This window comes from Sinomonas susongensis (genome assembly GCF_005877005.1).
GTDB classification, from domain to species: Bacteria; Actinomycetota; Actinomycetes; order Actinomycetales; family Micrococcaceae; genus Sinomonas; species Sinomonas susongensis.
The window spans coordinates 170,842-227,224 of sequence record NZ_SSNH01000005.1; the positions used below are offsets into that span (position 1 = coordinate 170,842).

Annotated in this window: 57 protein-coding genes and 1 pseudogene (1 of these 58 cut by a window edge); 42 read left to right on the forward strand and 16 right to left on the reverse strand. The window is 69.5% G+C overall.

Going from position 1 to position 56,383, the window contains the following annotated elements:
• Positions 1-5: 5 nt before the first annotated feature.
• On the reverse strand, positions 6-671 hold the full coding sequence (locus tag E6A21_RS08720; RefSeq protein WP_342777851.1) for a DUF6318 family protein: 666 nt from the start codon (positions 669-671) through the stop codon (positions 6-8).
• Between the two features lie 144 nt (positions 672-815).
• Between E6A21_RS08720 and dxr the strand changes: the two genes are divergently transcribed.
• From dxr to E6A21_RS08745, 5 genes are read left to right on the forward strand one after another with little or no spacing between them, the layout of a single operon-like run.
• Complete coding sequence (gene dxr, locus E6A21_RS08725; protein ID WP_138443752.1) at positions 816-2,021, forward strand: 1-deoxy-D-xylulose-5-phosphate reductoisomerase; 1,206 nt, start codon at positions 816-818, stop codon at positions 2,019-2,021.
• A 24-nt stretch (positions 2,022-2,045) separates the two neighbouring features.
• A complete protein-coding gene (locus E6A21_RS08730) occupies positions 2,046-3,380 on the forward strand; it encodes a M50 family metallopeptidase (RefSeq protein WP_138443753.1) in 1,335 nt (444 codons plus the stop codon).
• Between the two features lie 21 nt (positions 3,381-3,401).
• A complete protein-coding gene (locus E6A21_RS08735) occupies positions 3,402-3,692 on the forward strand; it encodes a YciI family protein (RefSeq protein ID WP_138443754.1) in 291 nt (96 codons plus the stop codon).
• Between the two features lie 26 nt (positions 3,693-3,718).
• The gene (gene ispG / locus E6A21_RS08740; protein ID WP_138443755.1) at positions 3,719-4,885 is read left to right on the forward strand and encodes a flavodoxin-dependent (E)-4-hydroxy-3-methylbut-2-enyl-diphosphate synthase; all 1,167 of its coding nucleotides are present in this window, start codon (positions 3,719-3,721) and stop codon (positions 4,883-4,885) included.
• A complete protein-coding gene (locus tag E6A21_RS08745) occupies positions 4,839-5,720 on the forward strand; it encodes a GNAT family N-acetyltransferase (RefSeq protein ID WP_342777849.1) in 882 nt (293 codons plus the stop codon). Before ispG ends, E6A21_RS08745 begins: the two co-directional genes overlap by 47 nt.
• Here the strand turns inward: E6A21_RS08745 and E6A21_RS08750 are convergent.
• Genes E6A21_RS08750 through E6A21_RS08760 form a run of 3 tightly spaced genes read right to left on the reverse strand, consistent with a single transcriptional unit; the run spans position 5,666 to position 7,924 of the window.
• On the reverse strand, positions 5,666-6,325 hold the full coding sequence (locus E6A21_RS08750; RefSeq protein WP_246036285.1) for a TetR/AcrR family transcriptional regulator: 660 nt from the start codon (positions 6,323-6,325) through the stop codon (positions 5,666-5,668). The genes E6A21_RS08745 and E6A21_RS08750 overlap by 55 nt on opposite strands.
• 10 nt (positions 6,326-6,335) lie before the next feature.
• Entirely contained in the window at positions 6,336-7,091 is a 756-nt protein-coding gene (locus E6A21_RS08755) for an ABC transporter permease (RefSeq protein ID WP_171041333.1), read from the reverse strand.
• Entirely contained in the window at positions 7,088-7,924 is an 837-nt protein-coding gene (locus E6A21_RS08760) for an ABC transporter ATP-binding protein (protein ID WP_138443849.1), read from the reverse strand. Before E6A21_RS08760 ends, E6A21_RS08755 begins: the two co-directional genes overlap by 4 nt.
• A 246-nt stretch (positions 7,925-8,170) precedes the next feature.
• On the opposite strand from E6A21_RS08760, the gene E6A21_RS08765 reads away from it, so the two are divergent.
• Both E6A21_RS08765 and E6A21_RS08770 read left to right on the forward strand, forming a co-directional pair.
• Positions 8,171-9,976, forward strand: coding sequence for a proline--tRNA ligase (locus tag E6A21_RS08765; RefSeq protein WP_138443850.1), 1,806 nt, complete (start codon positions 8,171-8,173; stop codon positions 9,974-9,976).
• A gap of 9 nt (positions 9,977-9,985) precedes the next feature.
• Positions 9,986-10,780, forward strand: coding sequence for a sulfite exporter TauE/SafE family protein (locus E6A21_RS08770; protein ID WP_138443756.1), 795 nt, complete (start codon positions 9,986-9,988; stop codon positions 10,778-10,780).
• A gap of 20 nt (positions 10,781-10,800) precedes the next feature.
• On the opposite strand, the gene E6A21_RS08775 is transcribed toward E6A21_RS08770, so the two are convergent.
• The 3 genes from E6A21_RS08775 to E6A21_RS17855 all read right to left on the reverse strand — a co-directional run bounded on the left by E6A21_RS08775 (position 10,801) and on the right by E6A21_RS17855 (position 13,960).
• Positions 10,801-11,775 carry an aminoglycoside phosphotransferase family protein gene (locus E6A21_RS08775; protein ID WP_138443757.1) on the reverse strand — a complete coding sequence of 325 codons (975 nt, stop codon included), beginning with the start codon at positions 11,773-11,775 and terminating at the stop codon, positions 10,801-10,803.
• A gap of 8 nt (positions 11,776-11,783) precedes the next feature.
• Positions 11,784-12,509 carry a VIT1/CCC1 transporter family protein gene (locus E6A21_RS08780; RefSeq protein ID WP_138443758.1) on the reverse strand — a complete coding sequence of 242 codons (726 nt, stop codon included), beginning with the start codon at positions 12,507-12,509 and terminating at the stop codon, positions 11,784-11,786.
• A gap of 116 nt (positions 12,510-12,625) precedes the next feature.
• On the reverse strand, positions 12,626-13,960 hold the full coding sequence (locus E6A21_RS17855) for a DUF4439 domain-containing protein (protein ID WP_212745895.1): 1,335 nt from the start codon (positions 13,958-13,960) through the stop codon (positions 12,626-12,628).
• A 96-nt stretch (positions 13,961-14,056) separates the two neighbouring features.
• On the opposite strand from E6A21_RS17855, the gene E6A21_RS08795 reads away from it, so the two are divergent.
• From E6A21_RS08795 to E6A21_RS08860, 14 genes and pseudogenes are all read left to right on the forward strand, one after another.
• Positions 14,057-14,674, forward strand: coding sequence for a ribosome maturation factor RimP (locus tag E6A21_RS08795; RefSeq protein ID WP_138443760.1), 618 nt, complete (start codon positions 14,057-14,059; stop codon positions 14,672-14,674).
• On the forward strand, positions 14,674-15,654 hold the full coding sequence (gene nusA / locus E6A21_RS08800; RefSeq protein WP_138443761.1) for a transcription termination factor NusA: 981 nt from the start codon (positions 14,674-14,676) through the stop codon (positions 15,652-15,654). Before E6A21_RS08795 ends, nusA begins: the two co-directional genes overlap by 1 nt.
• Before the next feature lie 55 nt (positions 15,655-15,709).
• The gene (locus E6A21_RS08805) at positions 15,710-16,027 is read left to right on the forward strand and encodes a YlxR family protein (RefSeq protein ID WP_138443762.1); all 318 of its coding nucleotides are present in this window, start codon (positions 15,710-15,712) and stop codon (positions 16,025-16,027) included.
• A gap of 144 nt (positions 16,028-16,171) precedes the next feature.
• A complete protein-coding gene (gene infB / locus E6A21_RS08810; RefSeq protein ID WP_138443763.1) occupies positions 16,172-19,096 on the forward strand; it encodes a translation initiation factor IF-2 in 2,925 nt (974 codons plus the stop codon).
• Positions 19,097-19,161: 65 nt separating this feature from the next.
• Positions 19,162-19,644, forward strand: a complete 483-nt coding sequence (gene rbfA / locus E6A21_RS08815; protein WP_138443764.1) for a 30S ribosome-binding factor RbfA — start codon at positions 19,162-19,164, stop codon at positions 19,642-19,644.
• Positions 19,645-19,721: 77 nt separating this feature from the next.
• Positions 19,722-20,660, forward strand: a complete 939-nt coding sequence (truB, locus tag E6A21_RS08820) for a tRNA pseudouridine(55) synthase TruB (RefSeq protein WP_138443765.1) — start codon at positions 19,722-19,724, stop codon at positions 20,658-20,660.
• Positions 20,657-21,022 carry a hypothetical protein gene (locus E6A21_RS08825; RefSeq protein WP_138443766.1) on the forward strand — a complete coding sequence of 122 codons (366 nt, stop codon included), beginning with the start codon at positions 20,657-20,659 and terminating at the stop codon, positions 21,020-21,022. The genes truB and E6A21_RS08825 overlap by 4 nt, the downstream gene beginning before the upstream one ends.
• 3 nt (positions 21,023-21,025) lie before the next feature.
• A complete protein-coding gene (locus E6A21_RS08830) occupies positions 21,026-21,472 on the forward strand; it encodes a hypothetical protein (protein ID WP_138443767.1) in 447 nt (148 codons plus the stop codon).
• Between the two features lie 89 nt (positions 21,473-21,561).
• Positions 21,562-22,554, forward strand: coding sequence for a bifunctional riboflavin kinase/FAD synthetase (locus E6A21_RS08835; protein ID WP_138443851.1), 993 nt, complete (start codon positions 21,562-21,564; stop codon positions 22,552-22,554).
• Positions 22,551-23,411 (forward strand): tryptophan 2,3-dioxygenase, encoded by an 861-nt coding sequence (kynA, locus tag E6A21_RS08840; RefSeq protein WP_281281571.1) that lies wholly within the window; start codon positions 22,551-22,553, stop codon positions 23,409-23,411. Before E6A21_RS08835 ends, kynA begins: the two co-directional genes overlap by 4 nt.
• Positions 23,408-24,674 (forward strand): annotated as a pseudogene (locus tag E6A21_RS08845) (kynureninase). Before kynA ends, E6A21_RS08845 begins: the two are co-directional and overlap by 4 nt.
• A gap of 141 nt (positions 24,675-24,815) precedes the next feature.
• Entirely contained in the window at positions 24,816-25,085 is a 270-nt protein-coding gene (rpsO, locus tag E6A21_RS08850; RefSeq protein ID WP_136610041.1) for a 30S ribosomal protein S15, read from the forward strand.
• Between the two features lie 232 nt (positions 25,086-25,317).
• Positions 25,318-27,573, forward strand: a complete 2,256-nt coding sequence (locus tag E6A21_RS08855) for a polyribonucleotide nucleotidyltransferase (RefSeq protein WP_138443768.1) — start codon at positions 25,318-25,320, stop codon at positions 27,571-27,573.
• A gap of 3 nt (positions 27,574-27,576) precedes the next feature.
• On the forward strand, positions 27,577-28,941 hold the full coding sequence (locus E6A21_RS08860) for a M16 family metallopeptidase (protein ID WP_138443769.1): 1,365 nt from the start codon (positions 27,577-27,579) through the stop codon (positions 28,939-28,941).
• A 30-nt stretch (positions 28,942-28,971) separates the two neighbouring features.
• Here the strand turns inward: E6A21_RS08860 and E6A21_RS08865 are convergent, their stop codons facing one another.
• The 6 genes from E6A21_RS08865 to moaA all read right to left on the reverse strand — a co-directional run bounded on the left by E6A21_RS08865 (position 28,972) and on the right by moaA (position 34,166).
• Entirely contained in the window at positions 28,972-29,829 is an 858-nt protein-coding gene (locus E6A21_RS08865) for an ABC transporter permease (protein ID WP_138443770.1), read from the reverse strand.
• Position 29,830: 1 nt separating this feature from the next.
• Positions 29,831-30,769 (reverse strand): ABC transporter ATP-binding protein, encoded by a 939-nt coding sequence (locus E6A21_RS08870; protein WP_138443771.1) that lies wholly within the window; start codon positions 30,767-30,769, stop codon positions 29,831-29,833.
• Positions 30,766-31,875 (reverse strand): LolA family protein, encoded by a 1,110-nt coding sequence (locus E6A21_RS08875; protein ID WP_138443772.1) that lies wholly within the window; start codon positions 31,873-31,875, stop codon positions 30,766-30,768. The genes E6A21_RS08870 and E6A21_RS08875 overlap by 4 nt, the downstream gene beginning before the upstream one ends.
• A 62-nt stretch (positions 31,876-31,937) precedes the next feature.
• Positions 31,938-32,777 carry a TolB family protein gene (locus E6A21_RS08880; RefSeq protein WP_138443773.1) on the reverse strand — a complete coding sequence of 280 codons (840 nt, stop codon included), beginning with the start codon at positions 32,775-32,777 and terminating at the stop codon, positions 31,938-31,940.
• A gap of 15 nt (positions 32,778-32,792) precedes the next feature.
• Entirely contained in the window at positions 32,793-33,062 is a 270-nt protein-coding gene (locus E6A21_RS08885) for a MoaD/ThiS family protein (protein ID WP_342777850.1), read from the reverse strand.
• 9 nt (positions 33,063-33,071) lie between these two features.
• Entirely contained in the window at positions 33,072-34,166 is a 1,095-nt protein-coding gene (moaA, locus tag E6A21_RS08890) for a GTP 3',8-cyclase MoaA (RefSeq protein WP_138443774.1), read from the reverse strand.
• Between the two features lie 70 nt (positions 34,167-34,236).
• Between moaA and E6A21_RS08895 the strand changes: the two genes are divergently transcribed.
• From E6A21_RS08895 to E6A21_RS08960, 14 genes are all read left to right on the forward strand, one after another.
• A complete protein-coding gene (locus E6A21_RS08895; RefSeq protein WP_138443775.1) occupies positions 34,237-35,814 on the forward strand; it encodes a molybdopterin-dependent oxidoreductase in 1,578 nt (525 codons plus the stop codon).
• A gap of 2 nt (positions 35,815-35,816) precedes the next feature.
• Positions 35,817-37,040: a molybdopterin molybdotransferase MoeA gene (locus E6A21_RS08900; protein WP_246036294.1), complete on the forward strand. Its 1,224-nt coding sequence runs from the start codon at positions 35,817-35,819 to the stop codon at positions 37,038-37,040.
• A 56-nt stretch (positions 37,041-37,096) separates the two neighbouring features.
• Positions 37,097-37,567 (forward strand): cyclic pyranopterin monophosphate synthase MoaC, encoded by a 471-nt coding sequence (gene moaC / locus E6A21_RS08905; protein ID WP_425471536.1) that lies wholly within the window; start codon positions 37,097-37,099, stop codon positions 37,565-37,567.
• Complete coding sequence (locus E6A21_RS08910; RefSeq protein ID WP_246036296.1) at positions 37,564-38,040, forward strand: MogA/MoaB family molybdenum cofactor biosynthesis protein; 477 nt, start codon at positions 37,564-37,566, stop codon at positions 38,038-38,040. Before moaC ends, E6A21_RS08910 begins: the two co-directional genes overlap by 4 nt.
• Positions 38,030-38,503, forward strand: a complete 474-nt coding sequence (locus E6A21_RS08915) for a molybdenum cofactor biosynthesis protein MoaE (protein ID WP_138443778.1) — start codon at positions 38,030-38,032, stop codon at positions 38,501-38,503. The genes E6A21_RS08910 and E6A21_RS08915 overlap by 11 nt, the downstream gene beginning before the upstream one ends.
• A gap of 23 nt (positions 38,504-38,526) precedes the next feature.
• Positions 38,527-39,285, forward strand: a complete 759-nt coding sequence (dapB, locus tag E6A21_RS08920) for a 4-hydroxy-tetrahydrodipicolinate reductase (protein WP_138443779.1) — start codon at positions 38,527-38,529, stop codon at positions 39,283-39,285.
• A 2-nt stretch (positions 39,286-39,287) separates the two neighbouring features.
• The gene (locus tag E6A21_RS08925) at positions 39,288-39,770 is read left to right on the forward strand and encodes a tetratricopeptide repeat protein (RefSeq protein ID WP_246036298.1); all 483 of its coding nucleotides are present in this window, start codon (positions 39,288-39,290) and stop codon (positions 39,768-39,770) included.
• A 240-nt stretch (positions 39,771-40,010) separates the two neighbouring features.
• Positions 40,011-40,760, forward strand: coding sequence for a carbon-nitrogen hydrolase family protein (locus E6A21_RS08930; RefSeq protein ID WP_138443780.1), 750 nt, complete (start codon positions 40,011-40,013; stop codon positions 40,758-40,760).
• 53 nt (positions 40,761-40,813) lie between these two features.
• Entirely contained in the window at positions 40,814-41,722 is a 909-nt protein-coding gene (dapA, locus tag E6A21_RS08935) for a 4-hydroxy-tetrahydrodipicolinate synthase (RefSeq protein WP_138443781.1), read from the forward strand.
• A gap of 46 nt (positions 41,723-41,768) precedes the next feature.
• On the forward strand, positions 41,769-43,460 hold the full coding sequence (locus E6A21_RS08940; protein ID WP_138443782.1) for a ribonuclease J: 1,692 nt from the start codon (positions 41,769-41,771) through the stop codon (positions 43,458-43,460).
• A gap of 94 nt (positions 43,461-43,554) precedes the next feature.
• Positions 43,555-46,407 carry an FtsK/SpoIIIE family DNA translocase gene (locus E6A21_RS08945; protein WP_138443783.1) on the forward strand — a complete coding sequence of 951 codons (2,853 nt, stop codon included), beginning with the start codon at positions 43,555-43,557 and terminating at the stop codon, positions 46,405-46,407.
• Positions 46,408-46,443: 36 nt separating this feature from the next.
• Entirely contained in the window at positions 46,444-47,040 is a 597-nt protein-coding gene (pgsA, locus tag E6A21_RS08950) for a CDP-diacylglycerol--glycerol-3-phosphate 3-phosphatidyltransferase (RefSeq protein ID WP_138443856.1), read from the forward strand.
• A 7-nt stretch (positions 47,041-47,047) separates the two neighbouring features.
• Positions 47,048-47,545: a CinA family protein gene (locus E6A21_RS08955; RefSeq protein ID WP_138443784.1), complete on the forward strand. Its 498-nt coding sequence runs from the start codon at positions 47,048-47,050 to the stop codon at positions 47,543-47,545.
• Between the two features lie 129 nt (positions 47,546-47,674).
• The gene (locus E6A21_RS08960; RefSeq protein ID WP_138443785.1) at positions 47,675-48,100 is read left to right on the forward strand and encodes a helix-turn-helix domain-containing protein; all 426 of its coding nucleotides are present in this window, start codon (positions 47,675-47,677) and stop codon (positions 48,098-48,100) included.
• Positions 48,101-48,102: 2 nt separating this feature from the next.
• Here the strand turns inward: E6A21_RS08960 and E6A21_RS08965 are convergent, their stop codons facing one another.
• The gene (locus tag E6A21_RS08965; protein WP_138443786.1) at positions 48,103-48,654 is read right to left on the reverse strand and encodes a MarR family winged helix-turn-helix transcriptional regulator; all 552 of its coding nucleotides are present in this window, start codon (positions 48,652-48,654) and stop codon (positions 48,103-48,105) included.
• 54 nt (positions 48,655-48,708) lie between these two features.
• Between E6A21_RS08965 and E6A21_RS08970 the strand changes: the two genes are divergently transcribed.
• The 7 genes from E6A21_RS08970 to dapF all read left to right on the forward strand — a co-directional run bounded on the left by E6A21_RS08970 (position 48,709) and on the right by dapF (position 55,521).
• The gene (locus E6A21_RS08970) at positions 48,709-48,930 is read left to right on the forward strand and encodes a DUF3046 domain-containing protein (RefSeq protein ID WP_138443787.1); all 222 of its coding nucleotides are present in this window, start codon (positions 48,709-48,711) and stop codon (positions 48,928-48,930) included.
• A 205-nt stretch (positions 48,931-49,135) separates the two neighbouring features.
• Complete coding sequence (recA, locus tag E6A21_RS08975) at positions 49,136-50,182, forward strand: recombinase RecA (RefSeq protein WP_138443788.1); 1,047 nt, start codon at positions 49,136-49,138, stop codon at positions 50,180-50,182.
• A 90-nt stretch (positions 50,183-50,272) separates the two neighbouring features.
• Positions 50,273-50,728: a regulatory protein RecX gene (locus E6A21_RS08980; RefSeq protein ID WP_425471537.1), complete on the forward strand. Its 456-nt coding sequence runs from the start codon at positions 50,273-50,275 to the stop codon at positions 50,726-50,728.
• A 55-nt stretch (positions 50,729-50,783) separates the two neighbouring features.
• Positions 50,784-52,058, forward strand: a complete 1,275-nt coding sequence (locus E6A21_RS08985) for an aggregation-promoting factor C-terminal-like domain-containing protein (RefSeq protein WP_138443790.1) — start codon at positions 50,784-50,786, stop codon at positions 52,056-52,058.
• Between the two features lie 37 nt (positions 52,059-52,095).
• A complete protein-coding gene (gene miaB / locus E6A21_RS08990) occupies positions 52,096-53,613 on the forward strand; it encodes a tRNA (N6-isopentenyl adenosine(37)-C2)-methylthiotransferase MiaB (protein WP_138443791.1) in 1,518 nt (505 codons plus the stop codon).
• A 2-nt stretch (positions 53,614-53,615) separates the two neighbouring features.
• Positions 53,616-54,566: a tRNA (adenosine(37)-N6)-dimethylallyltransferase MiaA gene (gene miaA, locus E6A21_RS08995; RefSeq protein ID WP_138443792.1), complete on the forward strand. Its 951-nt coding sequence runs from the start codon at positions 53,616-53,618 to the stop codon at positions 54,564-54,566.
• A gap of 4 nt (positions 54,567-54,570) precedes the next feature.
• On the forward strand, positions 54,571-55,521 hold the full coding sequence (gene dapF / locus E6A21_RS09000; protein WP_138443793.1) for a diaminopimelate epimerase: 951 nt from the start codon (positions 54,571-54,573) through the stop codon (positions 55,519-55,521).
• A 50-nt stretch (positions 55,522-55,571) separates the two neighbouring features.
• On the opposite strand, the gene E6A21_RS09005 is transcribed toward dapF, so the two are convergent.
• Positions 55,572-55,910 (reverse strand): VOC family protein, encoded by a 339-nt coding sequence (locus E6A21_RS09005; protein WP_138443794.1) that lies wholly within the window; start codon positions 55,908-55,910, stop codon positions 55,572-55,574.
• A 36-nt stretch (positions 55,911-55,946) separates the two neighbouring features.
• Positions 55,947-56,383, reverse strand: partial view of a class I SAM-dependent methyltransferase gene (locus E6A21_RS09010; protein ID WP_138443857.1) — the 3' portion only. It continues 190 nt past the right edge of the window; only the last 437 of its 627 coding nucleotides appear in the window; its start codon lies beyond the right edge, outside the window — the gene reads right to left on this strand; it ends in the stop codon at positions 55,947-55,949.

Below are 56,383 nucleotides of genomic sequence, written 5' to 3' on the forward strand. Positions count from 1 at the left end.
GCGCATCACGACGCCTGCCCCAGTTGTCGCATCGTCCAGCGCCCATCATGAAAGCTCGCGTACGCCGCTTTCGCATTTCCATTATTCCCACCTTGACGCGACCTCGTTACGCCACCGCGGGCGTCGAAGATGGTGGAGGCACCTTCGTCGAGAATGAAGTACCCAACCATCTGCCCGAGCGGATCGCGGCTCATGTCTGAATGAAAGTCGGAAGTCTTCCAGAGCGGACCTTGAGCCCATCCACCCGATCCGATGACGTCATCAATATCGCTGGTATAGGCGGAACACACCTTGCATTCTTCGGACGATATTGTCCTAAGCTCGGTGCTGGAGCCGGCCTCGAATGCGTACGTGGCAACGTCGAACCAATACTGGGTGAACGCCTCGAACCCCTCCCTCGTGTCCTGCTTCGCCGCCTCGGGCAGCACCGGAGGCGGCACGTTGCGTGCAGGGCCCCGAGAACTCGCGGGAGTTGGCCTTGGGTCAGGTGAGGGAGGGGAAGTTGAGGGCGGAGCCCCGGAGTCCGTCATCGTGCCTGCGGGGGTGTCGCGAGGGGAAGCCGTCACCTGTGCGTCTGTGGACCCTCCACAGCCAGCGAGCATCACCGTGCCCAAGAACAGCACTGAGCACACAAGCACCCAAGAACAAGCAAACGATCGGCGCAGCGCCATGACATCCCCCAAGTCAGTTGTGCCGAAGCCCACCAAGCAGCTGTCGCGAAACAACAAGTAGGCCCTGCAGTTTCCGCGACATTAGCAACGGCGGCCGCCACTGAGCCGGACGGAAGAGCCGCCTCAGTGGGGTTTACTGGTGACATGCAGAACCCGGCTTCCGAGCAGCGCTCCGTGATCATCCTCGGCTCCACGGGCAGCATCGGCACCCAGGCGATCGACGTCGTCGACGGCGCCCCGGATCGCTTCCGCGTAACGGCCCTGAGCGCTGGCGGCGGCAACCTCGGCTTGCTTGCGCTGCAGGCGGTCCGCACCCGGGCCGAGGCCGTGGGAATCGCCGAGGGAAGCATTGACGAACTCCGCAGCCTGATTGCGGGCGCCGCCCAGTCGGAGGGCGTCGCGGACTATGTGCCGGAGCTCTTCGCAGGGTCTGAGGCCTCGACACGCATTGCTCAGTGGAGCGGGCCCGCGGGGCGTGCCGACGTCGTCCTCAATGGGATCACCGGAAGCATCGGCCTCGCGCCCACTCTCGCGGCGTTGGCCTCTGGCGCGACGCTCGCGCTTGCCAACAAGGAAAGCCTCATCGTGGGCGGCACCCTCGTGACGGGCGCGGCGAGCCCCGGACAGATCGTGCCCGTCGACTCGGAGCATTCAGCCATCGCGCAGTGCCTCCGCGCCGGCCGCCGGAGCGAGGTCGACCGCCTGGTTCTCACAGCATCTGGTGGGCCCTTCCGGGGCCGCAGCCGCGACGAGCTGAGGAACGTCACGCCAGCGGAAGCGCTCAACCACCCGACGTGGAACATGGGCCGCGTGGTCACGACGAACTCGGCGACGCTCGTCAACAAGGGCCTTGAGCTCATCGAGGCCCACCTTCTGTTCGATGTCGCGCTCGAGGCGATCGACGTCGTCGTGCACCCGCAGTCGGTCGTGCATTCGATGGTCCAGTTCAATGACGGCTCGGTCATCGCCCAGGCATCGCCGCCAGACATGAGGCTTCCCATAGCCCTCGGGCTCGGCTGGCCGGACCGAGTGCCGCACGCCGCGAGTCCCTGTGACTGGTCGCAGGCCGCAGCATGGACGTTCGAGCCGCTCGACGTGCGAGCGTTTCCCGCCGTGGAGCTCGCGCGCCAGGCGGCGCGGCAGGGGAGCACCTTCCCGGCCGTCTTCAACGCGGCCAACGAGGAAGCGGTCGAGGCATTCCACGCGGGGAGGATCGGCTTCCTCGATATCGTGGACACCATCGAATCGGTGCTCTCCGAGCACGAAGATTCCTCCGAATTGACTGTGGATTCCGTGCTCGCAGCCGAGACGTGGGCACGGAAGCGCGCCCACGAGCGTTTGGCAAGCTGAGCCAGCCGCCAGAACAGGACTCTTGTGAACCCCACCGTGCTTTTCATCCTCGGCGTCCTCTTCGTCGCCCTCGGGATCGCCGTCTCCATCGCGCTCCACGAAGTCGGTCACCTGCTGCCCGCCAAGCTCTTCAACGTGCGCGTGACCCGCTACATGATCGGCTTCGGGCCTACCGTCTGGTCCAAGCGCAAGGGAGAGACGGAGTACGGCGTCAAGGCGCTGCCGCTCGGCGGCTACGTCCAGATGGTCGGAATGTACCCGCCGAACCAGCGCGACGGTTCCGTCCGGCAGTCCAGCACCGGCATGTTCCAAGGGCTCGCTGAGGCCGCGAGGGACCAGGCCCACGAAGAGGTGCGGCCCGAAGACCACGGGCGCCTCTTCTACCAGCTGCCGGTGTGGAAGAAGATCATCATCATGCTCGGCGGCCCCGCCATGAACATCCTCCTGGGGATCCTGTTCACGGCGATCGTGCTCATGGGCTTCGGGATCGCCCAGCCGACGAATCAGATCGCATCCGTAGCGGCGTGCATGGTCCCGGCCAACCAGCAGCAGGCACCAACGGACACGTCGACCTGCACGAAGACCCCGGCTGCGGCCGCGGGACTCCAGCCCGGCGACACCGTAGTGGTCTTCGACGGCAAGCAGGTCACAGGCTGGGACCAGCTGAGCTCGTGGATTCGCGCGTCGGCAGGCAAGACGGTGAGCATCACCGTTCAGCGGGGCGGCAGGAATGTCGACCTGAAGATCACCCCGGTGCTCAACTCGGTGACCGTATACGGGGCGAACGGACAGCCCGTCAAGAAGGCGGACGGCAGCTATCAGACCGCTGAAACGGGCTTCGTCGGCATCGGCGCCCGCCAGGCGCTCACCCCCCAGCCGGCGACGTCGGTGCTCCCCGCCGTCGGCCAGAACATCGCCCAGGTGGCGGGCGTCGTGTTCAACCTGCCGGCGCGCGTCGTCGGAGTTGCCCAGGCGGCATTCGGCAGCGCGCCGCGCGACCCGAACGGGCCCATGAGCGTCGTCGGCGTCGGACGCGTGGCTGGCGAGGTCGCAGCGCTCGAAGACGTGCCACTCTCGGCGCGCATCGCCACGCTGTTCGGCCTGCTCGCGGGCGTCAACCTCGCGCTCGCGGTCTTCAATCTCGTGCCGCTCCTCCCGCTCGACGGCGGTCACGTCGCGGGCGCGCTGTACGAAGGTGTCCGGCGCCGACTGGCTTCGTGGCGCAGGCGTCCGGATCCCGGACCCTTCGATATCGCCAAGCTCCTCCCGCTCACCTACGCGGTGGCGAGCCTGCTTATCGCCATGAGCGTGCTGCTCATCTACGCCGATATCGTCAAGCCCGTGAACCTTTTCGGGTGAGCGGAGGGATAGGCTGGACCCATGACCGTCTTCGCTGTTGAGTACCGTTACGATGCCTCCACTGCCGCCCGCCGGGACGAAGTCCGCCCGGACCACCGCGGGTGGCTGTCGGAGATCGCCGAGGCCGGGCAGCTCCTCGTGAGCGGTCCGTACGAGGACGGCACGGGCGCACTCCTGCTCATGAAGGCGGACGACGCCGAGGCGCTCCAGTCGCTGCTTGCCCAGGATCCCTTCGCTGTCGAAGGCCTCATCGCGGACTCCTCCGCGGCCGCGTGGACTCCGGTCAGCGGCACCCTCGCCTCCCAGTTCTGAAAAACACCCCGCAACAAGGAGTTCTCGTGACTTCGGTCAGCCTCGGAATGCCAGCAGCCCCGCCGCCCGTCCTCGCACCGCGGCGCACGACGCGGCAGATCCACGTCGGCTCGGTGGGCGTCGGCTCCGAGTACCCGATCAGCGTCCAGTCAATGACCACGACGCCGACCACGGACATCAATGCGACCCTCCAGCAGATCGCCGAGCTCACCGCGGCGGGGTGCGACATCGTGCGCGTCGCGTGCCCTTCGGCGGACGACGCCGAGGCGCTCCCGATCATCGCGAAGAAGTCGCAGATCCCGGTCATCGCAGACATCCACTTCCAGCCGAAATACGTGTTCGCGGCGATCGAGGCGGGCTGCGCCGCTGTCCGTGTGAACCCGGGCAACATCCGCAAGTTCGACGATCAGGTCAAAGAGATCGCGCAGGCCGCGAAGGACCACGGAACCTCGATCCGCATCGGCGTCAACGCCGGTTCGCTCGACGCGCGGCTGCTGAAGAAATACGGGAAGGCCACGCCCGAGGCACTCGTCGAGAGTGCGATCTGGGAAGCGAGCCTGTTCGAGGAGCACGACTTCCACGACTTCAAGATCTCGGTCAAGCACAACGACCCCGTCGTCATGGTGAGGGCCTACGAGCTGCTCGCTGAACAGGGCGACTGGCCGCTGCACCTCGGCGTCACGGAGGCCGGCCCCGCCTTCCAGGGCACGATCAAGTCCGCGACGGCCTTCGGCGCCCTCCTCTCGCGGGGCATCGGCGACACCATCCGCGTCTCCCTCTCGGCGCCGCCCGTCGAAGAGGTCAAGGTCGGGATCCAGATCCTCCAGTCGCTCAACCTCCGCCCGCGGCGGCTCGAGATCGTCTCGTGCCCGTCCTGCGGCCGCGCACAGGTCGACGTCTACAAGCTCGCCGAAGAGGTCACGGCGGGCCTCGAGGGCATGACGTTCCCGCTCCGGGTGGCCGTCATGGGCTGTGTCGTCAACGGTCCGGGAGAGGCCCGCGAGGCGGATCTCGGCGTGGCCTCGGGGAACGGGAAGGGCCAGATCTTCGTCAAGGGCGAGGTCATCAAGACGGTGTCCGAGAGCGAGATCGTCGAGACGCTGATCGAAGAGGCGATGAAGATCGCCGAGGAGATGGGGGAGGCCGATGGCGAAGATGCTTCAGCGGGCGGCCCCGTGGTCACCGTCTCGTAGACGGGACCCGCTGATCCGGAGGCTGGGGCACGAGGACACCCTCGGGCTCTGCGAGCTTGCTGCCCTCGATCCGGTGGCGAACGTCTTCATTGCGGCCCACCTCCTCACGACGGGTTCCGCCGCGCCCACCCAGAGCGGCGCCGAAATCCTCGGCGCGTACGACGGCGACGGGCGGCTCATCAGCGCCTGTTGGCTCGGTGCCAACATCGTGCCGGTGGGCATGCAGGAAGATCTCGCCCCCGCGTTCGCCGAGGTGATCAGGGGCGCGAACCGCCGCTTCGCGTCGATCTTCGGGCCGGCCGAGCCCACTCTGGCGCTCTACGAGGGACTCGGTGGCCCCCGGGCGCGGGAGGTGCGTCCGGTGCAGCCGCTCATGGCCATCGAGGGCGGCGCCGCCGTCCGCCCCGACCCGCTCGTGCGGGTGACGACGCTCGACGACTTCGAGGCCGTCGCCCCGGCGTGCGTCGCGATGTTCGAGGAAGAAGTCGGATATTCGCCCGTCGCAGGGGGAAGCGACAACTATTACCGGCGCGTCCGCCAGCTCATCCAGCAGGGCCATTCCGTGGCCCGATTCGGGGACAGCGGCGAGGTGGTCTTCAAGGCCGAGCTCGGGGCGGTCTCCTCGGCGGCGAGCCAGGTGCAGGGCGTGTGGGTCGAACCGGCCCACCGTGGGCTGGGCCTGAGCCACGGCGGGATGGCCGCCGTCGTCGGCTTAGCGCGCCAGCTTGCGCCGATCGTGAGCCTCTACGTGAACGACTACAACGAGCGCGCGAAGGCCTGCTATGAGCGCGTTGGCTTCGAGCGCGTCGGAACCTTCGCGACAGTCCTGTTCTGAGCGGCTTCTGGCTCTGAGCCTCGAGGCAGCGGCTCAGTGAGGTGCCGCTGGATGGCGGGAGCGAGGAGTCGTTCGGCCTCCTCGGCGGGGACGGACGCGAGCGGTTCGAGCCTCACGACATAGCGCGTGATCATGAAGCCCACGATCTGGGAGGCGGCCATCGAAGCGCGGAGCTGGCGCTCGGCGTCATCCCCGGGCAGCCCCTCGGCGACGCGGGCCAGGATGCGGCGGCGGACGAGGTGGGCCATGAGCCGTGAGCGGGACGTGGAACTGATCGTCGACCGGAAGAAGGCGGCGAGCGCGTGCCGCTGCGGGCCTTCCCACAGCCGCACGATCGCTCGGGCGATGAAGCGCCCGCGCTCGGAGAGGGCGAGATCGTCGATGCCGGCCAGAAGCACCTCCGGGTCGATCGGCAGGGCGACGGACGCAGCGAACAGTTCTTCCTTCCCGTCGAAGTAGTGATGGACGAGAGCTGCGTCGACCCCTGCCTCGCGGGCGATCTGGCGCAGGCTCACGCCGTCGTACCCGTCCTCGGCGAAGCGCCGGGTGGCCGCGGTGATGATCGCGGCCCGGCGGTCGGACGGACCCTTGGGCCGCGCCATCATCGGCTGGCCCTCACGACGACTTGCGGCGCAGCGTGAGCGACGCGAGGAGCAGCGTTCCGAGCAGCACGGCCGCCATGATCCACAGGTCGCGCCACATCTCGCCGGTCGGGTCGAGGTTCGCCGTGATCTCCTGGAGTGCCTTGACCGAATAGGTGAGCGGCATCCAGTCCGAGAGGACCTGGAACACGTCCGTCATCTGCGCGTGCGGTACGAAGAGCCCGCAGAGCAGGATCTGCGGGATGACAACGATCGGCATGAACTGGACGGCCTGGAACTCCGTCCGCGCGAAGGCGCTGCAGAAGAGGCCGAGCGCGACTCCGAGGACCGCGTTGACGACGGCGACGAGCACTACTAGCCCCGCGTTGCCTTTGATGTCCAGCCCGAAGATCCAGTACGCGACGGCCGTCGCGACGACCGACTGCAGGGCCGCCATGAGGGAGAACGCGACGCCGTAGCCGAACAGGAGGTCGGCCTTGTGGATCGGGGTCGTCATGAGCCGCTCGAGCGTCCCGGATGTGCGTTCGCGCAGCATCGTGATCGAGGTCAGCAGGAACATGATGACGAACGGGAAGATCGCGAGCATGATCGGGCCGATCCGATCGAAGGTCCGCGGCATCCCGGGCGGCAGGGTCTCGTTCTCGAAGAGCCAGTACACGATCGTGAGCAGCACCGAGGGGACGACGAGGATCATGGCGATGCTTCGCGGATCGTGGCGGAGCTGGTTGAGGACCCGTGCGGTCGTGGCGGCGAGCATGCGCGGATTCATACTGCATTCTCCTTCGCTGCCTTGTACTGCTGGGCGAGGTTCTGCTGGCCGGGCTCGCCCTGCTGGCCGGACTCGCCCTTCTGGATGATGCCGAGGAAGGCCTGCTCGAGGTCCTGGCTGCGGCCTTCCTCTCGCAGTTCGTCGGGCGTCAGCTGCGCGAGGAGATGCCCGTCGCGCAGGAGCAGGAGCGAGTCGCATCGGCTCGCTTCCTCCATGACGTGGCTCGAGACGAGGAGGGTCGTGCCAGCGTCGGCGAGGGCACGGAACCTCTCCCAGAGATCGACTCGCAGCACGGGATCGAGGCCCACGGTGGGCTCGTCGAGGACGAGCAGCTTCGGCTGCCCGACGAGCGCGCACGCGAGCGACACTCGGCTGAACTGGCCTCCGGACAGGTCAGCGGCCTTGCGCTTCTCGAAGCCCGAGAGGCCGACGGCGGCGACAGCCTCGCGTGCGTCGGCTCGGGTGCGCCCGTGGAGGGACGCGAAGTAGCGGACGTTGTCGAGGACGGTGATGTCGCTGTACACGGCGGCGTCCTGGGTCATGTAGCCGATGAGCGGACGGAGCGCGGGGGAGCCCGCAGGCCTCTCGAGGACGCGAAGGGTGCCGGATGCGATGCGTTGGACGCCCATGATGGTGCGCATGAGCGTGCTCTTCCCGCTCCCGGACGGGCCGAGCAGTCCGGTGACGCGGCCGCTCGGGACGGAGAAGTCGAGGCCGTGGAGGACTTCGCTTCGGCGAAGCCGGACGACGAGGCGTTCTGCTTCGACGGCCGGCGGGGGCCCAGCCGCGTGAGCGGGGGTTGGGGATGCGGTGTCTGATGGCGACCCTGACATGACGGACTCCGGTCGGAGGAGGGACATCTATTCGGGAATTCATCAACTGATGAATTGAGGCTAGATCTGCCCCGCTGGCGTCGTCAACCCCTCATGCTCGGAGGCTGAGACGATCTCCGGGCCATGGGAGCCGCGGAAGCTGGGATACATTGGTAGCTGACCTTTTCCATCCCGAGCCAGAACAGCTCACAGAGCCGGAACGGCTCGCTGAGCCGGCACGGCTCACAGCCAGAACGGATGCCGCACGTGGTCCTGCGACTCTCCACCCTGTTCCTGCGAACCCTCCGCGAGGATCCGGCCGACGCCGAGGTGGCCAGCCATAGGCTGCTCGTCCGCGCAGGCTACATCCGCCGTGCGGCCCCCGGCATCTACACGTGGCTCCCGCTCGGGCTCGCCGTGCTCCACAGGGTCGAGCAGATCATCCGCGAGGAGATGGCGTCGATCGGAGCCCAGGAGGTCCATTTCCCGGCCCTCCTGCCCAAGGAGCCCTACGAGGCGACGAACCGCTGGACCGAGTACGGCGACAGCATCTTCCGGCTCAAGGACCGCAAGGACGGCGACTACCTCCTCGCGCCGACACACGAGGAGATGTTCACGCTCCTCGTGAAGGACCTGTACTCCTCGTACAAGGACCTTCCGCTGAGCCTCTACCAGATCCAGAACAAGTACCGCGACGAGGCCCGTCCCCGCGCAGGCCTCCTGCGCGGGCGCGAATTCATCATGAAGGATTCGTACTCGTTCGATGTGGACGACGCCGGGCTCGACGCGAGCTACGCGGCGCACCGCGAGGCGTACCTCCGGATCTTTGCCCGGCTCGGACTCGAGGTCGTGCCCGTCAAGGCAACCGCGGGCGCCATGGGCGGATCGAAGAGCGAGGAGTTCCTCCACCCGACCGAGATCGGCGAGGACACGTTCGTGCGCTCTGCCGGCGGCTACGCGGCGAATGTCGAAGCCGTGACAACGGTCGTACCCGCCCCGATCGACTACAGCAACGCCCCCGCCGCCCAGGTCCTCGACACCCCCGAGACCCCCACGATCGACACGCTCGTCGCCGCGTCCCAGACGGTCTTCCCGAATCCCGAGCGGCCGTGGACGGGTGCCGACACGCTCAAGAACGTCGTGCTGGCGGTCAAGCTCCCGACCGGGGAGAAGCAGCTCGTCGTGATCGGGGTCCCGGGCGATCGCGCCGTCGACCTCAAGCGGGTCGAGGCGAACATCGGGGCCTTCCTCCCCATCGCCGGAGAGATCGGCATCGAGGCCGCGAGCGAGGAGGACCTCAGGTCGCAGCCGCTCATCGTCAAGGGCTACCTCGGCCCGGGCCTCGAGCCGGAGGACGCGCTCCTAGGCCTCGACGGCAAGTCGGGACTCCTGTACCTCGTCGACCCGCGCGTCGTCCCCGGGACCCGGTGGATCACGGGCGCAAACCAGCCCGGAAAGCACGTATACGGCCTCGTCGCCGGGCGAGACTTCGGCTGGGACGGTGTGATCGAGTGCACGGAGGTGCGCGAGGGCGACGAGGCACCCGACGGCTCGGGCCCGCTCGAGACGGCCCGAGGGATCGAGATGGGACACATCTTCCAGCTCGGCCGCAAGTACGCCGAGGCCCTCGAACTCAAGGTGCTGGATGCGAACGGCAAGCAGGTGACCGTCACGATGGGCTCGTACGGCATCGGCGTCACCCGCGCCGTCGCCGCGCTCGCGGAATCGAACCACGACGAGCGAGGCCTCGTCTGGCCCCGGGCCGTCGCGCCCGCCGACGTCCACGTCGTCGCCGTCGGACGCGGCGAGGAGATCTTCGCCGAAGCCGAGCGCCTGGCCGGGGAGCTCGAGTCCCGCGGGCTGACCGTCATGCTCGACGACCGGCCGAAGGTCTCGCCCGGCGTCAAGTTCGGGGACGCCGAGCTCATCGGCGTCCCGACGATCGTCGCCGTGGGCAATGGCCTTGCGAGCGGCACCCTCGAGGTCAAGGATCGGCGTTCGGGCTCGACGGAGGACGTGCCGGTGGGCGACGCCGCGGACTATGTCGTCCGGGCCGTGCGCGCCGACGCGTAATCCGCGTCCGTGCACAGCGGCCTCGAGCTGCTTGACCCCTTCACGCTCGCCCTCGTCATCCTGGCCGGGTTCGCCGCGGGCTGGGTGGACGCGGTCGTGGGCGGGGGAGGGCTCATCCAGCTCCCGGCGCTGCTCGCCCTGCCGGGGATCACTCCGGTCCACGCACTCGCGACGAACAAGATGGGCTCCGTGTTCGGCACGAGCACGAGCGCGCTGACCTACGCCCGGCGCGTGCGCCCGGACCTTCGTACTGCAATTCCGATGGCGGTCGTGGCCCTGGCCGGCGCGTTCGGCGGGGCCGCGCTCGCGTCCGCTCTGCCGGCGCGGGTCTTCAAGCCGATCATCCTCTGCGCGATCATCGTCGTCGCGCTCTTCACGGTCCTCAGGCCGCAGCTCGGGCAGTACACCGAGCTGCGGCTCAAGGGGGGCCGGCACTTCGCGGCCGCCTGCGGCCTCGGCGCCCTGATCGGCTTCTACGACGGGCTCATCGGCCCGGGAACCGGTTCGTTCCTCGTGATCGCGCTCGTCTCGGGCATGGGGTACGCGTTCCTCGAGGCGAGTGCGAAGGCGAAGATCGTCAACATGGCGACGAACATCGGGGCGCTGCTCCTGTTCGCCCCCAGCGGCGCCCTGCTCTGGGGCGTCGGGCTCGTGCTCGGCGCCGCCAACATGTGCGGCGGCTATGTCGGGGCCCGCATGGCGGTTGCACGCGGCAACCGGTTCATCCGCTGGGTCTTCCTGGCCGTCGTCGCGGCCCTTGCCGTGAAGCTCGGCGTCGACGTGTGGAACGAGAACTTCGCCTGAGCCCCTCGGCCCGAGCCTGATCAGTCCAGGCGCTTCAGCTCGGACGCCGGGGGAAGCCCGGGCAGCGGCCGGCAGCAGAGGGCGCTCGCGACCCACAGGGAACGTTCGAAGTCCCCGCGGTGCCCGGGTCTTGCCGCGTACCACAGCGCGTTCTCGACCTCTCGCAGCACCGACCAGGCTCGCGACGCCTCGGCATCGAGACCAGCCGCGGCCGCAAGTTCCGAGCAGCGGTCGAGCAGCGCGTCCGGCGCGTCGTTGCGCCGGAGCTCGGGGAGACGATTCCACAGCATGGGCGCGACGGCGAACTCGGCCTCGCCCACCGCGGGCTGCGGGTCGATCGCGCGGAAGCCGCCGTCGTGGTCGCCGAGGACGTTCATTCCGTGCAGGTCGGTGTGGACGAGGACGTCGCGTCCGCCCCGCCGCCCGACGGTGCCGCGCGTTGCGCACACGTCGAGGGCCTCTTCGAGGAGCCAGCGCGGGAACGGGCGCTCGAGGCGCTCCCAGCGCTCGGGAAGCTCGTCGCTCCACTGCTCCGCGCGGGCGTCGAGGCGCTCTAGGGCTGCCCAGTCCGGGCGGTCGTCCTCCGGGATGGAAAGCATCCGCATGATCCCGCCCCACACCGCGCATGCCTCCGGGAAGGGAACCTCCTGGAGCCGTCGGCCCGAGTCGAGCCGCTCGAGCAGGAGGGAGCCCTCGCCGTCGTCCGCGATGAGCCTGACTGCACCGCGGCCGCTCCACAGCCGGAGCGCCACCGGCTCCGACGCCGTCTCCTCATGCGGATACGCGAGCTTGAGCACGAGGGGCTGCCCGCCCCGGCGCACGGCGACCACGAACGCACCGAAGCCGGACCAGGGCCCGGCCTCTGGGTCCGGCTCGAGCTCCCAGCGGCGGAGGCCCCTTTCGAGGCGTTCCGGGAGCGACTCGATCCATGCACGGCCGGTGGGCGTGCGGGAATACCTCGACACGAGGTCCGCGGGCACACCGGTCGCTGTCATCGTCCCTTTCAGGCCACCCCGGTCGTTCCGAGCAGGCTGCCCAGAGCATACGTCGTCGCGAGGGCTATCGCCCCGCCGATGATGACTCGGACAGAGGCCCGCGTCCTCGATCCGCCACCGATCCACGCTCCCAGGGCGCCCGTGAGGGCCAGCGCGACGAGCACGACGATGAACGTGAGCCAGACGCGCATCGACTCGGGGAAGAAGAGGATCGAAAGCAGAGGCAGCACCGCGCCGCACAGGAAGGAGACAGCCGAAGCAAGCGCGGCGTGCCACGGGCTCACGACCTCGTCTGGGTCGATATTGAGTTCGATGTCGAGGTGGGCCCGGAGCGCGTCCTTTTCGGTGAGCTCCTCGGCGACCTTCGTAGCGGTCTCGCGCGAAAGCCCCTTGTGGCGGTACATCGCCACGAGCTCCCCGAACTCTGCCTCGGGCTGATCGCGGAGCTCCTCCCGCTCCTTGGCGATGAGGTGCCGCTGGCTGTCGCTCTGGCTGCTCACCGAGACGTACTCGCCGAGGGCCATGGAGATGGCGCCTCCCGCGAGGGCCGCCAGTCCGGCGGCGAGGATCGGGCCGTTGCTCGTCGTCACGCCGGCGACACCGACGACGACGGCGGCCACGGACACGATGCCGTCGTTCGCTCCGAGGACGCCCGCGCGGAGCCAGTTCAGCTTCGCCGCAATGTCAGCGCCCTGCGGCTCAGGATGAAGGTGGGTGGTGGATTCGGTCGTCATGTGTCAACTTTGGCACCGGGCGCCCGGCCCTGCCAGCGAAGCAAGCCTAGCCTCACCCGCAGTCGTCCCCGACGGCCCCGGCTGCACGCCCTCGTCGGTTCGCCGTGATGCCTTTGCTAGTTCGCCGTAGGGACACCGGGGAAGGCGGTCGCGTTCGACGGCGAAGCTGCCGCGGCCAAGCGGGCCGCGGTCACGAGGCCCTCCGCCACCGCCGCACGACGCGCTGCAGGGGCGTCTCCGACGAGCTGTGCCCACGCCTCCTCCGATGAGCCTTCGACAGCCTTGAGGGCCGCGGAGGGATCCGAGGCGAAGTTCGGCGGCAAGGCGAAGCCAGCGTCGCGCGGAGGGAGCACCGTGCACGTCGCTGCAGCGAAGCTCTCGACTGAGGCGAGCTGACGCCGGTGGGCGTCCAGCGCAGAGGACCGGGCCGCTGCGTCGGGGGAGCCGGCCGGAGTGCGGGCGAGCGCCGTCTCGAGCAGGTAGGCAGCCGCGGTTTCAGCGCGCTCAGTCGTAGCGAGGGCTCCCGCGAACCCTGTTCCCCCGTAGGTGGCCGTCGCCGTGGGGCTCGGGCATGTGCCGCTCGCGCTGGGGCTGGCCGTCGCGCTGGGGCTGGCCGTCGTGTTGGGGCTGGCCGTCGTGCTGGCGCTGGCCGCCGTGTTGGGGCTGGCCGTCGTGCTGGCAGTTCCCGCCGGCTGGGCGCCGGTAGGCGCCCCCGCCGCCGTCGTCCCTGTGGCCGCAGTGATCGAGTCGAGCTGAACCGACTGGCCGGCGGCCACGGATGCGAGCAGAGTCGCGGTCGGGGCGTCGACGTCGGGCAGCGCTGCGAGGCGAGCCTGGACGCTCGAAGCCAAGGCAGCGGCGACGTCGCTCGCCTGGATGCTGCTGGCTCCGGTGCTGCCGGCCCCCGTGCTGCCGGCTCCGGTGCTGCCGGCCCCCGTGCTGCTGGCCCCCGTGCTGCCGGCTCCGGTACTGCTCGCACCTGTGCCCGGAGTACTGGCCGGCGCCGTTTCCGCGGGTACCGTTCCCACCTGTGCCGGGCCCGTCGGGGTCGCCGCGCCTGGCGTTGCGTGCGCCGTCGTCCCGCCGAGGACGGCGGCCTGCCGGTCGAGGACCATGCCTGCGCCAGAGAGCGCTGCCTGGGAACCGGGGGTGGTCCCGGGCCGCCCGGCCGCACTGCGGGCGAGGCTCGCGAGCCGCGCAGCGTCGTCGTGCGCCGCGCGAAGGGCGACCGCGCTGCGGCTCGGTGACGCCGGCTGGGGGGCGTGGAGCGCGACTAGAGTCGCAGTGCCGAGCGCCACGAGGATTGCGGCTGCCCCAAGGGCCCAGTAGCGCCAAGGTCGGCGCCGGGGGGAATTGCCGGACGGCGCAGAGGATGACGGCGCAGAGGATGACGGCGCCGAGGATCCTGATGGAGGCGTGGACGGAGTGGACGGGACGGTGTCGGAACTCACGGGCTCGATCATCCCACGACTGGCCCCCCGACCCGCGACCGGGCCCGCGAGCCGATAGTCTATGAGGACACAACTGAGCGAAGGAGGCGGACGCCCATGTCCGAGAAGGCATCGGAGTCGCCGTTTGCAGCCGAAGAGGCTCGGCTGCACGGGCTGCTCGAGCCCACCGTCACCGCTCATGGCCTCTTCCTCGAAGGCGTCTCCATCAAGGCCGCCGGGGCCCACCGCACTCTGCACGTGATCGTAGACCTACCTCAGGAGCAGACCGGGGGAGTGGGCCTCGACGTCATCGCGGAGATCTCCCGCGAGCTCTCGGACCTCATGGACACCCGGAAGGGATCAGGCACGTTCTCCGACGACCGGCCCTACGACCTCGAGGTCTCGTCGCCGGGCGTCACCCGCCCGCTCACCCAGCCCCGTCACTGGCACCGGGCGCGGGGAAGGATCGTGAAGGTCAACGTCATCCAGGGCGAAAACCTCACCGGCCGCCTGACGCAGGTGACGGACGACGGCGTGACAATAGTTCCGGATCGTCCCGCGGCCAAGGGGGTCAAGCCCAAGCCGGGCGAGCCGGTCACGCTTCCGTTCGAGAAGATCCGGGGCGGCAGGGTCGAGGTCGAGTTCTCGCACATCGACGCGGTACCCGAGACGGCCTTCGAGAGCTTCGAGCCTGACGCCGACACCGAACCCGACACCGACGCCGAGGAGGCCTAGTGGACATCGACATGAGCGCGCTGCGCCTACTGGAGCGAGAACGCGACATCCCTGTCGACAAGCTCATCCCGACCATCGAGCAGGCGCTCCTCCTCGCGTACCACAAGTCTCCCGGGGCCATCGAGAAGGCGCGGGCCGAGGTCGACCGCCGGAGCGGCCACGTCACGATCTGGGCGACCGAGATCGATGAGGAAGGCAACCCCATCGGCGAATTCGACGACACTCCCGAGGGCTTCGGCCGCATCGCTGCGACCACCGCCCGCCAGGTCATCCTCCAGCGCCTTCGGGATGTCGAGGACGACAACGTGCTCGGGGAGTTCAAGGGCCGCGAGGGCGAGCTCATCGCCGGACAGATCCAGCAGGGCAGCAATCCGCACATGGTCCAGGTCAACCTCGGCGCCGTCGAGGCCCTGCTCCCGCCGCCCGAGCAGGTTCCGGGGGAGCAGTACGTCCACGGCAGCCGCATCCGTGCCTACGTGGTGGACGTCCACCGCGGCATGAAGGGCCCCTCGATCACGCTCTCGCGGTCCCACCCGGGGCTCGTGAAGAAGCTCTTCGAGCTCGAAGTGCCCGAGATCGCGGACCGGAGCGTCGAAATCGTCGCGATCGCCCGCGAGGCCGGCCACCGCACCAAGATCGCTGTCCGCGCCAACGTGCCCGGCATCAACGCGAAGGGCGCGTGCATCGGCGAGATGGGCTCGCGGGTGCGCGCTGTCATGACGGAGCTGAACGACGAGAAGATCGACATCGTGGACTACAGCGACGAAGCCGCGACGTTCATCGCGAATGCGCTCTCCCCGGCGAAGGTCAAATCCGTGAGCATCGTCGACGAGGGAAGCCGCTCCGCGCGCGTGACGGTTCCGGACTACCAGCTCTCCCTCGCGATCGGCAAGGAAGGGCAGAACGCCCGCCTCGCGGCGAAGCTGACGGGGTGGCGAATCGACATCACCTCCGACGCCGCGGCCAAGGCTGTAGAATAGTCAGGTCCGGGTAACGCGCCCGGCAGCAAGCCAAACAAGCCAGGGGCAGTGGAACGTGCAGAGTAAGGCGCAACCACTGCGGACCTGCATCGGCTGCCGCCAGAGTGCGCCCCGGTCTGTATTGCTCCGGTTGGTGCGGGACCCCGAGGACCCACAGCGCGTCGTCGCCGATCCGCGCCGCCGAATGCCCGGTCGTGGTGCTTGGCTGCATCCCGACCGTGCATGCCTGACGCAAGCCGTCAAACGTCGAGCGTTCTCCCGTGCCTTCCGGGGTGCCGTGGAGCACGCGGCGGTCGACGACTTCTTCGGCACCGCCGTGCTGGCCCCCGCCGGCACGGTCACCGTCCAAGCTGAAAGCGGGTCAGAAATCTGATGGAAACCCGATGAGTCCCCGTCCCATGAGCGCGTAGCGATGAACCAGTTGTTCCGCGCCGCCGACGGCCTCGCACACGACGAGGCCTGCAGCAAGCAGTAGACGGTCCACGCCTGGCTCGGCGCGGACCGAGACAGGAGAAATGTGGCCAAGGTCCGCGTACACGAGCTCGCCAAGGAGCTCGGTATCACCTCCAAGGACGCCCTTTCCAAGCTTCAGGAGCTTGGAGAATTCGTGCGTTCTGCGTCCTCGACGATCGAGGCGCCCGTCGTGAAGAAGCTTCGCGACGCCTACCCGGCCGGCTCGCCCAAGCAGGCGAAGGCCTCCGCGCCCGCGTCGGCCCGGCCTGCTGCGCCGCGGCAGCCGGCTCCGGCTCCCCGGACAGCGCCGTCGACCCAGTCGGCCCAGACAGCACAGCCGGCGCCATCTGCGCCAGCCGCTCCTGCGCCGTCCCAGAACTCCGGTTCCCGGAACTCCGGATCCCAGAACTCGGGATCCCAGAATTCCCACAGCACCGGGATCAAGCCGGGGCCTGCCCGTCCTGCGGCGCCTTCGCCCGCTCCGGCCTCGCGACCGTCGTCGGACGCCGCGCGCCCTGCGGCGAACTCGGGCTCCGGCCCGCGCCCGGGTACGCCCGGCCCGCGGCCGAGCGGCCCCCGTCCCGGCAACAACCCGTTCTCGTCCTCCCAGGGCATGCAGCGCCCGGGCCGCGAGGACCGCGCGCCTCGTCCCGGCAACAACCCCTTCGCGACATCCCAGGGCATGCCCCGGCCTGGTTCGCGCGATGGGGACAGGCCGGGCGGACCGCGCCCTGCCCCCCGTCCCGGTGGCACCGCGGGCATCCCGCGGCCGCAGGCTCCGCGCCCGGGCGCTCCGCGTCCCGGTGCGCCTCGACCCGGGGGTGCCCGTCCCGGTGCACCGCGCCCGGGTGGCTCCGGCGCTCCCCGTCAGGGCGGCGGCGGCGCGGGTGGAGCACGCCCGAACCCCGGCATGATGCCTCCTCGCTCTGACCGTCCCCAGCCGGGCGCACGCCCGGCCGGAACCGGCGGACGCGGCCCGGGACGCCCGGGTGGCGCTCCTGGCGGCGCTCCTGCCGGCGGTGGCTTCGGCAAGGGCGGCCGCGGACGCGGCGGCACCCAGGGCGCGTTCGGCAAGGGTGGCGCCGGTCGTGGCAAGCAGCGCAAGTCGAAGCGCGCGAAGCGCCAAGAGCTCGAGCAGATGAGCGCTCCGTCGCTCGGCGGCGTTTCGGTGCCCCGTGGCGACGGCGACACGATCGTCCGCCTGCGCCGTGGCTCCTCCATCACGGACTTCGCTGAGAAGATCGATGCGAACCCGGCGTCGCTCGTCACGGTGCTCTTCCACCTCGGCGAGATGGCGACGGCGACCCAGTCGCTCGACGAGGAGACGTTCAGTGTCCTCGGCGAGGAGCTCGGCTACAAGATCCAGATCGTCTCGCCCGAGGACGAGGAGCGCGAGCTGCTCGAGTCGTTCGACATCGACCTCGATGCCGAGCTCGAGGCGGAGACCGACGACGAGCTCGAGACCCGCCCGGCCGTCGTGACCGTCATGGGCCACGTCGACCACGGTAAGACCCGCCTTCTCGACGCCATCCGGCACACGAACGTGGTCGAGGGCGAGCACGGTGGCATCACGCAGCACATCGGTGCCTACCAGATCTCGTTCGAGCACGACGGCCAGCCGCGTCAGCTCACCTTCATCGACACCCCGGGCCACGAGGCGTTCACCGCCATGCGTGCCCGTGGCGCCCAGGTCACGGACATCGCGGTGCTCGTGGTGGCCGCGGACGACGGCGTCATGCCGCAGACGGTCGAGGCGCTCAACCACGCCCAGGCCGCCGGTGTGCCGATCGTGGTCGCGGTCAACAAGATCGACAAGGAGGGCGCCAACCCGGACAAGGTCCGCGGCCAGCTCACCGAGTACGGTCTCGTGCCCGAGGAGTACGGCGGCGACACGATGTTCGTGGACGTCTCCGCGCGCCAGGGCCTGCACATCGACGACCTCATCTCGGCGGTCCTCCTGACGGCGGACGCTGCGCTCGACCTCCGCGCGAACCCGAACAAGGACGCGCGCGGTGTTGCGATCGAGGCCAACCTCGACCGCGGCCGCGGTGCCGTCGCGACGGTGCTCGTTCAGTCCGGTACGCTCCACGTCGGCGACAACATGGTCGCCGGCACGGCCCACGGCCGTGTCCGCGCCATGTTCGACGAGGACGGCGAGCCGGTCGAGGCCGCGCTCCCGTCGCGTCCCGTCCAGGTCCTGGGCCTCTCCTCGGTGCCGCGTGCAGGCGACACGTTCCTCGTGACCGAGGACGATCGCACCGCCCGCCAGATCGCGGAGAAGCGCGAGGCGGCAGAGCGCAACGCGCAGCTCGCCAAGCGCCGCAAGCGGATCAGCCTCGAGGACTTCGACAAGGCTGTGGCCGAGGGCAAGATCGACACCCTCAACCTCATCCTCAAGGGCGACGTGTCCGGTGCCGTCGAGGCACTCGAGGACTCGCTGCTCAAGATCGACGTCGGCGAGGAAGTCCAGCTCCGCGTCATCCACCGTGGCGTCGGCGCGATCACGCAGAACGACGTCAACCTCGCCACGGTCGACAACGCGATCATCATCGGCTTCAACGTCCGCCCTGCGGAGCGTGTGGCCGAGCTCGCGGACCGCGAGGGTGTGGACATGCGGTTCTACTCCGTGATCTACGCAGCCATCGAGGACATCGAGCTCGCCCTCAAGGGCATGCTCAAGCCGGAGTACGAGGAGGTTCAGCTCGGCACCGCCGAGGTGCGCGAGATCTTCCGGTCCTCGAAGTTCGGCAACATCGCCGGCTCGATCGTCCGCAGCGGGATCATCCGACGCAACACGAAGGCCCGCCTCCTGCGGGACGGCGTGGTCGTCGGGGACAACCTCACGATCGATTCGCTCAAGCGGTTCAAGGATGACGCAACCGAGGTCCGCGAGGGCTTCGAGTGCGGTATCGGCCTGGGGTCGTTCAACGACATCCAGCTCGAGGACATCATCGAGACGTTCGAGATGCGCGAGAAGCCGCGCGTCTGACAGCGTCCGCCAAGAAGGGGCCCCGCGGGTGCGGGGCCCCTTCCCAGTTCATCTAAGGAGTTCCCATGGCCGATCCGGCCCGCGCTGCGCGCCTCGCGCAGCGGATCAAGGTGGTCGTGGCCGAAGCGCTGCGCAAGGCCGTCAAGGACGAGCGCGCCGAGGCGATCACCATCACCGATGCCCGCGTCACGAACGATCTCCAGCACGCGACCGTGTACTACACCGTCCTCGGCGACGCTGCGGCCCAGGAGGGCGCGCGGGAGGTGCTCGACGCCAAGAAGGGCATCCTGCGCCGCGAGCTCGGGCGCAACCTGACCATCCGCCTCACGCCTACCCTCGAGTTCGTCGCCGACGAGGTGCCCGTGAACGCTTCGCACGTCGAGGACCTCCTGCGGCAGGCGCGTGCCCGCGACGAGGAGGTGGCCCGGCTTGCCGAGAGGGCCCGCCCGGCCGGCGACCCGGATCCCTACCGCAAGCCGGAGAACCGCGACGAGGACGACGTCGAGCACGAGTCCGAGTTCGACGACGTGGACGTCGACGCGGAATAGTGCGGTTCCCGGGGCAGGACCGTGTGGCCCTGCGCCCTGGCGCAGTTGCATGCTCCGCGCTCCATATACTGGGAGGCGTGCTTTCTGGACTCGTGATCGTCGACAAACCGCAGGGATGGACGAGCCACGACGTCGTCGGCCGTGTGCGCCGGCTCGCCGGCACCCGGAAGGTCGGGCACGCCGGGACGCTTGACCCGATGGCGACGGGCGTCCTGGTGGTCGGCATCAACCGCGCGACCCGGCTCCTCTCGTACATCGTGGGGACCTCGAAGACCTACACCGCTACGATCCGGCTCGGACAGGCCACCGTGACCGACGACGCCGAGGGGGAGGTCGTGTCCGAGACGATCGCCGCCGCGGTCACGGAGGAGCAGATCCGCGCGGCCGCGGCCCGCCTCACAGGAGAGATCCTGCAGGTCCCGAGCAGTGTGAGCGCCATCAAGGTCGCCGGCCAGCGCTCATATGCCCGCGTGCGTGCGGGCGAGAGCGTCGAGCTCGAGGCCCGGCCCATCACCGTCCACTCGTTCGAGATCCACGGCGTCCGCCGGGAGCGTGGGGGCCGCGTGCTCGACGTCGACGCGACCGTCCGCTGCTCCTCGGGAACCTACATCCGTGCCCTCGCGCGGGACCTGGGCGTGGATCTTGAAGTAGGCGGACACCTCACCGCGCTCAGGCGGACCCAAGTCGGTCCCTACGGCATCGACGAGGCACGCACGCTCGAGGAACTCGCCGAGGACTTCTCGGTGCTGCCCCTCGCGGAGGCCGCACGGGCGCTCCTGCCGGTCCGCGAGCTGAGTGCTGACGAAGCCGTCGAGCTCTCGTTCGGGCGCAAGGTCGCGCCGAGCGGACGGGACGAAGTAACTGCGGCGTTCGCGCCCGACGGCAGCCTCGTCGCGCTCCTCAAGGACGCAGGGCCAGCCGCACGCCCGGAACTCGTCTTTGCCCCACACGGGGGAGACGGACACGGGGGAGACGCACACGGGGGAGACGCACACGGGGGAGAGCAGTCCGAGTGACCGACCCCTTCTTCTGGATCGGGACTGCAGTCTGCGCCGTCTCGGCCGCCCTGTGCATCATCGCGACCGCGACCAAGCGGTACCCGGGGGACGCGGCAATCCTGTCCGTGGCCGCCGTCGAGCTGTTCCTCGTCGTCTTCGGCGTCGCCGCGGGGGTCCGCCAGGCAGCTGGAGAGTCGGTCCGTGGGGCGCCTTGGGAGTTCTGGGGATACCTCATCACGGCGTTCATCCTTCCGATCGCCGGATTCTGGTGGGCCGTCCTCGACAAGACCCGCTGGAGCAACCTCGTCCTGGCCGCTGTGCCGATCACCGTATTCGTCATGCTGTTCCGCATGGAGCAGATCTGGAATGGAGCGTTCTGAGACGTGTCTGAGACCACTGAGCACTCGCCAAGCGCACGGAGCCGGGGCCTTGGCCGCCTCATCGTCGCGGTCTACGGGATCTTCGCCCTGTCCGCGACGGCGCGTGCCGGCTTCCAGATCGCGACCAAGTTCGGGGAGGCGCCGCTCGCCTACCTTCTGAGCGCCTTTGCCGCGGCGGTCTACATCGTCGCGACGGTGGCGATGGCCAAGAAGGGGGTGACGAGCTGGTACGTCACGTGCGGTGCCGTGCTCGTCGAGCTCCTGGGGGTCCTCGTCGTCGGGACGGTGAGCGTCCTTGCGCCCCAGGACTTCCAGCAGGACACCGTGTGGAGCGTGTACGGCCGCGGCTACGGCTTCGTCCCGCTCATCCTGCCGTTCGTCGGGCTCAGCTGGCTGTGGACCAACCGGCCCCGGCAGGGGAGTGCGAGGGGCTCCGTCGGGAGCCGCTAGGCAGCAGGCAGCACGCCACCAGGCAGCAGGGAGCAACGCGCAGCCGGTAGTGTAAGGCTCGCGAGACATTGGGCGACGAGGCGAGGATGATGGTGCAGATCTGGCGCGGGCTGGACGAGGTCCCTGACGATTTCGGCCGGGCGGCGGTCACCATCGGCAACTTCGACGGCGTCCACCGGGGGCATCAGCAGGTCCTTGCCACGCTCATGCGGACCGCCCGTGACACGGACAGCAGGCCCGTCGCCGTGACATTCGACCCCCATCCGGCCCAGGTGCACCGCCCTGACACTGCCCCGGACCTCATCATGGGGATCGACGACAGGATTGCAGCTCTTGCCGGCTACGGGCTCGAGGCCGTTCTCGTGCTCCACTACACGCTTGAATTCGCGGCACAGACGCCGGAGGAGTTCGTCCGCAATGTCCTCGTCGACGGGCTCCGCGCGAGCGCGGTCGTCGTCGGCCACGACGTGCGGTTCGGACGGGGCAACGCCGGCGACCTGTCCACGATGCAGCACCTCGGGCGGCAGTACGGCTTCGAGGTCGTAGTGGTCGAGGAGTTCCGCGAGAAGGATCCGGAGCCGCTCGCGGAGGACGAGGGGACAGAACGGCGCTGCTCGTCGACCTGGGTCCGGGAGGCCCTCGACCGCGGCGACGTCCACACCGCCTCCGGGATTCTCGGCCGACCGCACACGATGCACGGCACTGTGGTCCACGGCGCCGCACGCGGCCGTGCCCTCGGATTCCCGACGGCGAACCTCTCCCATGACTCGATCGGGCACATCCCCGCGGACGGTATCTACGCCGGGTGGCTCGTCGACGAGGCGGGAACCCCGTGGCCGGCCGCCATCTCGGTAGGATCGAACCCGACGTTCGTGGGCGTCACGCGGCAGGTCGAGGCACACGTCATCGACCGCCCGGACGAGGCGCCCGAGGACTTCGATCTGTACGGGCAGCGGGTAGCCATCGAATTCGTCGAGCGGCTACGGGGAATGGTCGCCTACCGCGGCCCCGAGGCGCTCGTGGAGCAGATGAAGGTCGACGTCGATCAGGCGCGCCGGATTCTCGCTACCCTTGCTGGGTGACAGATCCAGTCCCTGCCAATACCCGGGCACTCGAAGACGGCATTGTCCGTGACCTCTCAGGCCGCATGACCTACGGCGGCTACCTCGAGCTCGATCGGCTCCTGAACGCCCAGCACCCTGTGAGCGTCCCCGAGCACCACGACGAGCTCCTCTTCATCATCCAGCACCAGACCACAGAGCTGTGGCTCAAACTCGTTCTCCACGAGCTGCGGAGCGCCTGCGAGTGGCTCCGCGGGGACAACCTCGGCGCCGCACTCAAGGCGATTGCCCGCGTCAAGCACATCCAGAAGACCCTCACCGAGCAGTGGAGCGTGCTCGCGACGCTCACGCCCCACGAGTACGCGCAGTTCCGGGGCTTCCTGGGCCATGCCTCCGGGTTCCAGTCCGGCCAGTACCGGTGCGTCGAATTCATCCTCGGCAACAAGAACGCCGGCATGCTCCCGGTCTTCGACGGCGAACCCGAGATGCGTGCCCAGCTCGAGGAACTCCTCGACGCGCCGAGCCTCTACGACGAGTTCCTCGCCTACCTCTCCCGCCACGGCTACGCGGTGCCGGCAGAGGTCCTCGAGCGGGACGTGCGGGTCGCGCACACGTTCTGCGCCGAGCTCGTGCCGCTGTTCAGGGAGATCTACGAGGACGCCGAGAAGCACTGGTCCGCGTACGAGACCTGCGAGGAGCTCGTGGACCTCGAGGACAACTTCCAGCTCTGGCGCTTCCGCCACCTGCGGACCGTCCAGCGCACGATCGGTCTGAAGACGGGCACGGGCGGCTCGAGCGGGGTCAGCTTCCTGCACCGGGCCCTGGACCTGACATTCTTCCCGGAGCTCTTCGCCGTGCGGACGGAGATCGGCCGGTGAGCAGGACGGCCCGCAACGACGCACGAGATGAGGCCGCGCTCGTCACCCGGGCCTCGGAACTCGACGCCGCGGATCCCCTCGCGCGCTTCGGCGGCCAGTTCGTCGGCTCCGAGGGGCTCGTGGCCTATCTCGACGGAAACTCCCTCGGCCGCCCGCTCCGGAGCACCGCGGAGGAGGTCCGCCGCTTCATCGACGAGGAATGGGGCGGCCGCCTCATCCGCGGCTGGGACGAGCAATGGCTCGCCGAGCCTTTCGTGCTCGGGGACAGGCTCGGGAGCGCCTGCCTCGGCGCCGCTCCAGGGCAGACGGTCATCGCGGACTCGACGACGGTCAATCTGTACAAGCTCATCCGTGCCGCGGTGGAGCTCGCACGCGCCCCTGAGAGCGGGGCGGACCGAGATCGTCGTGGACACCGACAACTTCCCCACGGACCGCTACCTCGTCGAGGGCATCGCGGCCGAGCGCGGGCTCGCACTCCGCTGGATCGAGGCGGACCCGTCCTCCGGGGTGACAACGGCGCAGGCCGCCGGGGCCATCTCGGAGCGGACCGCCGTCGTCGTCCTCAGCCATGTCGCCTATCGTTCCGGCTATCTCGCGGACGGCGCGGCGATCACCGAGCTCGCGCACCGCTCGGGCGCCCTCATCGTGTGGGACCTGTGCCACTCCGCGGGTTCGGTCCCGGTCGCCCTCGACGAGTGGGGCGCGGACTTCGCAGCGGGCTGCACCTACAAGTACCTCAATGGCGGCCCTGGCTCGCCTGCCTTCGCGTATGTGGCCGAGCGGCACCACGAGTCCTTCCACCAGCCCGTGCAGGGGTGGCTCGGGCGGCGCGAGGCGTTCGAGATGGCCCTCGGCTACGAGCCGGCGGACGGCGTCCGGCGGTTCGTGAGCGGGACGCCGCCGATATTCGGGATGCTCCCGCTCCGGGGCATGCTGGCCCTCGTCGAAGAGGCCGGCATCCAGGCGATCCGGGAGAAGTCGGTCAAGCTCACCGAATTCGCGGTCGCCGCGCACCGGGAGCTCCTCGAGCCCCTCGGGGTCGTCCTTGCCTCACCAGCCGAGGCAGAGCGCCGGGGCGGCCACGTCACGCTCGAGCACCCGGCGTTCCGGGAGCTCACCCAGCGCCTGTGGGCCGGTGGGGTCATCCCGGACTTCCGGGCGCCGCAGGGGCTGCGGATGGGCCTGTCGCCGCTCAGCACGAGCTTCGGAGAGGTGCTCCGCGGCGTCGAGGCAGTGCGGGAAGAGCTCGTACGCGTCGTTTGATAGAATTTCCTGTGGTCCTCGCTGCAGTCCGTGGCGGCCTGGGCCGCGCTGGCCCCGTTCTCAGAGGTTTTCAGAGCACGGGCCGGTGTTCCCCGGGGACGAGCGTCCAGCGGGCCGCACGGCACGAAACGAGGAGTTCCAATGGCTTTGGATCCCGCCGTCAAGCAGGAGATCATCAAGGAATATGCGACCAAGGAAGGCGACACCGGGTCCCCCGAGGTCCAGATCGCCGTTCTGACCAAGCGCATCAAGGACTTGACTGAGCACATGAAGCAGCACAAGCACGACTTCCACACCCAGCGCGGCCTTCTCGCGCTCGTGGGCCGTCGCAAGCGGATGCTCGCCTACCTGCACGACACCGACATCGACCGCTACCGTTCGCTCATCGAGCGTCTCGGCCTGCGTCGATAGTCTGTGAAGCGGCCTGCCTCATCCCTGGGGAAGTGCTCTTCTCCAGGGTAGGGGCGGGCCGCAACACCACCACGTAAGCGTTTACGCACCGACTACGAGAATCCACGTGAGGCGCCGGCAATCTGCGGTCCTCGGTAGTGGCCTTTGCGGGCGGCCTCCGGGCGGCGCCAAGGGCCTCGATCGAAGACCGGGTTCCGCGCCTCCGCCGACAATGAAACGGAGGTGCTCTCCTATGGAGGGTCCCGAGATCCAGTTCGCCGAAGCCGTCATCGACAACGGCCGCTTCGGCCAGCGCGTCGTGCGCTTCGAGACCGGCCGGCTTGCCAAGCAGGCCGCCGGATCGGCGATGGCGTACATCGACGACGAGACCGCGCTCCTCTCCGCGACGACGGCCGGCAAGGCCCCGCGTGAGGGCTTCGACTTCTTCCCGCTCACGGTCGATGTCGAGGAGCGCATGTATGCCGCGGGCCGCATCCCCGGCTCGTTCTTCCGCCGCGAGGGCCGTCCCTCGACAGACGCGATCCTCGCGTGCCGCCTCATGGACCGCCCGCTCCGCCCGGCGTTCGTCAAGGGCCTTCGCAACGAGGTCCAGGTCGTCGTGACCGTCCTTGCAATCCACCCCGACGAGCTCTACGACGTCGTCGCGATCAACGCGGCCTCGATGTCGACCCAGCTCGCCGGCCTTCCGTTCTCCGGCCCGATCGGCGGCGTGCGCGTCGCGCTCGTGCACGACGCCGAGGGCCCGCAGTGGGTTGCGTTCCCGAAGCACTCGCAGCTCGAGAATGCGACGTTCGACATGGTCGTCGCCGGCCGGATCGCGGGTGACGACGTCGCGATCATGATGGTCGAGGCCGAGGCAACCGACCGCTCGTGGAACCTCATCAAGGAGGAGGGCGCGACCGCCCCCACCGAGGAGGTCGTCGCCGAGGGCCTCGAGGCCGCGAAGCCGTTCATCCGCGCCCTGTGCGAGGCCCAGCAGGACCTCGCCGAGCGCGCCGCGAAGCCGACCACCGAGTTCCCGATCTTCCTCGACTACGAGCAGGACGTGTACGAGGCCGTCGACTCCGCCGCTGCCGAGCGCCTCGCCGAGGTGTTCAGCATCGGCGACAAGCAGGAGCGCGAGGCCGCCTCGGATGCGCTCAAGGACGAGGTCCTCGGCCAGCTCGCGGGCCAGTTCGAGGGTCGCGAGAAGGAGCTCTCAGCCGCCTTCCGCTCGGTCACCAAGAAGGTCGTCCGCCAGCGGATCCTGCGCGATCAGGTCCGCATCGACGGGCGTGGCCTCACCGACATCCGCCAGCTCACGGCCGAGGTCGAGGTCCTGCCGCGCGTCCACGGCTCGGCGATCTTCGAGCGCGGTGAGACGCAGATCCTCGGCGTGACCACGCTCAACATGCTCAAGATGGAGCAGCAGATCGACTCGCTGTCGCCTGAGACGCACAAGCGGTACATGCACAACTACAACTTCCCGCCGTATTCGACGGGTGAGACGGGCCGCGTCGGTTCCCCGAAGCGCCGCGAGATCGGCCACGGTGCCCTCGCCGAGCGGGCCCTCGTGCCCGTGCTCCCGTCCCGCGAGGAGTTCCCGTACGCCATCCGCCAGGTCTCCGAGGCCCTCAGCTCGAACGGCTCGACGTCGATGGGCTCCGTGTGCGCCTCGACGCTCTCCCTGCTCAACGCAGGTGTCCCGCTGCGGGCTCCGGTCGCCGGGATTGCGATGGGCCTCGTCTCGGACGAGGTCGACGGCCAGACCCGCTACGCGGCCCTCACCGACATCCTCGGTGCGGAGGACGCGTTCGGCGACATGGACTTCAAGGTCGCCGGCACGAGCGAGTTCGTCACGGCGATCCAGCTCGACACGAAGCTCGACGGCATTCCGGCCTCGGTCCTTGCCGCGGCGCTCAAGCAGGCCCGCGAGGCCCGTCTCCACATCCTCTCGGTGATCAACGCCGCGATCGAAGGCCCGGATGAGCTCTCCGAGTTCGCGCCGCGCATCATCGCGATCAAGATCCCCGTGGACAAGATCGGCGAGGTCATCGGCCCCAAGGGCAAGATGATCAACCAGATCCAGGAGGACACGGGCGCGGACATCTCGATCGAGGACGACGGCACCGTGCTCATCGGCGCGACCGACGGCTCCTCGGCGGAGGCTGCCCGTTCCGCGATCAACGCGATCGCGAACCCGCAGCTCCCCGAGGTGGGCGAGCGCTACCTCGGCACGGTCGTGAAGACGACGACGTTCGGCGCGTTCGTCTCGCTCACCCCGGGCAAGGACGGCCTCCTGCACATCTCCGAGCTGCGCAAGCTCGCGGGCGGCAAGCGCGTGGACAACGTCGAGGACGTCGTCTCGGTCGGCCAGAAGGTCCAGGTCGAGATCACGAAGATCGACGACCGGGGCAAGCTCTCGCTCGCGCCGGTGGTCGCCGAAGACGAAGCCAGCGACGAGGAGGCTGTGACCGTCGAGGCGAGTGCCGAGGCGGCCGACGCCTAGGCCATGGCCAGTGTTGCCTTGCCGCTGACCTCCGGTCAGCTGGTCGACGGTGCGCCGTCGACGACCACGATCTTCGGGCAGGATGGGGGCGCCGTCGTGCGCCGGTCCATCCTGCCCGGAGGCGTGCGTGTCCTCACCGAGGCGATGCCGGGCCAGCGCTCGGCATCCATCGGCTTCTGGGTCGGTGTCGGCTCCCGCGACGAGGCCGCGGGACAGCACGGCTCGACCCACTTCCTCGAGCACCTGCTGTTCAAGGGAACCCATCGTCGGACGGCCCTCGAGATCGCCTCGGCCTTCGACGAGGTCGGCGGCGAGTCCAATGCGGCGACCGCCAAGGAGAGCACGTGCTACTACGCGCGGATCCTCGACACCGACCTGCCCATGGCGATCGACGTCATCGCCGATATGGTGACCTCCGCCGTCCTCGACCCTGACGAGCTCGAGCAGGAGCGCGACGTCATCCTCGAGGAGATCGCGATGGACGGCGACGACCCGACGGACGTCGCCCATGAGCATTTCGTGGCCTCCGTCCTCGGGAGCCACCCCTTGGGCCGGCCGATCGGGGGCACCCCGGAGGCGATCCGCGCCGTCGCCCGCGACTCGGTCTGGGAGCACTACCGCCGCTACTACCGCCCTTCGGAGCTCGTGGTGACGGCCGCCGGCGGCCTCGACCACGACGTCGTCTGCCGACTCGTGCTCGAGGCGCTCGAGTCAGCCGGCTGGAAGCTCGAGGAGGGTGCCGCTCCGGTCGCACGCCGTTCGACCGTCGCCGCGGAGATCGTCGGCCGACCGGGTCTCACGGTGGTCAAGCGGCAGGTGGAGCAGGCCAACGTCATCCTCGGCTGTCCGTCGATCACTGCAACGGATGAACGCCGCTACGTCATGAGCGTCCTGAACGCGGTGCTCGGCGGCGGAATGTCCTCGCGCCTGTTCCAGGAGATCCGCGAGAAGCGGGGGCTCGTGTATTCCACCTATTCGTTCGCCTCGGCGTACGCCGACGCAGGTTACTTCGGCCTCTACGCCGGCTGCGCTCCCGCCAAGGTGCGGCAGGTGCTCGGCCTCATGGACGCCGAGCTCACGAAGCTCGCCGAGCATGGGGTCACCGAGGAGGAGCTGCGCAAGGCAGTGGGGCAGCTTTCGGGGGGCATCGTGCTGGCGCTCGAGGACACAGGCTCGCGGATGTCACGGCTGGGCCGCGCGGAGCTCGTCTCCGGCGAGTTCCAGGATGTCGACGAGACGCTACTGCAGATCCGGTCGGTGACGGCCGACGAAGTCCGGGAGCTCGCGGGTCAGCTCGCGGCCGCACCGCGCACCATCACCGTCGTGGGGCCGTTCGACGAGGCGGAGACCTTCGGGCTGGCTGTCTGACGACCGGTCCCGGCGCGCGCTGCTCCGGGCCTACGCCAGGATGTCCTTCGTGGTGAACCGTCCATACGCAAGCGCGCCGAAGAAGGCGACGTAGGCCGCCTGGAGGAGGGCGTTCTCCCCGAAGGATCCCCACGAGATCGGTTGGCGCAGGAGGTCTGCGAGGTCGAGCCAGTGGTCGCTCAGGAGCCACGGATGGAGCCAGTCGAGCTGGTCGAGCGCGTCGAGCACTTGGGAGACGACGGCGAGGACGATCGTCGCGGCCATCGCGCCGACCGGAACCGTGGTCATGGTCGAGGCGAAGAGGCCGATGGCGGCGAGCCCGAGCAGCGAGACAGTCGCGAAGCCGCCCATGAGGAGCAGCCGCCCGAAGGCTTCCCCCGGTCCGATCGTGTCGCCCGAGAGCAAAGTTGCCCGCCCGACCGGGAACAGGGCCAGGCCTGCGAGGACCCCGCCGAGGACGACGGCGAGCGCCGCGGCCACGCAGAACACCACCGTCGCGAGGTACTTGATCACGAGCAGCCGTATTCGCCCCGCGGGCGCGACGAGCAGGTAGCGCAGGGTCCCGAGGCTGGCTTCGCCCGCGATGGTGTCCCCGGCCACGACTCCTACCGTGAGCGGGAGGAACAGGGGCATGCAGACGATGAGCCCGATGACGCCGACGAAGAGGCCGTTGTGGGTGACCTGATCGAGGAAGGCGGGCCCGCGGCCCGTGGGCGGTCCTTTGGGCGAGAAGCGCACCGCGAGCCCGATGAGCACCGGCACCGCGGCGAGCGCCACGAGCATGGCCCACGTGCGCCAGCGCCGGAACAGGACCGACACTTCCGAGAGGAAGAGCCTGAGACTGGTCGGCAGGGCGTTGGGCAGACTCTTCGGCTGACTTTCCGACATGCTATTCGGCAACGTCGAACCCCTCTCCGGTCAGCTCGACGAAGCGTTCCTCGAGGCTCGGTGCCGCGGCGCTGAAGCCTCTGACCCGGGCTCCCGCCCGGACGAGGGCTGCCACGATGTCCTCGGCGGGCGGCGCACCGTCGGCCTCCGCGGTGAGCGTGCCGGGGGCCGAGGCTTCCAGTTCTAGGCCGAGCTTGCGCAGGACGTCGGCGGCGACTCCGGTATCCGGCGTCCGGACCTCGATGCGGTGGCGCGCGGCGCCGCGGAGTTCGTCGAGGGGGCCCTGCGCGACGAGCCGCCCGGCGCGAAGCACCGCGGCATGTGTACAGATCTGCTCGACCTCGGCGAGAAGGTGGCTCGAGACGAAAACGGTCGTGCCGTCGTCCGCGAGCGAGCGGATGAGCGACCGTACCTCCCGCGTCCCCTGCGGGTCGAGGCCGTTGGTGGGCTCGTCGAGGACGAGCAGCTCGCGCGGTGCGAGGAGCGCCCCGGCCAGGCCCAGGCGCTGCTTCATGCCGAGCGAGTAGGCGTGGACCTTCTTGTGCGCGGCATGCGAGAGCCCTACCCGCTCGAGCGCTCGTGCGACACGCCCCGGCTGGGAGGATGCGGAGGCCTTGGGGTCCGCCGTGTCGAGGCGCCGGAGGTTGGCCTCGCCCGAGAGGAACGGATAGAACGCGGGCCCCTCGACCAGGGCTCCCACTCGCGGGAGCACGCTCGCGAGACGGTCGGGCATCCCCTCGCCGAGCACCTCGGCGTTGCCCTCGGTCGGGGAGACGAGCCCGAGGAGCATGCGGATCGTCGTCGTCTTCCCCGAGCCGTTGGGTCCGAGGAAGCCGAAGACGGCGCCTCGGGGCACGGCGAGATCGAGGCGGTCGACGGCGGTCTGGTGTCCGAAGCGCTTCGTGAGTCCGGTGGTGCGGACAGCGAGCTCTTCCGTCACTTCGCGGCGGCCATGAGGGTCGCTGCGGGGACGGCTCCGGCGACGACCCTACCGTCGTTCGTGACGAGGACGTTCACGAGCGAGGTCGAGAGCAGCTTCCCGTCCGCGACGGGCGAGGCGAGCTGCTTCACGAGGGCCGAGTCGGTGAGCCCTGCGGGCACCTTGTCGGCCGGGATGACGACGACGGAGTCCCAGCTCTTCGCGGCGCTTGCCTGGGAGGACCCGGTCTGGGAAGGCTTGGGCGACGCGCTCGCCTTGGGCGTCGCTCCCGAGCCCGCCTTGGGGGCGGGGAGGGGCTCCTGCTTCACCGTCGCGCCCGCGGGTGGCGTGAAGGCGAAGACGGAAGCATCCGGCGCGTGGAGGTCGAGATTCTGGAAGGCCGTATGGAGCGCAGGGTCGGACTGGCCCTTGGCATAGACGTCTACCGAGAGCGGGAGGCCGGTCTGGGACTCGACGGCGATCTGAACGGAGGCGACGAGCGTGCCCGGGGTCTTGGGGGTCAGAACCAGCGTGTAGGCCGTGTGGCCGGCGACCGTGGTGGTGGGGCCCAGACTGATGTCCGTGCTCGTGCCTGCCGCGGTCAGGAAGCGCTGGGCGAGCTGGTCAGGAGTGACCGCGGGGACGCTGGGCGACGCTGTGCTCGGCACTGATCCCTCGGCCGTCGAGCCGCCGGCGGGGACGCTCACCCGGGTCGCGGTATTGGTCTTCGAGTCGTAGGTCCACGCGTCGTTCCCGTTCCGCACGGCATCCCGTTCGGCGAGCTGGTCCATGACCTGCACCCGGAGCTTCGTCGGCCCGTCGGCGTAGACACGGGCAGTGTGCGAGGTCGTGAGGAGTTCGAGGATCGTTGCCGCGGAGCCGAGGCTCGCGCTGTTGGTCGCTGGACCGAGCGCCTGGGACGGGATCGAGGGCAGCCCGAGGTCCGCCTTCTCTTCCACGGTCCCTGAGAACTGTCGGGCGGTGTGCGCTGCGACGAGGGCGAGCACCTGTTCGGGGGTCGAGGGCGACGGCGGTGGGACGGCCGAGGCGCCTCCCGCGAGCACGGCAACCGCGACAGCGGCTGGCACAGCGGCCGCGGGCAGCCATCGGGTCCAGATTCGCTTCATACCCCAACGCTACGCCGCGCGCTGACCCGTGTCGTCCTCCCGTGGTCGTATCCGTGGAGGGATCACTCCTGATAGGCGACGTATGCGAAGCGGTCTCCGCCGGGGGACCAGCTGGGGACATTGATCGTCCCCTGGCCTCCCCAGAGCGGCAGCCGCCGGACCGGCTGGGTCCAGTCGTCGGCGACCACGCACAGTTCGACGTCGAGGCCGCCCGGATGGCCCCGCGTCCCCGAGGGGTAGCTCAGGTACACGGCCGCGGTGCCGTCCGGGGTCAGGTGCGGGAACCAGTTGACCCGCTCGTCGAACGTGAGCTGCTCGGCGTCGCCGCCCTCGGACGGGATGCGCGCGATCTGGGCCTGACCGGGCGAGAACGCCTCCGTGTTGAAGTAGATCCAACTGCCGTCGGGGGAGAATTCGCAGCCGTCGGCGGGCGCAGTGCCGAACGTGACCTGACGGTCAGGGCCGCCCTGCGACGGGATGGTGAAGATGTTCACACGGCCCCACCGGTTGTCGCCCTCGGCTTCGACGCCGACGTAGGCGAGCGTTCCGCCGTCCGGGCTCACGCCGTGGAGGAAGTGGAGCCGGCCGTCGTCGTTGGTGACGCGGGACGCGCGCCCTCCGGCGAGCTGCGCCCGGTAGATGTGGCCGTCCTCGGCCGAGACGAAGACGTGCTCGCCGTCGGGGTCGAGGACGTGGTCGTTGTTGAGTTCGGGGACGTCGGAGATCGGGATCCGGTCCAGGCTGCTCGTAGCGAGGTCGAAGCGCCACAGGACGCCGTCGCCGTTGAGGATGAGCGCGCGCCCGTCCCGCGTCCAGTTCGGGGCCTCGAGGTGGAGGCGGTGCGTCTCGAGGACGAGTTCGGGGTCGCCGGAGATGGAGGTGGTGAAGACCTGGGAGATCACGCGCCCATCCTCGCGCTATCCCCCCGCGAACGGCGGGAGGACGTCGACGAGGTCCCCTTCGGCGAGTCGCCGCTGGGGGTCCTTGGCCGCGACCTCGTTGACGAGGTACGAGCACCGGCGCAGGACGTCGGCGAGCACGGGCGCGTCGCCGCCCGGCGACCGGACGACGGCGCGGGCTGCCTCCAGGACGCGGGCGAGGGTGGCGCCGTCAGGGACCTCGAGGGCCTCGCTCTCGACGCCGGCGGCGGCGGAGGCCGCGGCGTAGTACCGGAGGGTGATGACCATCCTCGTGCCTCAGCCTCCGATCGCGCTCATGGAGCGGTCGGGCTGGACGAAGTCGGGGGCACCGAGGCCGACGTGGCCCATGCCGTGTGCACGGGGCTTGAGCCACATCGCGTCCTGCCAGCGGGCGGCGATCTCGTCGTCGTCGGCCCCGCCACGCAGGAGGCCGCGGAGATCGACCTCCTCGCGGGAGAAGAGGCAGCTCATGACCTTGCCCTCCGCGGTGACCCGGGTCCGCTTGCAGTCTGCGCAGAACGGCTCGGTGACGGATGCGATGATGCCGACTGTCCCCAGCGGCGGCCCCAGCGGTGCCTCGCCGGCTGCGGCGTCGCGGTCGCGGACCTCGAAGCGCTCGGCGGGAGCGCCGTCGCGCGCCCTCGGGTCGGGGGAGAGCAGGAAACGCTCGTCGAGGCGCTCGCGGATCTCCGACGCGGTGACCATGCCCTCGCGCGTCCAGCCGTGGTCGGCGTCGAGGGGCATCTGCTCGATGAACCGCAGCTCGTAGCCGCGCTCGAGGCACCATGCGAGGAGTTCTGCGCCGTCGCCGTCGTTGATCCCGCGCATGAGCACCGCGTTGATCTTGATCGGACCGAGGCCGGCGCGGTCGGCCGCTTCGATTCCGGCGAGCACGCGGTCGAAGAACGGCCTCCGGGTGAGCTGCGCGAACGTCCCGGGGTGGAGGGTGTCGAGGGAGATGTTGATCCGGGTCAGGCCCGCGGCCTTGAGCGGCGCTGCCTTCGCAGTAAGCCCGACGGCGTTGGTGGTCAGGGCGATCGGCAGGTCGGGGTGCGCGGCCCGCAGCCCCGCGACGATCTCGACGACGTCGGCCCGGACGAGGGGCTCGCCTCCCGTGAGGCGGAGCTCGCGGATGCCCAGCCTGTCGACGCCGATGCCGACCAGCCGGATGATCTCGTCCGCGGTGAGCACGGCCTGTCTCGAAAGCCACTCGAGGCCCTCCGCGGGCATGCAGTATGAGCAGCGCAGGTTGCATTTGTCGGTCAGCGAAAGACGGAGGTCCGTCGCCACACGCCCGAACTGATCGCGCAGCCCTTCGGAGGCCGGCAGTTCCCCCAGCAGCCCCTTGGGGGCAGGGCGCTCTACTGTCATAGGTCCACGTTACGCCAGTGGCCCCCACCACGCCCCGCTTGCGCTCAGGATACGGACCTATTCTGGAACCATGGGAGCAACCCAGCTGCGCCCCCCGGTCAACACGGCGCGGCATCCGTACTGGTGGTCGGCCGCAGCGGGAGTGCTCGCCGCCGTCGCGGGGGTCCTCGCGGGCGAGCTGCTCGCGGGCCTCGCGAGCCCGTCGCTCAGCCCCGTCTCCGCGGTTGGGAGCGCGGTGGTCGACTTCGCGCCGCCTCCCGCCAAGGAATGGGCGATCCAGACGTTCGGGACGGGAGACAAGACCTTCCTCGTCACCGTGATCTCGATCGTGCTGCTGGCCGTCGGTGCCGCGGCGGGCGTCCTCGAGCTCCACCGCCCCGGCGCCGGTGTGGCCGTCGCAACCCTCATCGGCATCGTGGGGATCGCCGCCGTCGCGACGCGGTCCCTGTCGAATCCGCTCGCCATCGCGTGTGCCGTCGCCGCTGCCGCTGTCGCCGCAGCCCTCGTGCGCTGGCTCGTCAAGGCCCTCCGGGCAGAAGACAGCGGTCCTGCAGACCCTGACGGCGAACCCGGGCTCGCACGCCGGAAGTTCCTGAGGGCCATGGCGGGCAGCGCCGTGGTCGTAGCCCTCGGCGGAGTCGTGACCGCCGTCGTCCGCGGCACAGCCCTCGCGGCCAGCGCAGCCCGGGACGCCCTCCGGCTGCCCACTCCCGCTTCGCCTGCGCCGCCGGTGCCCCCGAGTGCCTCGGTCGGGCTCTCCGGCATCGACCCGCTCGTGACGCCCAGCGCCGGCTTCTACCGGATCGACACGGCCCTCGTGGTTCCCTCAGTGGATCCGAACGGCTGGTCGCTGCAGGTCACCGGAATGGTCGAGGAGCCGCTCAGCATCTCGTGGCACGAGCTCCTGGCCCAGCCGCTCATCGAGCGGTACGTGACGATCGCGTGCGTCTCGAACCCCGTCGGCGGAAACCTCATCGGCAACGCACGCTGGCTCGGCTGGCCGATCCGCGAACTGCTGGCACGGGCGCGGCCCAAGGCCGGAGCCGACATGGTCCTCTCGCGCAGTGTCGACGGCTTCAGCGCGAGCACCCCGCTCGAGGTGCTCACTGACACGGGGACCGACGCGATGCTGGCGATCGCCATGAACGGCGAGCCCCTCCCACCGGAGCACGGCTTCCCGGTCCGGATGATCGTGCCCGGACTCTACGGCTTCGTCTCCGCGACCAAGTGGGTCAGCGAGCTCAAGGTCACGACCTTCGCGGCCGACCAGGCCTACTGGTCGACCCGCGGCTGGTCGGAGCGCGGCCCCATCAAGACGTCGTCCCGCATCGACGTCCCCAAGGACGCCGCCCGGGTCCCGACCGGCGACGTGATGGTCGGCGGAGTGGCGTGGGCACAGCACCGCGGGATCTCCAAGGTCGAGGTCATGGTCGACGACGGCAATTGGCAGCCTGCCGTCCTCGGCACGGGGATCTCCCGCGACACGTGGTACCAATGGTCGGCGAAGGTGCAGCTCTCTGCAGGAAGGCACCGGATCACGGTGCGTGCCACGGACGGGACGGGCGCACTCCAGACGGACCAGGCAGCGCCCCCGCCGCCCGACGGGGCGAGCGGCTACCACTCCGTCACCATCGAGGCAGGAGGTTGAGCATGGGAACGAGCGTCGACGACCACCGGAGGTCCATCCGGGACCTCCTCGCGCCGCTCGCCCAGCGCGCGCCTGTCGTGCGCCACCTCGACGGAGCCCTCGGCCTCGCCCTGGCGGCTGACCTCGCCGCCCCGGTCAGCCTCCCGCCCTTCGACAACTCGCAGATGGACGGCTTCGCAGTGCGGAGCTCGGATTTCGGGCCGGGGGAGCTCGCGATGGGGCGCGCCTTCGTGCCCGTGCGGCCCATTCCTGCCGGCACGGTCCCGGCTCCGCTCGCGCCCGGGCAGGCGGCGCCCATCATGACCGGAGCCATGCTTCCCGACGGCGCCGATGCAGTGGTTCCCGTCGAGCGGGCGCAGCCCCCGCGCTTCCCCGAGCCCGCTGAGCTCATGGACCACGCGCGCGTCGTGCTGCCCGCCGTCGATCCAGGCACGTACGTGCGGCGTGCCGGGAGCGACGTCGCTGCCGGCCGCATCGTGCTCGCCGCGGGGACTCGTCTCGGTCCGGCACAGCTTGGTCTTGCCGCCGCCCTGGGGCTCACGGAACTGCCCGTCCGGCCACCGCTGCGTGTCGCCGTCGTCAGCACGGGGGCCGAGCTCGCCGCGGCCGGCGAGCCGCTCTCGCCGGGCCAGATCTACGACTCCAACGGTGCCCTCCTCGTCGGGTCACTGCGCGACGGGGGAGTCGAGGCCACGGCGACGGCGGTGCGCAGCGACGATCCGGACGCGCTCCGGGCGGCCCTCGCCCAGGCCGCCCGGTCCGCGGACCTCCTCGTGACCACGGGAGGCGTTTCGAAGGGCGCGTTCGAGGCGACGAAGCTCGCGCTCGCGGACGCAGACGTCGAGTTCGTCCACCTCTCGATGCAGCCCGGCGGCCCACAGGGGATCGGGCGGGTGGCCGGCGTGCCGTTCCTCGGATTCCCCGGTAACCCGGTGAGCTGCTGGGTCTCATGGGAGATCCTCCTGAGGCCCGTCCTCGCGGAGCTCCTCGGTGTGCCAGCCGCCCGTCGGCGCCTCCGGCTCCCGCTCGCCGCCCCCCTCGACTCGCCGTCCGGAAAGCTCCAGGTGCGGCGCGCCCGCGTCGACGAGGACGGGCGCGCCAGCCTGGTCGGCGGCCCCGGTTCCCATCTCCTCGGCGCGCTCGCCGCCTCCGATGCCCTCGTCCTGGTGCCCGAGGACGTGACTGGGCTTCCGGCTGGCGCCGACGTGGAAGTATGGCTCCTGTGAACGACTCCGAACACCCCCAGGGACTCACTCACGTGCGCCCTGACGGCAGCGCCTACATGGTCGACGTGAGCGAAAAGCCCGAGACGAGCCGTGAGGCAACCGCCCAGGCCGTGCTGCGCACGACCACCGAGGTCATCTCGCTCCTGTCCGAGGGCGGCCTCCCCAAGGGCGACGCGCTCGCCGTCGCTCGCGTGGCCGGAATCATGGCAGCCAAGAGGACCCCCGAGCTCATTCCCCTGTGCCATCCCCTCCCGATCTCCAAGGTGACCGTCGACTTCGAGCTCTCCGAGAACTCTGTCCGTATCCTTGCGGCCGTCAAGACCCGGGGCGTGACAGGGGTCGAGATGGAGGCGCTCACCGCCGCATCCGTCGCGGCGCTCGGCGTCTACGACATGGTCAAGGCCGTGGACAAGCACGCCGTGATCGGCGAGGTCAAGGTGCTCGCGAAGAGCGGCGGAAAGAGCGGAGACTGGGCCCTGTCGCAGGAGCCGGGGGTACCGGGGGACGCGGCGGGGGAGCCCGCGTGACGCGCCGGGCAGGCATCGTCATCGCCTCGACCCGGGCGGCGACGGGAGTCTACGAGGACCAGTCGGCGCCCGTCATCGCCGACTGGCTCGCCGAGCACGGCTTCGACGTCGTCCCGGCCGCCGTGGTTCCCGATGGGCCCCCCGTCGGAGCCGCGCTCCGAGGACTCCTCGCGCTCGCGCCGTCCGTCGTCGTCACGAGCGGCGGTACGGGCCTGAGCCCCGACGATGCCACGCCGGAAGAGACGCTGCCGCTCCTGGACCGGGAGATCCCGGGCATCATGGAAGCCATCCGCCGTGCCGGAGCGGCGAAGACCCCGCTTGCGGCGCTCAGCCGCGGGCATGCGGGAGTCGCGGGGAGGACCTTCGTCGTGAATCTCCCGGGTTCGCCATCGGGCGTCATGGACGGCCTCACCGTGCTCGACCCGCTCATCGGGCACCTGTGCGACCAGCTGGAGGGCGGGCATGGCCACTGATAACGCCTCGGAACAGGTCGAGATCGTCCACGCGGAGATCTCCCGCGAGCCCCTCGACGAGTCTGCGGCCCGGCAGGCCGTCGACGCCGCGGACGCCGGCGCCGTCGTCTCCTTCGCCGGGGTCGTGCGCAACCACCACGAGGGCCGCGGCGTCCTCCGGCTCCACTACACGGCGCATCCGACCGCCCAGGCCGCCCTCCGCGGCGTGATCGACGCGGTCGTCTCGGAGCATCTCGAGCGGCGCGGGGCCTCGGAGCGCGCGATGCGCGTATGGATCGCGCACCGGATCGGCGACCTCGGAGTCGGCGATGTGGCGTTCGTCTGCGCCGTCTCCTCGGCCCACCGCGGCGAGGCGTTCCGCCTGTGCTCGGACCTCGTGGACCGGGTCAAGGCCGAGGTGCCCATCTGGAAGGAGCAGTTCTTCGACGACGGCGGCAAGGAGTGGGTCGCGGCGCTCGGCTGATGCGCTCCATTAGGCTTGAACCCATGGCAGAACGACTTCCCGTGGCAGTGCTGGGTGCAAACGGGCGCATGGGATCCGAGGCGGTGAGGGCCGTCGAGGCGGCCCCGGACATGGAGCTCGTGGCCGCGCTGGGCCGCGACGACGCACTCGAGCCGATCGTCGACGCCGGAGCCCGCTACGTCGTCGACCTCACCGTGCCTGACGCCACCGAGCGGAACGTCCGCTTCGCCGTCGAGCACGGTGTGCACGCCGTCGTCGGGACCACCGGGTGGACCGGCGAGCGGCTCGACCGACTCCGCGTCCTGTTGGCAGAGCACGACGGCGTGGGCGTGCTCATCGCGCCGAATTTCGCGCTCGGTTCCGTACTCGCCACGGCATTCGCCGCGAAGGCCTCCCGCTACTTCGAGTCCGTGGAGATCGTCGAACTGCACCATCCCGACAAGATCGACGCGCCGTCAGGGACCGCCATCCGGACCGCCCAGCTCATCGCGGCGAACCGGGCCGAGGCCGGGCTCGGCGCGTCGCCGGATGCGACCCAGAAGGAGCTCGACGGCGCCCGCGGCGCCGAAGTCGACGGGGTGCGGGTGCACGCAGTCCGCCTCCGCGGGCTCGTTGCCCATCAGGAGGTCCTGCTCGGGGGCGCCGGAGAGCAGCTGACGATCCGCCACGACTCGTTCGACCGGGCCTCGTTCATGCCCGGCGTCCTCCTCGGCCTGCGCGGTGTCGCCGAGCACCCCGGCCTGACCGTCGGTCTCGACGGCTATCTGGACCTGGGGCTCTGAGCGTGGACTGGATCAGGCAGCACAGGACCAAGCTGTGGGTCGCAGGAGTCGCCCTGCTGCTCGTGTTCTACCTCGTGCTCACCTTCAACCGCGCGTTCCTGCTCCTGGCCGATCCCCAGCCCATCGCGAAGGCCATCGGAGCCGGATACCTCGTGCTGCCGGTCATCGGGGCGTGGGCGCTCGTGCGGGAGATCATGTTCGGCAGCGGGCTCGAGCGGCTGGGCCGCGAGCTCGACGCCGAGGGCGGGCTGCCCGTGGATGCCCTGCCGCGCACGCCGGGCGGCCGCATCGTGCGCTCGTCGGCCGACGCCGAATTCCCCAAATACCAGGCCGAGACCGAGGCCGCACCTGAGGACTGGCGTTCGTGGTACCGCCTTGGGCTCGCGTACGACGCCTCGGGCGACCGCAAGCGTGCCCGGGCCGCGATGCGCCACGCCATCGCCCTCCACCGTGGAACCGCGGGGGCCACGGGCCACGGCCACTGAGCCTTCGAATCCACCTCTTGCCGTTCGAACATGCGTTCGATATGCTCGAACTCGAGCGGTCGGATGTCCGCGACAAGACGTCCGGGCCCGCCCTGCCGCCTGTCCCGCGGCGGGGCGGCCCCGGATCCCGGCGGGCCCGCACACCGACCGGAGGAACGCGCCGCTCCCGCGGAGACCTGCCGTCGTCGTCCGGTTCGACGCCCTCTGAGACTCCCATGCTGATGCCCTAATATGGGCCGCATGTCCGCTGAGCTCACCGTCGCAGCCGTGCAGTACGAGTCGAGCCCGGGCGGGATCGCGGCGAATATCCATGCGCACGTGAGTGCCCTCGAGGACGCGGACGACCACGGAGCCCGCGTCGCCGTGTTCCCCGAACTCTCACTCATCGGCTACGACCTCTCGCGGCTCGACGACGATGCGTGCTGGCTGACGAATCCGTCCGTCGAACTCGCCGAGATCCAGGCGGCCTGCGAGGACATGGGGATTGTCGCCGTCGTCGGGGCGGCAGTCCGGGAGCCCGACGGCACGCCGCGCCTCGCCTCCGTGCTCCTGCGCCCGGGGACCATACCGCTCATCGCGCCCAAGACACACCTCTGCGGTGACGAACAACACTACTTCGAGCCCGGGGGAGGGCCAACCCTCGTCGACATCGACGGATGGAGCATCGCGCTTGCCGTCTGCTTCGACGTCGCGAAGCCTTCGCACGCGGCCGAAGCAGCGGCGGCGGGGGCCGACCTCTACGCGGCGTCCGCGGTCTACGCCGTGGGGGACGAGCGGCGTCTCGACCTGCATTTCGGGGCCAGAGCGATGGACAGCCGCTTCTTCGCGCTCCTCGCGAACGCCGCGGGAACGACCTCGTTGGGCCGCTCCTGCGGAGGGAGCGGCGTGTGGGGCCCTGACGGCCACCGCATGACGCAGGCGCGCGGATCGGGCCCGGAGGTGGTCTCGGCCCTTCTCTTTAGGTCCGCGCTCGACCGTTACAGGCGGTAGGACGCGCGCCCGCCGTTGTCCAGGACCTGCCGCGACAGGGTAACGTTTTGAGCATGGCTGACTCTGACATCCGGACGCAAACTTTCGGCACTCTCCTGACCGCCATGGTGACCCCTTTCACCAAGGACGGCGAGGTCGACTACGAAGCGGCGGGTCAGCTGGCGGCGAAGCTTGTCGACGACGGGTGCGACGGGCTCGTCGTCACCGGCACCACGGGAGAGACCTCGACCCTCACCGACGAGGAGAACCTCGGCATGTTCAAGGCGGTCCTCGAGGCCGTCGGCGGCCGGGCGAAGGTCATTGCCGGCACCGGGACGAACGATACGCGTCACTCCATCAGCCTCTCCCGCCGGGCGGCGGACCTCGGGGTGGACGGACTCCTGCTCGTCACCCCCTATTACAACAAGCCCAGCCAGGCGGGAGTCCAGGCCCACTTCGAGGCCATCGCGTCCGCCGTCGAGCTCCCCGTCATGCTCTACGACATCCCCGGCCGCACGGGCATCCCGATCGCGACCGAGACGATTCTCCGGCTCGCGGAGCACCCGAACATCCAGGGCCTCAAGGACGCCAAGGCGGACTTCGCCTCGCTCACCCGGGTCCTGGCAAAGACGGACCTCGCCGTCTACTCAGGCGACGACGGCCTCACCCTCCCGTGGATGGCCGCCGGCGCCCTCGGCGTCGTCAGCGTCACGGCCCACGTTGCCACCAAGCAGTTCCGTGCCCTGGTCGACGCTGCCCTTGCCGGCGACTTCGCCACGGCCCGAAAGATCCACTTCGATCTCGACCCCGTCATCCGCGGCATCATGACCCGAGTCCAGGGCGCGGTCGCGACGAAGCAAGTTCTCACGTGGCAGGGAGTACTGCCCACCTCCACCGTCCGACTCCCGCTTGTGGAGCCGGGCGACACGGAGCTCGCCCTCATCCGAGCCGACCTGGCCGAAGCCGGAATGGACTTCGCCTAGATGGCCGGTGCTTAGCTACATGGCCTGTGCCTAGAAAGAAGAAGCAATGACCCAACTTGCCCTCCCGGTTCTCACCACGCCGCCGAAGCTGCCGCAGGGCACGCTCCGCATCGTGCCCCTCGGGGGACTGGGCGAGGTCGGCCGCAACATGGCCGTCTTCGAAATCGACGGCAAGCTCCTCATCGTCGACTGCGGCGTCCTCTTCCCTGAGGAGAATCAGCCGGGCGTGGACCTCATCCTGCCCGACTTCTCCTACATCGAGAACCGCATCCAGGACGTCGTGGCCTGCGTGCTCACCCATGGGCACGAAGACCACATCGGGGCTGTCCCGTACCTCCTCCGGCACCGCCGGGACATTCCCCTCGTGGGGTCGCAGCTCACGCTCGCCCTCGTCGAGGCGAAGCTCGCCGAGCACCGCATCACCCCGGTGCTGCGGGTGGTCGAAGAGGGCCAGGTGCTCGACTTCGGCCCCTTCCAGACCGAATTCGTCGCCGTCAACCACTCGATTCCCGACGCCCTCGCGGTGTTCATCCGCACGGCGGGTGGAACGGTGCTCCACACCGGCGACTTCAAGATGGACCAGCTCCCGCTCGACGGCCGCATCACCGACCTGCGGCACTTCGCCCGGCTGGGGGAGGAGGGCGTGGACCTCCTCATGGCCGATTCGACGAACGCCGACATCCCGGGCTTCACGACCGCCGAGAAGGAGATCGGGCCCGTGCTCGACCGCCTGTTCGGCCAGGCCCGAAAGCGGGTCATCGTCGCGAGCTTCTCGTCGCACGTCCACCGTGTGCAGCAGGTGCTCGACGCGGCCCACCACCATGGCCGCAAGGTCGCCTTCGTCGGTCGGTCGATGGTGCGGAACATGACCATCGCCGCGAAGCTCGGCTACCTCGACGTCCCGCCGGGCATCCTCATCGACGTCAAGCACCTCGAGGACTACCCCGACCACCAGCTCGTCCTCATGTCGACCGGTTCGCAGGGCGAGCCGATGGCTGCCCTCTCCCGGATGGCCAACGGAGACCACCGCGTCCAGGTGGGCCCGGGGGACATGGTGATCCTTGCGTCGTCGCTCATCCCGGGCAACGAGAACGCGGTGTTCCGTGTCATCAACGGCCTGCTCAAGCTCGGCGCGAACGTCGTCCACAAGGGCAATGCCAAGGTGCACGTCTCGGGCCACGCGGCGGCGGGGGAGCTCCTCTACTGCTACAACATCATCGAGCCCCTCAACGCGATGCCCGTCCACGGCGAGACCCGCCATCTCATCGCGAACGGGAACCTCGCGCTCGAGACCGGCATGGAGCCGGGCAGCGTGATCCTCGGGGACAACGGCACCGTCGTCGACCTCGCGAACGGCCGGGCACGGATCGTGGGCCAGGTCGAGGTCGGCTTCGTGTACGTCGACGGCAGCAGCGTCGGCGCAATCACCGACGCCGACCTCAAGGACAGGCGGATCCTGGGCGACGAGGGCTTCATCTCCGTGATCACGGTTGTGAACCGATCCACCGGCAAGGTTGTCTCTGGCCCCGAGATCCACGCCCGCGGCGTGGCGGAGGACGACGCCGTCTTCGACGACATCATCCCGAGGGTCAACGAGGCGCTCGAGGAAGCGATCCTCGCCAAGCCGGACCACACGCCGTACCAGCTGCAGCAGGTCGTGCGCCGCGTCATCGGAACCTGGGTGAGCCGCAAGCTGCGCCGGCGTCCGATGATCATTCCCGTGGTGCTCGAGGCCTGATCGGGAACCGCGAGCCGGAAGAGGGCCGCCGAACCGGGGACGCCAGCCGTGGATGTCCCCGGAATCGGCGGCCCTCCGCGTTACCGTAGGGAACATGGCGACCCGCACCTCCTCCGCGCCACGGACCACCCGAGCCGGCCAGCCCAAGGGCTCTGGCTCCGGATCGAAGCGCCCCTCTGGCCGGTCCTCCTCCGTCACGACCCGGGACTCCGGGCAGCCGTGGCTCGCGCGCGTCGTCGGGGGAGCATGGCAGGCCATCGCCCACACGGTGGGGGCAGGGGTGCGCCGCATCGGCACGGACGTGAGCGACGTCGACCCGGCTGTGCGCCGGGACGGCGCCGGCCTGTTCAACCTCGCTCTGGCCGTGTTCATCGCGACGTTCGCCTGGTGGGGCTGGCATGGCTGGTTCCCCGACGCGGTCTACGCGGTGGTCAACGGGACGTTCGGCTGGATCTCGCTCCTGCTCCCGCTCATGCTCGCCGTGTGCGCGTTCCGGCTCTTCCGCCATCCTGAGGACCAGCGCGGGAACAACCGAGTCGGCATCGGGTTCCTCGTCATGGCCTTCTCCGGCACGGGGATCGCAGACGTCGTCGGGGGCCTTCCCTCGGTCTCGGGCGGTTTCGACGGACTGCGTGCCGCGGGCGGCATGCTCGGCTTCCTCGCGGCTTCGCTCCTGGCAACGGTCCATCCTGCTGTTCCGCTCCTGGTCTACTCGTTCCTCGCCTTCGTCTCGGTGCTGATCGTCACCGCGACGCCGTTCACCGCCATCCCTCGGCGGCTCCGGGGAGCTTGGAACCACCTCGTGGGCGCGGATCTCGTGGACCATCACGACGACGACGCGCATGACCGCAGCTACCTGTACGACTCCGAGCGCCGCGCCCGCGAGGCCTCGCCGAGCCCGCAGAAGCCCGCCAAGAAGAAGCGCCGTCTCTTCGGGCGCGCCCAGGAGTCAGGAGAGGCGGAGGCGCCGGAGGGCTTCGCCGGCGACGAGCCCTACGAACGGGCGGTCGTCGGCGAACCCGACCCCACCGAGGCCCTGACGGCTCCGGGACGTTCCCAAGCCGAGGCGGCGATCGAGAAGATCCGCGCCGCGCGCGGCGGCAGCAGCCGCGCCGACGCCAAGGGCCCGGAGGACGCGACGGAGTCCATTCCGACCGTGGCCGTGCCCGCGGCCCTCGCCCAGGCCGCCGCGGCGGTGCCGTCCGCGCCCCGGCCGCCGGCGGCCCCGCCGTCGCCCATTCCCCAGCGGACGGAGCAGCTCCAGCTCGCCGGAGACGTCACGTACACCCTGCCCTCGTCGGAGCTCCTCGTCCAGGGCACGGCGCCGAAGGAACGCACGGAGGCGAACGACGCGATCGTCGCGGCCCTGACGAACACGCTCCAGCAGTTCAACGTCGACGCCGAAGTGACGGGCTTCAGCCGCGGGCCCACGGTCACGCGCTACGAGATCGAGCTCGCGTCCGGGACGAAGGTCGAGAAGGTCACCGCGCTGAGCAAGAACATCGCGTACGCGGTCGCGAGTTCCGACGTGCGCATCCTGAGCCCCATCCCGGGCAAGAGCGCCATCGGCATCGAGATCCCCAACACCGACCGCGAGACGGTCTCGCTCGGCGACGTCCTGCGCAGCCAGAACGCGCGCCGCACCGACCACCCGATGGTCATGGGCGTCGGCAAGGACGTCGAGGGCGGCTTCGTCGTCGCGAACCTCGCCAAGATGCCCCACCTGCTCGTCGCGGGCGCCACCGGCGCGGGCAAGTCCTCGTTCGTGAACTCCATGATCACGTCGATCCTCATGCGTGCCACCCCCGACGAGGTCCGCATGGTCATGGTCGATCCCAAGCGAGTCGAGCTCACCGCCTACGAAGGCGTCCCCCACCTCATCACCCCGATCATCACCAACCCGAAGAAGGCCGCGGAGGCGCTCCAATGGGTCGTCCGCGAGATGGACGCCCGCTACGACGACCTTGCGAACTACGGCTTCAAGCACATCGACGACTTCAACAAGGCAGTGCGTGCGGGAAAGGTCGTCCCGCCGCCCGGCTCGGAGCGGAAGGTCAAGGCCTACCCCTACCTGCTCGTGATCGTCGACGAGCTTGCGGACCTCATGATGGTCGCCCCGCGCGACGTCGAAGACTCGATCGTCCGCATCACCCAGCTCGCGCGTGCGGCTGGCATCCATCTCGTGCTGGCGACCCAGAGGCCGTCGGTCGACGTCGTGACGGGCCTCATCAAGGCGAACGTCCCCTCGCGCATGGCCTTCGCGACGTCGTCCGTGACGGATTCCCGAGTCGTCCTCGACCAGCCGGGTGCGGAGAAGCTCATCGGACAGGGTGACGCGCTCTTCCTGCCCATGGGCGCCTCCAAGCCGATGCGTGTGCAGGGTGCGTGGGTCTCCGAGTCGGAGATCCACCAGGTCGTCGAGCACGTCAAGGGCCAGCTGCAGGTCACCTACCGCGAGGACGTTGCCGCGGAGCCCGAGAAGAAGCAGATCGACGAGGAGATCGGCGACGACCTCGAGGTCCTGCTCCAGGCCACCGAGCTCGTCGTGACGACCCAGTTCGGCTCGACGTCGATGCTCCAGCGCAAGCTCCGGGTCGGCTTCGCGAAGGCGGGGCGGCTCATGGACCTCCTCGAGAGCCGAGGCGTCGTCGGCCCGTCCGAGGGTTCCAAGGCCCGCGACGTCCTGGTGAAGCCGGATGACCTGCCTGCGGTGCTCGCCGCGCTCCGGGGCGAGGATGCGCCGTCGTCCGCCTCTCCGGCAAGCCACGCCGAGCAGGCCCTCGCAGACAACGCAAACGCAAACCACCGCCTGGGCGACCAGGCGGTCGACTCGCCCTACGCGGAAGACCTCGTTGCCCGGGACCTCGACGACCGGACCCAGGCGACGGAGTACTACGACGAGGACGACGACGGCGGCGAGGACGCCTGGCAGCTCACCGGCCGCTAGGCTGGGTCAGTGACCAACGCACCGCCGCCCGAGCCGATGGGTCCTGAGCAGAGGGGAAAGGTGCCGTCCCGCCTCTGGAATGTGCCGAACGTCCTGACGATGTTCCGGATTGTCCTCGTCCCGGTGTTCGTCTGGCTGATGCTCGTGGACGGCTCCCGGCAGGGTCTCCTCCGATGGCTCGCGGTCGGGGCCTTTGCCCTCGCGATGTACACCGATCAGCTCGACGGCCAGATTGCCCGCAGTCGGAACCTGGTCACGAATTTCGGGAAGATCGCCGACCCGATTGCCGACAAGCTCCTCACCGGCGCCGCGCTGGTGCTGCTCTCGGTGCTGGGCGAGCTTCCGTGGTGGATCACGATCGTGATCCTCATCCGGGAATGGGGCATCACTGCCCTGCGTTTCGTGGTGATCCGCTACGGAGTCATGCCGGCGTCGTCGGGCGGGAAGCTCAAGACGGTGCTCCAGACGGTCGCCCTCGGGCTGTTCCTCCTTCCGCTGCGGTCCATAGCCCCGGCGGTCCCCGTGGTGGCGCTCGTCGTCATGCTCGCCGCGGTCGCGGTGACCGTCGTGACCGGAGTCGACTACGTCCTCAAGGCGATGCGGCTCCGTGCCGAGGCGCTGAAGGCAAGGTGAGGTGACCATGACAGTGGGAGCACAGGACGTCGTCTCGGCCTTCATCGCCCAGGGAGCCACCGCGGCCACCGCGGAGTCGTTGACCGCAGGCCTTGTCGCGGCGACGCTGGCCGATGTCCCCGGCGCTTCGGGGATGCTGCGCGGCGGAGTCGTGAGCTATGCGAGCGAGGTCAAGGCGGGCCTCCTCGGCGTCTCGCGCGAGCTCCTCGCCGAAGCCGGATCCGTGGACGCCGAGGTCGCTCGGCAGATGGCGCGTGGGGCACGTGCTGCATGCAGGGCCGACTACGGCGTGTCGACGACGGGCGTCGCCGGACCCGATCCGCTGGACGGCAAGCCCGTGGGGACCGTGTTCGTCGCAGTGGCGGGTCCTGAGCGCACCGAGGTCCGCGAATGCCACTTCTCCGGCTCGCGCGAGGACATCCGGGGCGCTGCACGGGATGCCGCCCTTGAGATGCTCCTCTCGGCGCTCAGCTGGGAGCGGGCTGCGACTTTGGGTAGGCCCTGAGGTCATGGGGGAACAAACCACCACGTCAGAGAGTTGATCCTAGTGTCGCCGAGGATAGGCGGCACTAGGATGGATCACACGGAAGCCCGGGAAACCGGGCCCCGCCCAACAAGGAGCGCACTGATACACATGGTCAAGCAGCCCGTAACCGTCAATGGCGTAGTCCGCTGGCGTGATGTGGGCTTGGCTGAAATCGCCCCTGAAGAGAAGAAGGAGCGCAAGATGGTAGTTCTGCGTCATGAGATTGGAGACGTCCTTCGCGACGTCCGCCAGCGTCAGGGCCGTACGCTCCGTGAAGTCTCCCACAACGCCCGGGTTTCACTTGGATACCTGAGCGAGGTGGAGCGGGGCCAGAAGGAAGCATCTTCCGAGCTTCTCTCGTCGATTTGCTCGGCATTGGACGTTCCGCTGTCGGCCATGCTCCGCGAGGTGAGCGACCGCGTCGCCGTCGCCGAGGGAGTCTCCGTGCCGGACACGGTTCCCCAGGAGTTCTCCCAGCGCTACGGACGCGACCTCACCGAAGAGCTCGGCATCGAACTCAGCGGATCACACTAGTCTCAGTCAGCTGAAAGGCTGTCTTCAGGAGGGGCCGGACTCGAGTCCGGCCCCTCCTGCGTGTGCCTGAGTGCCTGCGACCTTCGCCGTCCCGCGATCGCGAGGGCCTCGTTGAGGCGCGAGAAGTAGCCGGCGAGGCTCGAAAGATCGGACAGGTCCCATGAGCCGAGTGCCTCGCGGAAGAATGAGAGTCGGCGACGCCGCAGCTCGCCGACTTCGGCGGCTCCGGCTGCGCTGAGGGTCACCCTCTGCGCACGGCGGTCGTCGGGATCGTCTTCCTTGACCACGAGCCCGAGCTGTTCGAGCAGCGCAACCTGCCGGCTCACCGAGGGCTTGCCGATGCCGATGAGGGCCGCGAGTTCGGTGACCCGGAGCGGACCCTCCCTCAGGAGGATCATGAGCAGGCCGTAGGCGCCCGGTTCGATCTCGGGGTGCAGGGAGCGTGAGATCGTGTGCGAGACGGCGCGGGCGCGGCGCCAGAAGAGGCTCAACTGCTGTTCGATCGACTCGAACGCCTCGTCGAACTCTTCCGGTTCCTGGCTCGGGGTGGGCATGAGCCCATCATAGGTGGGCGGGTGAACCGGGATCAGGGATGGGAGAATAGGGCGATGCGGCACAGCGACTTCTGGCGGCTCATGGAGGACGAGTTCGGCGCGGGCTATGCGCGGGTCCTCGCGTCCACGCTCGTGCTGACGTCGATGGGAGGACGCACAGCTGCCGAGGCCCTCAAGGCCGGTCAGAACCCCCGGACCGTGTGGCTCGCCGTGTGCGACATGCAGGACGTCCCAGCCGAAAGGCGTCTGGGCAAGGACCGGCCGCTCAAGGACTGAACCGGCAACCTGAAGCGGGAACGGCTGCGCAACACGCCGCGGCGCCTATTCGAAGGTGTGTTCGGTCCGGCGTATCCTCGATGTCGAGGAGATTCACGGTTTCCCGCCGGGTTATCCACATAGGCCAGTGCGAGTCGCTGGACTGTCGGTGGCCCTCGGTAGCGTAGCGAGTGGATTGAACGACAACCCCGACCGGAGGTGGACCATGGCGGCAGCGCCAGATCGTGAAAAGGCCCTTGAGGCGGCTCTCGCGCAAATCGACAAGCAGTTCGGCAAGGGCTCGATCATGCGGCTCGGCGACGACACGCGCGCCCCCATCGAGGTCATTCCGACGGGCTCGATCGCGCTCGACGTCGCCCTCGGCATCGGCGGTCTCCCGCGCGGCCGTGTCGTGGAGATCTACGGCCCTGAGTCCTCGGGCAAGACGACGGTCGCCCTGCACGCGGTGGCCAATGCCCAGCGCAACGGCGGCATCGCGGCCTTCATTGACGCAGAGCACGCGCTCGACCCCGAATATGCCGCGAAGCTCGGCGTCGACACCGACGCGCTCCTCGTCTCTCAGCCGGACACGGGTGAGCAGGCCCTCGAGATCATGGACATGCTGGTCGGTTCAGGCTCGATCGACATCGTCGTGATCGACTCCGTTGCTGCCCTGGTGCCCAGGGCGGAAATCGAGGGCGAGATGGGCGACAGCCATGTCGGCCTCCAGGCCCGGCTCATGAGCCAGGCCCTCCGCAAGGTCACGGGTCGCCTCAACCAGACGAAGACGACGGCGATCTTCATCAACCAGCTGCGTGAGAAGATCGGCGTCTTCTTCGGGTCCCCCGAAACGACGACAGGCGGTAAGGCGCTCAAGTTCTACGCCTCGGTCCGCATCGACGTGCGTCGCGTCCAGACCCTCAAGGAGGGTGCCGATTCGGTCGGCAACCGGACGAAGGCGAAGATCGTCAAGAACAAGATGGCTCCGCCCTTCAAGCAGGCAGAGTTCGACATCATCTACGGCCAGGGGATCTCGCGTGAGGGCGGGATCATCGACATGGGCGTCGAGCACGGCATTATCAAGAAGTCGGGCTCGTGGTTCACGTACGACGGTGACCAGCTCGGCCAGGGCATGGAGAATTCGCGCCGGTTCCTTCGGGACAACCCGGAACTTGCCGACGAGCTCGAACGCCTCATCAAGGAGAAGCTCGGGGTGGGCGTCAGCAAGCCAGCCGAGGAGCAGCCGCGGCTCAAGGCTGTCGACGGCGAGTAGCCGTTGACTGCAACCGAAGCGGGTAGGTTCGCGACCGGGGAGGCCGAGCCCGAAGACCAGGAGGCCGACCCAGAGTCGGTTGCCCGGGCGATTCTCCTCCGGCAACTCACGCTTGGTCCTAGGAGCAGGCACCAACTCGCCGTGAAGCTCCGAGAGCGTCACGTTCCGGAGGAGGTGGCCGAGGCGGTGCTCGGGCGATTCGAGGAGGTCGGCCTCGTCAACGACGCTGCCTTCGCCGAGATGTGGGTGCGGAGCCGATTCGCGGCGAAAAGCCTGTCGAAGTCGGCTCTTCGCCGGGAGCTCGCCTCGAAGGGCATAGAGGGCGTGGTTGCGGAGGAGGCGCTTTCCGAGCTCAGCGACGACGCCGAGATGGAGGCTGCGCGGGAACTCGTGGCACGTCGGATCCGACCTTTCGCCCGGGAGGATCCTGCCGCCCGGGACCGGGAACTGCGTCGGCTCGTGGGGATGCTGGCCCGGAAGGGTCACCCCCCGGGGAGGGCGTTCCGGGCTGCGGCAGAGGTCATCGACGCTGAGAATACGCAGTGAATTGGGCGTGGTGCGTGGACTGAAGCGTTGCAGTGCCCGAATACTCTGAGGCAGTATGCGACGTCAATCAGCGATCCGACTGCGCCAGTCAGCCCTGGCGGCCACAGCCAGCGTGTTCCTCGCGCTGAGCTTGGCCGCGCCGTCCGCCATCGCCGACGACGGTCCGCCGACGGGATTTCCCACCTGGGACGACGTGCAGGCCGCCAAGGCAAACGTAGCCTCCGCCCAGGCCGAGGTGGACAAGATCAACGGACTCCTTGCGTCAGTGCAGGCCACGGCGGCAGACGCATCCGCGAAAGCAGTAGCGGCCGGTGCCGCCTACGCCAAGGCGGACTTGGCGGTGAAGAATCAGCAGAAGGTCGTGGACGCGCTCCAACAGGTCACGCAGCAGCGGATCCAGCAGCGTGACGCGAGCAAGCAGGAGGCCGGGCGCATCGCGGCCGCTGCGTATACGGGTGGATCGCCCTCTGGTGCGCTCGACGCCTTCTCGGTGATCGGGCAGCCCAACGGGCTCGACCGGCTGGGCACGTTGCAGATCCTCGGCGACCAGGCGGCGAAGGCTGTGGCCGACTATCAGAGCGCGGCGAACAACGCCGCTCAGGCGCAGGCGCAGTCGAGCGCGGCAGAGGACGCGCTCGCAAAGCTCTCGGACGCGGCGCAGCAGGCCCTCGTTGCGGCTCAGGCGGCGCAGAAGCACGCCCAGGGCGTCGTGTCGCAGACGCAGCAGCAGCAGAGCACGATGACGGCGCAGCTCGCCGATCTCAAGGGCACCTCGACCTCGGTCGAGCAGAAGTACGAAGAAGGCCAGCAGGCACTCGCGGCCTACGAGGCCGCTCAGGAGGCCAAGCGGAAGGCCGCGGAGGAGGCAGCCGCCCAGCAGGCCGCACTGCTCCAGCAGCAACAGCAGGCCGCCGCAGCCGCCGCAGCGCAGGCCCAAGCGGCGGCGCAGGCGCAGGTCCCGGTCCAGGTTCAGGTCCAGTCGACGCCGACTGTTGTGAGCCCCGGTGTGGGAGCCGTGAAGGATGACCCCGCCGGAGCCCAGGCCTATGCGTCGTCGATGATCGGGGGCTACGGCTGGGACGGCTCGCAGTTCCAGTGCCTCCTGCAGCTGTGGACGCGGGAATCGAGCTGGATGACCGACGCGACGAACCCTTCGAGCGGGGCCTACGGAGTCGCACAGGCGCTGCCGGCGTCCAAATACGACTCCGCGGGAGCCGACTGGCTCACGAACTACCGCACTCAGATCAACTGGGGTCTCGGGTACATCCAGGACCGCTACGGCAGCCCGTGCAATGCGTGGGCGCACGAGGTCTCGATCGGCTGGTACTGATCGTCGACTGGGTGCCGGCGACCGGTACCCTTGACGGGTGAGTTCCACGATCGACGAGAGCAGCCCGCGCAGCTACGAGGTGCGCACCTTCGGCTGCCAGATGAACGTCCACGACTCTGAGCGCATGTCGGGCCTTCTCGAAGCTGCGGGGTACGTCCGCGCCCAGGAAGGGACCGAGCCGGACGTCGTCGTCTTCAACACCTGTGCTGTGCGCGAGAACGCAGACAACCGTCTCTACGGCAATCTCGGACAGCTCCGGCCCGTGAAGGACCGGCACCCGGGAATGCAGATCGCCGTCGGCGGCTGCCTCGCCCAGAAGGACCGCGACACGATCCTCGAGAAGGCCCCGTGGGTCGACGCCGTGTTCGGAACCCACAACGTAGGCTCCCTGCCGGCCCTGCTCGAGCGGTCACGGCACAACCACGAGGCCCAGCTCGAGATCCTCGAGTCGCTCGAAGTCTTCCCCTCGACCCTTCCGACGAAGCGCGACTCCGTCTACAGCGGCTGGGTGTCCATCTCGGTCGGGTGCAACAACACGTGTACGTTCTGCATCGTTCCGAGCCTGCGGGGCAAGGAGCGAGATCGGCGCCCGGGCGAGATCCTCGCCGAGATCCAGGCGCTCGTGGACGACGGCGCGATCGAGGTGACGCTGCTGGGGCAGAACGTGAACTCGTACGGCGTCGAGTTCGGCGACCGGCTCGCGTTCGGCAAGCTCCTCCGGGCATGCGGGGAGATCCGTGGGCTCGAGCGCGTCCGCTTCACGAGTCCGCACCCGGCGGCGTTCACCGACGACGTGATCGACGCGATGGCCGAGACGCCGAACGTCATGCCGCAGCTGCACATGCCGCTCCAGTCCGGCTCGGACCGCCTGCTCCGCGCGATGCGCCGCTCCTACCGTTCGTCGAAGTTCCTCGGGATCCTCGACCGGGTGCGCGAACGCATTCCGCACGCGGCGATCACGACCGACATCATCGTCGGCTTCCCGGGCGAGACCGAGGAGGACTTCCAGGCGACCCTAGATGTCGTCGAGCGGTCCCGCTTCTCGAGCGCCTTCACTTTCCAGTACTCCAAGCGGCCTGGCACGCCCGCAGCCGAGATGGGGGAGCAGCTGCCCAAGGCAATCGTGCAGGAGCGCTACGAGAGGCTCGTCGCCCTGCAGGAGCGCATCTCCGAGGAGGAGAACGCCCATCAGGTGGGTCGTGAGGTGGAGCTTCTCGTGACCGCGCAGAGCGGCCGCAAGGCCGGCGAGACCCACCGCCTCTCCGGGCGCGCGAAGGACCACCGCCTCGTCCATTTCAGTGTTCCGGCCGGTGCAGAGGAGCCGCGCCCCGGCGATCTCGTGACCCTGACCGTCACCGAGGCAGCGCCGCACCACCTCATCGCCGACCCGGTGGCCGAGCAGTATTCTGTGCGCCGCTCTCGCGCGGGCGACGCGTGGGACCGCGCCCAAGCCGAGTCCTGCGCTGTTCCCGTCGCAGGGGCACAGCAGACGACGGCGGGAGCACGGGCTTCCGTAAGCCTCGGGATGCCCTCCCTTCCCGTCCGCGTGGGCTAGCTGTGCCCCGGCAGGGTGGGCTCCGCGAGGCGCCCGGGCCGGTGATCGCCGTCGTCGGCCCCACCGGGACCGGCAAGTCGGACCTCGCCGTCGAGCTGGCACTCGCCCTGGACGGCGAGGTCGTGAACACTGACTCGATGCAGTTCTACCGGGGCATGGACATCGGGACCGCCAAGCTCACCGTCGAGGAGCGGCGAGGAGTTCCGCACCACCTGCTCGACATCCTCGACGTCCGCGACGAGGCAAGCGTCTCGGCCTTCCAGTCCGCCGCGCGGGCAGCGATCGAAGACATCCATTCGAGGGGGCGCTGGGCCATCCTTGCCGGCGGTTCGGGTCTCTACGTCCGTGCCGCGACCGATGTCCTCGAATTCCCGGGCACCGACCCAGCGGTCCGGGCCCGGCTCGAGGCTGAGGCGGAGCGCGATGGGCTCGGACCTCTCGCCAGACGGCTCTCGGACATCGATCCAGAGTCAGCCGCCCGGCTCAAGGATGCCCGGCGGATCATCAGGGCTCTCGAGGTCCACGAGGTGACCGGTCGGCCGTTCAGCGCCTACATGCCGCGACGGCAGTATGTGCAGCCGACCCTTCAGATTGGCCTCGACATGGACCGCTCCGTGCTGCATGGCCGCCTTGCAGAGCGCGTCGACCGCATGGTGGGGGCGGGACTCCTCGAGGAGGTGCGGAGGCTCGAGGCCGAGGGGCTCCGCGAGGGGCGCACTGCTTCCCGTGCGCTCGGGTACGCCCAGTTCCTGACCGTGCTCGACGGCGACGCGGCGGTCGAGGAGGCGGCCGAGGCGACGATCGTCGCAACCCGTCAGTTCGCCCGACGGCAGGTGACCTGGTTCCGCGCCGACCCTCGGGTCCGCTGGCTCGACGCCCTCCGGCCTGATCTCCTGCACGCCGCGCTGGCGATCCTCGGCGGGCAGGTTCCCGAAGCGCCGTCGGTATCCTAGAGGCATGACCGCCGCCCCTGATTCCCTGACCTTCGCCGCGCGCCCGCTCGCCGAGCTTGCCGGGCTCCCGTTCGCGAAGGGCCACGGCACGGGAAACGACTTCGTCCTCATCGCCGATCCGGAGGGCCTGCGCGACGTCACCGCCGCACAGGCCGCCGCGCTCTGCGACCGCCATCTGGGCATCGGCGGGGACGGCCTCATCAGGGCTGTCCGGTCCGAGCACCTTCCGGAGGGCCGGGTGATCCTCGCCGAAGATCCCGAGGCCGTGTGGTTCATGGACTATCGGAACGCGGACGGCTCGGTCTCGGAGATGTGCGGCAACGGGGTGCGCGTCTTCGTGGCTTTCCTCCTGGACCAGGGACTCGTCGAACTCGAGCCCGGTGGTGTCCTGCCCGTGGGCACGCGCGCCGGCGTCAAGCGCGTTGAGCGGCGCGACGGCGGCTTCGCGGTCGACATGGGGCCCTGGGAGTTCATCCATGCGGCCCAGGCCGAAGCCGAGGCAGGGGACGCGCTCGTCACCGCGGACGGCCTGGACGTGTCCCGCCCGGGACTCAGCGTGAGCATGGGCAACCCGCACACGGTCGTCGCCCTGGCGGAGGACGCGGAGCTCGACCGGCTCCGGCTCTTCGCCGCGCCGAAGGTCGAGCCGGTCCCTCCGCACGGAACGAACGTCGAGTTCGTCGTCCCCGCGGAGCCGCTTGTCCGGGAGGGCATCGGAAGCATCGCGATGCGAGTCCACGAGCGTGGGGTGGGGGAGACGCAGTCCTGTGGGACCGGGGCGTGCGCTGCTGCCATCGCGATCCGGCACTGGGCGGGCGCCGGCGCGCCGAACCGGTGGGACGTCCACGTGCCGGGCGGGACCGTGCAGGTTGCCTTCGTGACCGCCGCCGAGGGCGCCGAGCATGTCGAGCTCAGCGGCCCCGCGGTGATCGTGGCGCACGGCACCCTCGGCTAGCCGCCTCGGTCTCGAGTTCAATCCGGGCTTGGAGTCAGGCCGAACTGGATTCACGCCTGGGCGAGGCCTATGAAGTTCCCGTCGCCGTCCTTCAGGACGGCGACGACGAGGCCGCCGCCCACGTCCTTCGGCTCGTCGAGGACTTGGGCGCCGGCGGCCGTGAGTGACTGGATCTCGGCACTGATGTCCGCGGTCTTCCAGTACGCGATGGGCCCGGTATGGCCGTGCCGGTGCCCGTGCGGGTCGAGGCCGATCTGAAGGCCCTCGGCCATGTAGCCGACGTAGTACGGGGACTCGGTGAACGGTTCGCCGAGCAGGGCAGTGTAGACGGACTTCGCTGCTTCAAGATCGGTGACGGGGATCGCGATGTTGTTGAGCTCCTTGGCCATTGCCGTCCTGCCCTTCTCGTTGCCTGCCTGGGTCTCCTACTTCTCCGGCCCCTCAATTCTTCGCGCGACGCGCAGGATCCGGAAGCCCTTCGACGTGGCTTCCCGGCCGACGTCGTAGGCCTCCCCGAGCGCCTGTGCGAGCCACTGCTGGAGCGAGTCGGCTCCGAGATTCTTCTGGACGACGAGCCATGCCTCCCCGCCCTCCTCGAGGCGGGGGAGCCATTGCAGGAGGAGCTCGTGGAGGGCCTCCTTGCCGACCCGGATGGGCGGGTTGGACCAGATGGTGGAGAAACGCACGTCCGCGGGGACATCCTGGGGGAGGCTCGCTCGGACGTTGGCGAGCCCGAGCCGGCGGGCGTTCGCCCGGGTGATCGAGAGGCTCCTCTCGTTGACGTCGACGGCGTGCACGGTCGCCCCGGGGGAGCGCAGTCCCATCGTGAGGGCAATCGGGCCCCAGCCGCAGCCGATGTCGA

Coding starts and splice junctions, on each gene's coding strand:
- E6A21_RS08720 (WP_342777851.1), bottom strand. CDS start 671: ATGGCGCTGCGCCGATCGTTTGCTTGTTCTTGGGTGCTTGTGTGCTCA.
- dxr (WP_138443752.1), top strand. CDS start 816: ATGCAGAACCCGGCTTCCGAGCAGCGCTCCGTGATCATCCTCGGCTCC.
- E6A21_RS08735 (WP_138443754.1), top strand. CDS start 3,402: ATGACCGTCTTCGCTGTTGAGTACCGTTACGATGCCTCCACTGCCGCC.
- E6A21_RS08745 (WP_342777849.1), top strand. CDS start 4,839: ATGGCGAAGATGCTTCAGCGGGCGGCCCCGTGGTCACCGTCTCGTAGA.
- E6A21_RS08750 (WP_246036285.1), bottom strand. CDS start 6,325: ATGATGGCGCGGCCCAAGGGTCCGTCCGACCGCCGGGCCGCGATCATC.
- E6A21_RS08755 (WP_171041333.1), bottom strand. CDS start 7,091: ATGAATCCGCGCATGCTCGCCGCCACGACCGCACGGGTCCTCAACCAG.
- E6A21_RS08760 (WP_138443849.1), bottom strand. CDS start 7,924: ATGTCAGGGTCGCCATCAGACACCGCATCCCCAACCCCCGCTCACGCG.
- E6A21_RS08775 (WP_138443757.1), bottom strand. CDS start 11,775: ATGACAGCGACCGGTGTGCCCGCGGACCTCGTGTCGAGGTATTCCCGC.
- E6A21_RS08780 (WP_138443758.1), bottom strand. CDS start 12,509: ATGACGACCGAATCCACCACCCACCTTCATCCTGAGCCGCAGGGCGCT.
- E6A21_RS08795 (WP_138443760.1), top strand. CDS start 14,057: ATGTCCGAGAAGGCATCGGAGTCGCCGTTTGCAGCCGAAGAGGCTCGG.
- rbfA (WP_138443764.1), top strand. CDS start 19,162: ATGGCCGATCCGGCCCGCGCTGCGCGCCTCGCGCAGCGGATCAAGGTG.
- E6A21_RS08835 (WP_138443851.1), top strand. CDS start 21,562: ATGGTGCAGATCTGGCGCGGGCTGGACGAGGTCCCTGACGATTTCGGC.
- rpsO (WP_136610041.1), top strand. CDS start 24,816: ATGGCTTTGGATCCCGCCGTCAAGCAGGAGATCATCAAGGAATATGCG.
- E6A21_RS08855 (WP_138443768.1), top strand. CDS start 25,318: ATGGAGGGTCCCGAGATCCAGTTCGCCGAAGCCGTCATCGACAACGGC.
- E6A21_RS08860 (WP_138443769.1), top strand. CDS start 27,577: ATGGCCAGTGTTGCCTTGCCGCTGACCTCCGGTCAGCTGGTCGACGGT.
- E6A21_RS08865 (WP_138443770.1), bottom strand. CDS start 29,829: ATGTCGGAAAGTCAGCCGAAGAGTCTGCCCAACGCCCTGCCGACCAGT.
- E6A21_RS08875 (WP_138443772.1), bottom strand. CDS start 31,875: ATGAAGCGAATCTGGACCCGATGGCTGCCCGCGGCCGCTGTGCCAGCC.
- E6A21_RS08885 (WP_342777850.1), bottom strand. CDS start 33,062: ATGGTCATCACCCTCCGGTACTACGCCGCGGCCTCCGCCGCCGCCGGC.
- moaA (WP_138443774.1), bottom strand. CDS start 34,166: ATGACAGTAGAGCGCCCTGCCCCCAAGGGGCTGCTGGGGGAACTGCCG.
- E6A21_RS08895 (WP_138443775.1), top strand. CDS start 34,237: ATGGGAGCAACCCAGCTGCGCCCCCCGGTCAACACGGCGCGGCATCCG.
- E6A21_RS08900 (WP_246036294.1), top strand. CDS start 35,817: ATGGGAACGAGCGTCGACGACCACCGGAGGTCCATCCGGGACCTCCTC.
- moaC (WP_425471536.1), top strand. CDS start 37,097: ATGGTCGACGTGAGCGAAAAGCCCGAGACGAGCCGTGAGGCAACCGCC.
- E6A21_RS08915 (WP_138443778.1), top strand. CDS start 38,030: ATGGCCACTGATAACGCCTCGGAACAGGTCGAGATCGTCCACGCGGAG.
- dapB (WP_138443779.1), top strand. CDS start 38,527: ATGGCAGAACGACTTCCCGTGGCAGTGCTGGGTGCAAACGGGCGCATG.
- E6A21_RS08930 (WP_138443780.1), top strand. CDS start 40,011: ATGTCCGCTGAGCTCACCGTCGCAGCCGTGCAGTACGAGTCGAGCCCG.
- dapA (WP_138443781.1), top strand. CDS start 40,814: ATGGCTGACTCTGACATCCGGACGCAAACTTTCGGCACTCTCCTGACC.
- E6A21_RS08940 (WP_138443782.1), top strand. CDS start 41,769: ATGACCCAACTTGCCCTCCCGGTTCTCACCACGCCGCCGAAGCTGCCG.
- E6A21_RS08945 (WP_138443783.1), top strand. CDS start 43,555: ATGGCGACCCGCACCTCCTCCGCGCCACGGACCACCCGAGCCGGCCAG.
- pgsA (WP_138443856.1), top strand. CDS start 46,444: ATGGGTCCTGAGCAGAGGGGAAAGGTGCCGTCCCGCCTCTGGAATGTG.
- E6A21_RS08955 (WP_138443784.1), top strand. CDS start 47,048: ATGACAGTGGGAGCACAGGACGTCGTCTCGGCCTTCATCGCCCAGGGA.
- E6A21_RS08960 (WP_138443785.1), top strand. CDS start 47,675: ATGGTCAAGCAGCCCGTAACCGTCAATGGCGTAGTCCGCTGGCGTGAT.
- E6A21_RS08965 (WP_138443786.1), bottom strand. CDS start 48,654: ATGCCCACCCCGAGCCAGGAACCGGAAGAGTTCGACGAGGCGTTCGAG.
- E6A21_RS08970 (WP_138443787.1), top strand. CDS start 48,709: ATGCGGCACAGCGACTTCTGGCGGCTCATGGAGGACGAGTTCGGCGCG.
- recA (WP_138443788.1), top strand. CDS start 49,136: ATGGCGGCAGCGCCAGATCGTGAAAAGGCCCTTGAGGCGGCTCTCGCG.
- E6A21_RS08985 (WP_138443790.1), top strand. CDS start 50,784: ATGCGACGTCAATCAGCGATCCGACTGCGCCAGTCAGCCCTGGCGGCC.
- dapF (WP_138443793.1), top strand. CDS start 54,571: ATGACCGCCGCCCCTGATTCCCTGACCTTCGCCGCGCGCCCGCTCGCC.
- E6A21_RS09005 (WP_138443794.1), bottom strand. CDS start 55,910: ATGGCCAAGGAGCTCAACAACATCGCGATCCCCGTCACCGATCTTGAA.